Consider the following 42376-nt stretch of genomic DNA (forward strand, 5'->3'; position numbering starts at 1 on the left):
CTTGCCGGTACGACCATGCCTTACCTTTTCTACGGCAAGGTGGCCTCTTCTCAATTGCAAGCCAGGATTGCAGAAGAGACGAAACACTTTTTTCAAGAATTATTCAGCACCCAAGAAGCACTACATAACAACGAAGCCTTGCAACAAGCCATTGCATTTGTCCTCTATACCAAGAACCATGCATTACTGCAGCTATTAGGTGAATGCGCCGTCAATCACAAAGAAGCCTTTGACGCGCTGTTAGCAACTAACCGGTATTATCTGCACCGATTAAACAAGAAAATCATCGCTTTTGATGCTCTGGAACAAGGTGCCTCTATTAATGCGATGAATAAAGAGGGACAAAGTGCCTTGCATCTTGCGACCTTAAAGGCAGATAAGAAGACCATCAGCACCCTCATTGCACGTGGCATTAATGTAAACATCCAAGATAAAGACGGCAATACTGCCTTAATCCGTGCCCTGGAAAAAGTGCTCTACAAAGATAAAAATGAGGTTGGACGCGATATTGCCAAACAATTGATTGCAGTGCAGGCGCAACTTGACATTAAAGATAAGGATGAAAATACACCACTTATCATCGCCGTTCAAAACAAAGACTTAGCCATGGTGAACTATCTGTTGGAGCACGGAGCTTGTCTTGAAACCTTTGATGCCCACATGAAAACCGCCTTATTTTGGGCGGCTGAGAAAGGATATGAGGACATATTCGATGTGCTCTTAAAACACGGTGCTAAAGTCAATGGTGTTAGTTATCCAGCAGAAAATACGCCACTGCTGGCCGCATTAAGCGAGCGTCATTTTGGTATCGCCCAAAAAATCTTGTCCCAAAAAGAAGTGACAATAAAACACAAAAACAGCTACGGCAAGACAGCGCTTCATCTGGCTGCTAACAATCCTAAAATCCTAAAGGGTATTCTCGCATTATCTCCAGAAAATCAACGTCTAGAGGCGGTGATGATTCAAGACGAATATGGCGATACAGTACTTCATCTGGCTGCTAAGAATCCTGAAAGCCTAAAGACTATTCTAGCGTTATTACCGGAAAATCAACATCTAGTGGCGGTGAAGGTTAAAAACAAATATGGCGATACAGTACTTCATGGTGCTGCTACGAATGCTGAAAGCTTAAAGACTATTCTAGCATTATATCCAGAAAATCAGCGCTTCGAGGCGGTGATGATTCAAAGCCAATATGGCAATACAGTACTTCACAGCGCAGCTGATACTCCTGAAAGCCTAAAGACTATTCTAGCATTATATCCAGAAAATCAACGCTTAGAGGCGATAATGGTTCAAAGCAAAGATGACGAGACAGTACTTCATTGGGCTGCTGATAACCCTGAAAGTCTAAAGACCATTCTAGCGTTATTGCCGGAAAATCAACGTCTAGAGGCGGTGAGGATTCAAAACCAAGATGGTTATACCATTCTTAATCTGGCTGCTGATACTCCTGAAAGCCTAAAGACTATTCTCGAATTATATCCAGAAAATCAACGCTTAGAGGCGGTGAGGATTCAAAACAAATATGGTTATACGGTACTTGATCGTGCTGCTGATAACCCTGCAAGCCTAAAGGCTATTCTAGCGTTATTGTCGGAAAATCGACGTCTAGGAGCTATGATGATTCAAAATAAAGACGGTTATACTATTCTTCATCTGGCTGCTTATAATCCAGAAAACTTAAAGGCTACTCTAGCATTATTGCCAGAAAATCAACGTCTAAAGGCGGTGATGGTTAAAAACAAATATGGTAATACGGTATTGGATCTAGTGGCTGCTGATAACCCTGAAAGCTTAAAGACCATTCGAGCGTTATTGCCTACAAAAATTGACTATAGTAGTATTTTCAGAATCCCAAAAAACAGGCATTCATTTTTCTCGATTGCCAAAGAAAACAAGAGTGACAAAGATATGCCGCATAACCGCGCTTCTATGTTAAGACCTCCACACTGAGGATCTCTTTGAGATCACATTTCACACAGGGAAGTTTTTTATTTTCCTAGCATACATAAGGTTGTGCCTCATGATGGTTTTGAATAAATTTTAAGCAATGCACAATTTTTAACGATTATGTGACCAGATTTAGTTTTTATCACTTTTGAAGCAGATACATCACTTTCATTCATTGTGTTTTTTCAGCGGTTGTAACCTGTTCATTTTCGACAGTTATATTGAGCAATTATTTAGATTAAAGTATGCGCGCATTGAAGTTAGGTAAGCCATTTTTTTTGTTGTACTGGTTTTACTTTTAGTGAATCTCTATGCAGTTAGTAAAAAAAGCTGATTTGTCCCCCTCACATAATCCAACCTTAGAGAAAGAAGATATGCCAACTTTGCCTATGCTGAATATTCTACAAGAGCTACAAGTCCTCCAGGGATTAAAACAAAAATCACTTGCCTTTAGCGTCAAAGCCAATGAGCTCATCGAGCGCATTCATAATGATTATGGTGATGAAGGGGCCTCTTTCATGAAGGCCACGTTACAGCAATGGGGATTGGATGACTTTATATCAGAAAATAATAAGAAACTTTCTCATCCTGACTGTTATCAAAAAGTACTTCCTTTATGTCAATTAGCCCTTATTGTGGAGCACAATGGGGTGGCTGAAGATCATGCCCTTAAATTAGCCGCTATTTTTAAGGATGAAAAAGCAGTATTGCATTATTTACTCCAATTTAAAGCCCAAAATGCCTACAACTACCTAGTTCATGATGCGTGCTTATTTGAACTGCCCAAAGCCGATACGTGTGCATTTCCGCAATGGCTAAAACTGGCCAACCTTTACCTTGCCAACCCCCGTTTTCGCGCTCTTTTGCCGCATGCAGAAGCCATTGAGGCGATGGGGAAAATGGGTAAGAAAGCAACGAAACAAAAAGGCCAAAAGTTCGATGCACAAATAAGAGATAAAATTCAAGACGTCAAAAAGGAACTCTTTACGGCATCAAGGCAATATAAGCAACTTAAGAAAAAGCCCTTGACCAACCCCGAAGAACGAATGGTGCGCGAGGAACAGCTGAAAGTACTCAGTCAACGCCTATTTGAGCTGCAAACACAGCTCGTTTCTCTTTGCCAAGGACGATTACCTTTGGCAAATATTGACATGATTGTTCTGGAAGCCTTTTATGCCAAGTACCAACATGAAAGCAGTGCGGCCCAAAACATCTTAATTAAAAACGGCATCAGTCCCCAAAGTAGAGAGCAATTTTATGCACTCAAGCGTGATAATGCAGAGAAGACGATTCCTGATGTGATTATTGATGGGAACGACATTGGCTATCCAGGGATTTATATTAAAAAACTGGATACGACCACTGATCAAGGAGCAGCACTTGCGGCCTGTCTTGGGAGAATAACACAGTGTTGCCAGTATCTTGGTGGTGTGGGCAGTGAGTGTGTGATTCATGGCATCACCTCCCCCAATGGTGGTTTTTATGTTTTATGCCAAGGTGAGGCACAAAATCCCTCCCTGGATGATGTTATTTTGGCACAATCTTGGGTCTGGAAAGGGCAACAGGATGGGTTGTGTTTGGATTCAATTGAGTCTGCAGTGAAAAAAGAAAAAATCGCGCAGGTGGCGGATATGTTTCGGTTACTGGGGCACACCTTGTGTCAGGAGCATCACATCGCCCAGGTGAATACAGGTGCGCAAAGTGGGATCTCGCGTCAAGTGGCCCTCAGAGATTATCCTGCGCACAAAGAACACTTGCAAAATTATGCAGGGTACTGCGATTCTAAATCACAGCTTCCCCTCGCCAGTGCGACCATGCCTTACCTTTTCTACGGCAAGATGGCCTCTTCTCAATTGCAAGCCAAGATTGCAGAAGAGACGAAACGCTTTTTTCAAGAATTATTTAGCACCCAAGAGGCACTGTACCACAATGAAGTGTTGCAACAAGCCATTGCTTTTGTCCTCTCTACCAAGAACCATGAGTTACTGCAGTTATTAGCGCAGTATGCTTCTAATCACCAAGAAACCTTTGACACACTGCTCGCGACTAATCGGTATTATCTGAAGCAATTAGACCAAGGAATCATCGCATTTGACGCTCTGGAACAAGGTGCTGCGATTAATGCGAGGAACAAAGAGGGGAAAAGTGCTCTACATCTTGCTATCTTAGACGCCGATAAGGAGAGCATCAGTACCCTCATTGCACGGGGCATTAATGTCAATATCCAAGATAAAGACGGCAATACCGCCTTAATCCATGCTCTGAAAACCGTGCTCTACAAAAATAAAAACGAAGTTGGACGCGACATTGCCAAACAATTGATTGCAGCGCAGGCGCAAGTAGATATCAAAAATAATAATGAAAATACACCCCTTATCATCGCGGTTAAAAACAGGGACTTAGCCATGGTGAACTATCTGTTGGAACACGGAGCTTGTCTTGAAACCTTTGATGCCCACATGAAAACTGCCTTATTTTGGGCGGCTGAGAAAGGAGACGAGGACATATTCGATGTGCTCCTGAAACAAGGCGCTAAAGTCAATGGGGTCAGTTATCCAGAAGAAAATACGCCACTGATGGTTGCACTAATCAAGCACCATTTGGGTATCGCGCAAAAAATCTTGTCACAAAAAGAAGTGGCAATAACACAAAAAAACAGACGTGGTACTACAGTACTTCATCTGGCAGCTGATAATTCTAAAATCTTAAAGGCCATTCTCGCATTATATCCAGAAACTCAACGCTTAGAGGCGGTGAAGGTTAAAAACGAATATGACCAAACAGTACTTCATTATGCTGCTACGAATGCTGAAAGCCTAAAGGTCATTCTAGCATTATATCCAGAAAATCAACGTATAGAGGCGGTGAAGGTTAAAAACCAAGACGGCCAAACAGTGCTTCATCTGGCTGCTAAGAATGCTGAAAACTTAAAGATCATGCTCGCAGTATTGCCGGAAAATCAACATCTAGAGGGGATGATGATTCAAGGCGAATATGGCAATACAGTACTTCATGAGGCTGCTACAAATGCTGAAAGCCTAAAGACCATTCTAGCGTTATTACCGGAAAATAAACTCTTAGAGGCGGTAATGATTCAAAACAAAGGAGGCAATACGGTACTTCATAGGGCTGCTGCGAATGCCGAAAGCCTAAAGACCATTCTAGCGCTATTGCCAGAAAATAAACGTCTAGAGGCGGTGATGATTCAAAGAAAAGACGGCAATACAGTACTGCATAATGCTGCTACTAATGCTGAAAGCTTAAAGACTCTCCTTGAATTATATCCAGAAAATCAGCGCTTCGAGGCGGTGATGCTTCAAAACAAATATGGAGATACAGCACTTTATAATGCAACTAATAATCCTGGAAGTCTAAAAACTACTCTAGCGTTATTGCCAGAAAATCGACGCTTCGAGGCGGTGATGCTTCAAAACAAATATGGAGATACAGCACTTCATAATGCGGCTAATAATCCTGAAAGCCTAAAGACCATGCTAAAGTTATTGCCAGAAAATCAACGTCTAGAGGCGATGATGATTAAAAACAAAGCTGGCAAGCCAATGCTCGATTCTCTTGTTAATGACCCTAAAAACTTAAAGACCATTCTAGCGTTGTTGCCTACAGGAATTGACTATAGTAATAAAAATAAGGAACAAACTGTATTGTCTTCAAATAAGGATATTTTAAGAATACCCCAAAACAGGAGCTCATTTTTCTCGACTGCCCAAGAAAATAATACTGGCAAAGATTTGCTGGATAATCCAGCCTCTATGTTAAAATCTCTGCGCTGAGAAGCCATAGGGAAGTCTTTTATTTTCCTAGCATACATAGGTTGTGCCTCATGATGGTTTTAAATAAATTTCAAGCGATGCACAACTTTATCATGGGTATTTAGAATAAAACTTAATTTACCTTTAACGATTAGTGACCGGATTTAGTTTTTATCACTTCTAAAGCAGATACATTGTCTTCATTACCTGTATTTCTTTGCATCTGTACCTGTTCATTTTTGACAGTTATATTGAACAACCATTTGGATTAAAGTCTGTGCACATTGAAGTGAGGTGAGCCATTTTTTGTTGTACTGATTTTAGTGAACCCTATGCAGCCAGTAAAAAGCTAATTTGGCCATCTCACATAATCCAACCTTAGAGAAAGAAACTATGTCGCCCTTGCCCATGCTGGATATTCTAAAAGAGCTCCAAACCCTCCAGGGATTAAAACAAAAATCCCTTGCCTATAGCGCCAAAGCCAATGAGCTCATTGAGCGCATTCACCATGATTATGGTGATGAAGGGGCCTCTTTCATGAAGGCTACGTTACAGCAATGGGGATTAGGGGACTTTAGAGCAGAAAATGATAAGGGACCTTCTCATCAGGACTGTTATCAAAAAGCACTTCCTTTATGTCAATTAGCCCTTATTGTGGAACACAATGGGGTGGCTGAAGATCATGCTCTTAAATTAGCCGCTATTTTTAAGGATGAAAAAGCAGTATTGCATTATTTACTCCAATTTAAAGCCCAAAATGCCTACAACTACCTGGTTCATGATGCGTGCTTATTTGAACTGCCCAAAGCCGATACGTGTGCGTTTCCGCAATGGCTAAAACTGGCCAACCTCTACCTTGCCAATCCCCGTTTTCGCGCCCTCTTGCCGCATGCAGAAGCCATTGAGGCGATGGGAAAAATGGGCAAGAAGGCAACGAAGCAAGAAGGCCAAAAGTTCGATGCGACAATAAGAGATAAAATTCAAGACGTCAAAAAGGAACTCGCTACGGTATCAAGACAATATAAGAGCCTTAAGAAAAAGCCCTTGGCCAACCCCGAAGAACGAATGGCGCGCGAGGCACAACTGAAAGTATGCAGTCAACGCCTATTTGAGCTGCAAACCCAACTCGTCTTGCTTTGCCAAGGACGATTACCTTTAGCAAATGTTGACATGATTGTTCTGGAAGCCTTTTATGCCAAGTACCAACAAGAACATAGTGCAGCCCAACAAATCTTAATTCAAAACGGCATCAGCCCCCAAAGTAGGGAGCAATTTTATGCACTCAAGCGCGATAATGCGGAGAAGACGATTCCTGATGTGGTTATTGATGGGAAAGACATCGGCTATCCTGGGATTTATATTAAAAAACTCGATACGACCAGTGATAAAGGAGCAGCACTTGCTGCCTGTCTTGGGAAAATAACATATTGCTGCCAATATCTTGGCGGTGTGGGCAGTGAGTGTGTAATTCATGGCATCACCTCGCCCAATGGTGGTTTTTATGTTTTATGCCAGGGTGAGGCACAAAATCCCTCCCTGGATGATGCCATTTTAGCCCAAGCTTGGGTATGGAAAGGACAACAGGGCGCTTTGTGTTTGGATTCAATTGAGTCTACAGTGAAAAAAGAACAAACCGCACCGGTGGCGGATATGTTTCGGTTGTTGGGTCACACCCTGTGTCAGGAGCATCACATCCCCCAGGTTAATACAGGCGCACAAAGCGGCATCACGCGTCAAGTGGCCTGCAAAGATTATCCTGCGCACAAAGAGCACTTGCAGAATTATGCAGGGTATTGCGATTCTAAATCGCAACTTCCGCTTGCCGGTGCGACCATGCCTTACCTTTTCTACGGCAAGGTGGCCTCTTCCCAATTGCAAGCCAGAATTGCAGAGGAGACAAAACGCTTTTTTCAAGAATTATTCAGTACCCAAGAGGCACTGCACAACAATGAAGTGTTGCAACAAGTCATTGCTTTTGTCCTCTCTACCAAGAACGATGAGTTACTGCAGTTATTAGGGGAGTACGCTGCCAATCACCAAGAAGCCTTTAACGTGTTGTTGGCGACTAACCAGTATTATCTGCAGCAATTAGACCAAGGAATCATCGCTTTTGACGCTCTGGAACAAGGTGCCTCTATTAATGCGAGGAACAAAAAGGGACAAAGCGCCTTGCATCTTGCGATCTTAAAGACCGATAAGAAGACCATCAGCACCCTCATTGCTTGTGGGATTAATGTAAATATCCAAGATAAATACGGCAATACCGCTTTAATCCATGCCCTGGAAACAGTGCTCTACAAAGATAAAAACGAAGTTGGACGCGATATTGCCCAACAATTGATTGCAGCGCAGGCGCAAGTGGATATTAAAGATAATGATGGAAATACACCGCTTATCATCGCGATTAAAAACAAGGACTTAGCCATGGTGAACTATCTGCTGGAACACAGAGCTTGTCTTGAAACCTTTGATGGCGATATGAAAACTGCTTTATTCTGGGCTGCTGAGAAAGGATATGAGGCCATTTTTGATGTGCTTCTGAAACAAGGCGCTAAAGTCAATGGGATCAGTTATCCAGAAAAAAATACACCACTGATGGCCGCATTAAGTAATCACCATTTGGGTATAGTACAAAAAATCTTGTTACAAAAAGAAGTGGCCATAAAACAAAAAAACAAACATGGTGAGACTGTCCTTCATCTGGCTGCTGATAATTCTGAAATCCTAAAGGCCATTCTAGCGTTATTGCCAGAAAATAAACACTTAGAGATGATAAAGGTTAAAAACGAAAATGGTAAAACGGCTCTTCATCTTGCTGCTGATACTCCTGAAAGCCTAAAGATCATTCTCGAATTATATCCAGAAAATCAGCGTCTAGAGGCGGTGATGATTCAAAACAAAGACGGCAATACCGTACTTCATCTGGCTGCTATGAATGCGGAAATCCTAAAGACCATTTTAGCATTATTGCCGGAAAATAAACGCTTAGAGGCGGTGAGGATTCAAAACAAATATGGTAGTAATACAGTACTTCATAAGGCTGCTCCGAATGCTGAAAGCCTAAAGACTATTCTCGAATTATTGCCAGAAAATCAACGTCTAGAGGCGGTGATGATTAAAAACGAACAGGGTAATACAGTACTTCATCATGCTGCAACGAATGCTGAAACCCTAAAGATCATTCTAACGTTAGTGCCGGAAAATCAACGCCTAGAGTCGGTGATGATTCAAAACAAAGATGGCTGTACAATACTTCATCGTATTGCTAATAATCCTGAAATCCTAAAGACTATTCTAGCATTATTGCCGGAAAATCAACGTCTAGAGGTGGTGATGATTCAAAACAACTACGGCAATACCGTACTTCATTTGGCTGTTATGAATGCTGAAAGCCTAAAGACCATTTTAGTATTATTGCCGGAAAATCAATCTCTAGAGGCGGTGATGATTCAAAGCAAATATGGCAATACAGTACTTCATTATGCAGCTACGAACTCTGAGAGCCTAAAGACTATTCTCGAATTATATCCAGAAAATCAACGTCCAGAGGCAGTGATGATTCAAAACAAGTTTGGTTATACAGTACTTCACGAGGCGGCTAAGAATGCTGAAAACCTAAAGACTATTCTCGAATTATATCCAGAAAATCAACGTTTAGAGGCGATGATGATTCAAGACAAGTTTGGTTATACAGTACTTCATCATGCTGCTACGAATGCTGAAAGCTTAAAAACCATTCAAGCGTTATTGCCTGCAGAGATTGACTCTAGTAATGAAAAGAAGGATATTTTAATCTCCCAAAACAAGCAGTCATTTTTCGCGACTGCTAAAGAAAATAATAGAGACAAAGATGTACTGCATAATCCAGCCCCCATTTAGGATTGTGTTGCAAAAAAATAATATAGTGAAAAAATTAGACCTTTTGTGAGCTTATTTGTATTTTTGTGAACAGTGAACAGAAAACAAGAGGCCTGAAGTGGAAAAATTAATCATTAAACAAAAACACTATAGAGATTTGTAGACGCAACATCTATTGAGGTGTGTCATGTAAAACGAGTTGCTCAAAATAAAGTTTTTAAAGGTTTAGTTGAGAAATCCAAATCGACTATGGGTTTAAACTCCATTTGATTATCAACGATAAAGGCGAGTCAATAGCGTTTAAATTAACCTCAAGCCGTACAGATGGTAGATCCATCGTACCAGATATGAGTAAGAATCTGTTTGACAAAATGATTGGAGATGCTTTTCTCCAAAAAAATAGTTGTGGTAACAGCTTAGAAGCATTTTTATAAGTTTTCCTAAGTGATATATATATAACATAACCGATTCCTGACACAAGGAATGATCGTACTCCGGTAAACAGATAATCAAATTAATTTGATCCCAGCATGCTATAATTATTATAAGAGTTGGAGTATTAAAAATTAAGTTATTAGCGTACTTAGGAGTATTGTAATGGACAAGTCACGCTTTTTAGCCAAAGCCCTTGGTATGTATCTTATCATAGTTAGTTTGGCTATACTCCTCAACAAGCAGCATTTTATAAATTTGGTTAGCAGTCTAATAAATAACATGCCGTTGATGTTTGTAACCGGTTTTTTTACACTAATTTTAGGTCTTCTATTTGTATTAAGCCACAATATCTGGCAATGGAACTGGCGAGTAATTATTACAATTATAGCTTGGCTTACCTTGATTAAAGGTGCCAGCATTATCCTTTATCCACAATTTATTGATAAGGCTACTGCGTTGTTCGTACATAATACGACAATCAGTTATCTAGCTGCAGCAGTTAATGTCATTCTAGGTATTCTGCTCTGTTATTTTGGATTCAGACGCTCATAACATGTGTGTCATGAGGCGAAATACTTTTCAAATGGGAAATAGATCGATCTAAAAAAATGTGAAGGTTTTTATGTCGTTCCTATCTTCAGGAATATATTTAATGCCATTAGAAGTTACAATAACGCATCATCAAATAATTATTTTATTTTTTTCATGACAATCCATAACAATGGAAGTGCTAACAGCTGAATCAAAATAGAAAAAATAACTAGAGCAAGAATCGATATATCATAAAGAATACCCATGGATACACTTCCTAAAAACCAAAAAATACCAAATCCAGTATTAAAAATCCCATAAGCAGAACCGCGTTTTTCTTTAGGCGTCATATGCGCCACAATAGCACGCATTAAAGACTCATGAGCACCAACACCGATGCTCCATAAAATAACGCCTAATAGGGCAAAATTGAAATTACCCAGAAAGACTAAAGGAGCGAAGAGACAAGACAGCAATGTGACTCCAATTAAAATAATAAAGCCTTTTCGATCATAAAGATGACCTAATAACGGTGCACTTAGCATATTAGCTCCCATGGCGATTGAATAAGAGACAGGGATCCAAATCGGCGATAACAGGGCTGTTTTTTGGAAGTGATAAGCAATTAATGGAAAATCAGCATAACCAGCTGCAATGACTGCTGCACCCGCTAAATAAAACCAAAATGACTCATTCATTCCAGTGGACTTCAGATTATTATGTTCTATTTCTAAATCTTGTGGTCGTGGATAAAGCCACCGCGCAAACAGCAATGTGACTAAAGCGAGCAATGCAGGAATCATCAGAATCGCAAAACTGAATTGATAGTCCTCTTTAAAATAAAGCGCTACGGTAATAATCAAAGGACCGATCATTGCACCTGCTTGATCAAGTGCTTCATGTAAGCCAAAAGCCCATCCCATACCCATTTGATTCCCCGCGTGAGATAACATGGCATCTCGTGAGGGCACGCGTAAGCCTTTTCCTATGCGCTCGGTAATTATTAAAACAGCAGCAACCCACCAATGTCCGGCAAGCGCTAGCAGGGGAACAGCCAATAAGTTACAGACATAACCGATTATCGTAATGGCCCAATACTTTCCTGTACGATCAGCAAGATAACCGGAAACCATACGTAATACGTAGCCGGCCAATTCACCAAATCCAGAAACGAAACCTACTAGGGCCGCATTAGCACCCAATACAGCAAGATACGGGCCAGTGATACTTCGCGCTCCTTCATAAGTCATATCTGCAAAAAGGCTGACAATTCCTAAAAGGATAATAAAGATAAGTGCATTTTTGGGAAGTAATCTATTGTTAACTTTCATAAAATAGAGTTTTATCGCCTTTTCATAAGATTAGCAAATTAAAAGACAATAGAATATTAATTGAATGAATCTGTGGGTAGTATGGAGATATTTTTCTTGAGTTTTTCCATTAAATCATCACGATTAGCAATAAACTCCCAATGAGCTCCTATTTCATTTTCTTTAGCAAATTGGGTAATTCATGAAATACCGTTTATCCTTAATCTACTTTTGTTCTGCCTCTTGTGACTAGAGATCCTATATGGAGTATTGATCTTGAGTCCCTAATTGTCTGCCTCTTTAACTGAGCTTTATGTGATCTTGAGATAAGAAACTCTTTGAACTATTCTATTATGAATAGTTCATGGATATTTAATAACGATTTCTGATAGCTGTTCCACAACTTGCATTATTCGAGATAAAAAAATGCGTCGAATAAAGATAATTAGTACCGCAATCTGCTTTGCAATTGTTGGAGCAATCCTCCCTATGGGGGGAACACTTTTTCTCGCATGGTTCTTAGCATTTCAAGAAGAAAGCGAAACCTTACATGAATACGCTACACGAATGTTGATACGAGCAAAATATACTCTTGATGAAACACGAAAAGCCCTTTCTTTACTCGAAAATAATAAAAATATTTTACCTATTTGTTCGCAAAAGCAGATTCACTTGATGAGGGAAGTTTCCACTTTGATAACAGAAGCAAAAAAAATTTCCTATTTTGAAAATGATGTTGAATATTGTACCAGCTGTGGGGGCTCGGAGCCTAAAATACCTAGATCTAGAACCCATCTTATTTTACCGGATGGCTTAGAAGTAGGAATGGCCATGCCAGGCTCGACTAATTCTCAATCTTTATATATTCCTGTACGTCATGGTGGTAACTATGATGTTTTTATTGATTCGAAACGCCTTTCTGACATTATTACACCTGCAGAAGTTTGGTTAGCTATTGTTTATGATGGAAAAATAATTACTGAGCAAAATAAAATTCAACCCGCCTTACTTAAAATAATAATGAACAAAATTAGAGATGATAACTTAGGTCAATATTATCAGCAGGTCAATGGTAAAAAACGCTTAAAACCAGCAGACTCCCTCAAAAAAAATCAAGTATTTATTCTTGATGAAAGAATGATATTTATCAGTCAATATGGACCCTTTCACTTTATTTCTTCGGAGCCTGAATCGTTTGTTGATCAACATTATAAAAAACTGCAATTAATCTTCCTGCCCTTTGGTTTTATTACGGCTTTTTTCATTATAGGATTGGTAATATTTTACTCAAGAAAACGATTATCTTTTAAAGCTGATTTACAAGAAGCCTTAAATAACGAGGAATTTTTCGTATGCTATCACCCAATTGTTAATACTGCATCTGGCATATGTTGTGGGGCGGAAGCATTAGTGAGATGGCAACGCGCTAATGGCCAAATGGTAAGCCCGGATTTCTTTATCTCCTATGCAGAAGAAGCAGGAATTATCTCCGCTATAACGAAAAAAGTGATTGATCTCGTTTTTGATGAAATGGAGCAATTTCTTGCTCAAAATAAAGAAGCACATATTGCCATTAATACCTCTGGTGAAGACATACATAATGGATGCATTCTTGAAATATTAGAAGCGAAGATTTTGAAAAGTAAAATAACGCGACAACAAATATGGATAGAACTTACTGAGCGAACTTTTTTAAAAATGCACGAAGCAAAAAAAATTATTATTCAAGCTCGAGCATTAGGCTATATAGTAGTTATTGATGATTTTGGTACAGGTTATTCTAATCTATCTTATTTGCAAAACTTACCATTGGATGTGCTAAAAATTGATAAGAGTTTTATTGACAGTTTAGGCATGCATTCAGCAACGAGTCATGTAGCGAAGCATATTATCGAAATAGCAAAAAGCGTAAATTTAAAAATTGTCGCAGAAGGGGTTGAAAAACAAGCACAATATAATTATTTAAAAGAAAGAAAAGTAGAGTATATTCAAGGTTATTTATTTTCTAAACCACTTTCAGCGGCTGAATTTATAAAATTCTTTGATGATAATACAGAAGGCTCATTATGAAAAAAATCGGCTCTACTTCAAATAAACACATCATTTTTTAGTCTAACTTTTGACAACAGAAAAATGAAGAAATCAAATTCTCATCTAATCTCTTTAGAGGCGATCTTGGCCGAACACCGGATCTTCAATATGCTTTCATCTACTTTGGTAGATTGATTATACGTGGTGCTTACCGCCATTCATTTCTCCACAGAAGGGACATTATCCCAAATTTTAATCCTCACTATTCTAAGCAAGGAAAAAAGGAAAGAACTGCCCCATGTGTGTTGGTTGATAGAGTATTAGTAAATTCACAACTGCATATCAAAACATATCTCTCTGCATCGATGAATCCTTGTAAGCTCTCTGTTCTTTTTCCTGAGAGGTCATGGTTTTGCTGAACATACCAATATTTCTATCTTTTGTTAAAGCTAAAATAGATTGTTTGTAAAGAACTAACGGCACAAGCTCGTTTGCTGAGATACCGGGATATTGCAAAATCTCTTTACTTCCAACTGTAAGGGACTTTGCATTAATTTGGCCTTGTTCACTTTTAAAATCAGCGACATGTCGCGCCATAAATAAATTATATTGTTGACAAAGTTTTTCTACGAAGTCGCTACGAGTAGCTTCAAACACAAAGCTATTGATTACAATACTCATAACGCCATGATTACCTTTTATAGCTGACTCTATGTATGGCTTCATAAAATCAACGAGCTTATTCATATCAGCATATATTATTACATCTATATCGCTATGGAGTAGGGATTGATAAATATCATAATTGCGTTTATGCGATTCGGTTCGTACCTCTTGCCATTTCCAATTAGCTTTGGGGCCTTGAGTTAAGTTGTCTCGTGCTACTTCTTCGTTAACTTTAGCTATATTTGCATCAGTGCCAATGATTGCTGTTTTTAATCCTTTCTCACTTAATAGCGCTTTTAAGGCAACAGCGTATTCATTATATCCATTAGTGCCACGTAACAGGATGACCGTTTTTTTATGATTATGCTTGTCAGCATATGCAGCATCCTCTGTTGTAAAACCTTCATAGTATTGTTGCAATGTTTTATTTTCTTTAGCAACATATTCATCAATACTTGAATAGGTAATGTCAAAGTTAAGCGCACAAGTAAAACCAATCGTACCTACACCATTATCATTTAAAAACAACGAATAACAATCATCTGGTAACTGAGCTTGGTTAGGGTAAACAGTAATTGATTTGCCGGTGATTACACATCCTTTCTGCGGACCGGATGTATATAAATAACAGGCATGTCCACCTTGACAAATAAGTAATGAGTCTTGTTTATGAGCATGAGCTATTTTAGCAATTTTTTTGACAATTTCCCCTTGGAGTACTGTTGATAATCCAATAGTTTTATCGTTAAAAGGAATAAAATAAGAATCTTCTTCAATACCCATATATTTTCCTTTGATTAATATATGAGGTATTTTTTCTGACTCTAATGTTTGTTTGATCGCTTGCTTACGCTGCGTTTTTTCTTCATCAGATAACTTTTCACCTATAGCGGGATTCTCGCCTGTTCCTATGCAAATATAACCGTAGTTTTCATGCAAATTTATAAAGACTTGTTCAGGAGTGGTGCCAGTCGCTTGTGCTATCGCTTCGAAATCAACATGTGATTCTTGTCCTTCAAACAATTTATTTAAAACCTGAAATAAAGGGTCGTCTCTTTCAATATGCCGTTCTGAATCTGGAGTGATATTCTCCCTAGTTACTATCCAAACCCCATTTTCGTTACGATTTTTACCCATAGTTACCTCGAATTTCTTAAGTTATTTTCTGTAAGATACAAAATCAAAATGAACAATATTCATTTAAGAATTGCATTTTTATTAATATTTTTTATATCAATTCGTGGCTAATTTAATCAAAATAATCAAATAAAAACCAATGAGAATTATTGGTATGTGATATTAAATAATTTAATATGCTTTTATTTTCGGCAACTTATTTTTAGAGGTGGTCTCCACCTTTATTCTGATAGTGCACGTAGCTCTCTTTAAACTATTAACTGTTCGCAAAGTGGTTATGATGTTAATTTTAACCGTCAATGCTTTATAGAAGGGGCATGAATCCTAATGAAAGTATATAGAGGTACTATGATTGATTTACTTTAAGAACACTAACCTCATTTTCTTTATTAGCAGCTAAAGAATCGATGTAACTATTTAAATTGTCAATGGCCTGATCATAATCTTTGCAAATATGTCCAGTGATAGACTGTGCGTGTTGGCATATCCGAGAACGACCAACATTGTAGTCACAGTTAGATACTCCTCCAAAATCAATTATGTATGCTTTAAAAGATTTTCCGTCATTGTGAACCAGAATGTTAGGCTCCAAAATATCATTCTGATATAAATTTTTAGTAGCTAAATCACGTAAAGCATATGCGACAGCTAACCATATCTTAGCTTCAGTCAATTTATCATCAAATTCCAGCTCATTTAGCCACGAACCTAACTCTCGTCCAGGTAAGCAGGGTAATATTAAGCGAGGCCCATTCTCTTGATCGAGCACTATCGTGCCTTTTTTATTCGGATAAACGGTATTCCATTTTTTTAACTCACTTTCAAACTCCTTTGCTTCGCTAGCAAATAATGCGGCACGATTTGCTGGAGTGTCTCCAAAAAAATCTATTTTTTGTTTAAGCACTCGTTTGACTATGTATTGAGGATCATCAGCACTACTTTTTGCGAAAAATCGGCTATCCGCTGAATATCCCGAGTGGGGGGAGTTAAGGGGGGAATAGGTAACCCCTAAATTTATAAAAGTTGAGTTCCTTTTTCTTAATGTAGGAAATTGATATGAAATTTCTAGTTCTTCATTATTCATTATAATAATCTTATCCGTTACTTGTCTAATTAAATTACATCATTGACATTAGTTTGGCCAATTAATATATTAATATGTTACAGAGGTTTTTTAAATAGCACTTTTTTAATTATTAAGTAAAAGCAATTTTTACTCACTTGCCATTGTTCATCAGTACTTAATAACGTCAGAATATTTATCTTTTATTCAAAGGATTTTTTTCTTGTTGCATCGCCAAATGTATGACTTCTGCTAAATGCAGCGGTTTAATTTTTATTTTGTCATAAATTTGCGAACGACAACTAAAACCGTTAGCAATAATCAATATTTCTTTCGAGATATTTTCAAGAGCTGGAAACAAAGCTCGTTCTCCGCATTTTATTGAAACTTCATAGTGTTCCCCGCTTTCATAACCAAAACTGCCAGCCATACCACAGCATCCTGAATCTAGAATTTTGAATTTAATCTGCATTTTTTTTAAAATTTCCTTATCAGCTTCTAAACCTATCACCGCTTTTTGATGACAGTGAGCCTGTACTATTGCTTCAACATTGAATACAGGCAACGCAAAATCATTCATATTTTTCAAAATAAATTCACTGAATAAATAAGTTTGTTTCGACAGTCTTTTCGCATCTTGGTCATGGGGTAGCAAATTGCAAAGTTCATCTTTAAAAACAGCAACACAGCTCGGTTCAAGACCTATGATAGGAATGCCGGCACGAATCTCTTCACGCATTTCCTCTAAAATAGTGAGTAAATAATTTCTAGCCTTTTTTAAAAAACCATAATCATATAATGAACGCCCACAGCATAACTTATTTTTAGGTAAAATAACCTGATAGCCAGCGTTTTCCAAAATTGCAACACTTGCAATAGCTATTTGTGGATTAAAATGATTAGTAAAAGTATCGGGCCAAAGAATGACTTGTTTGTTTTCAAAATTTTTAATACCACGTTGTTCAAACCATTTTCTAAAGGTTATAGTAGCGTATGAAGGTATATCTCGTTTTGGCGAAATGCCAATCATAAATTTGAAAATAGTTTTAAAAAAGTGGCTGTGAGTTAAAAAATTAACAAGCTTAGGGGCTAAGGCTGCTAGATTAGACCAGAAATTAATGTACCCCAAAAAATAAGCTGATTGAGGGCGTAATCGATAGGAATAATAATGGGAAAGGAATTCTGCTTTATAACTTGCCATATCAACATGAGCAGGACATTCCTTTTTACACCCCTTACAAGCCAAGCAAAGATCTAAGGCTTCTTTAACATATTTGTCCCGCCATCCCTTTTTTCCAATGACCTCACCGCGTAACATTTCAAACAATAATCGTGCGCGACCACGAGTAGAATGTTTTTCTTCTTTCGTTACCATATAACTAGGACACATAATGCCACCGGTTTCACGGCGGCAAACTCCTACGCCAATACAACGTAAAGAAGTGTTACTAAAGTTTGAGTCATCAGCTGGAAAGTGAAAATATGTTTTTGGGTTCCAGGGATGATAAGAAGTACCTATACGTAAATTTTCTGTAACTTTATAAGGCTCAATGATTTTTCCTGGGTTCATTTTCCATTCAGGATCCCAAATGAGTTTGAACTCACGAAAAGCGTCTATGAGTTTCTTCCCATACATTTTTTCTAACAATTCGCCACGTGATTGTCCATCACCATGTTCTCCTGAAAGGGAACCACCATATTTTATGACTAAATTAGCTGCTTCATCTAAAAACGAACGAAAGAAATTGATCCCTGCAGCTGTAAAAAAATCAAATGGAATACGGCAATGCACACAGCCTTGACCAAAGTGACCGTAGACGGCAACTTTGTAATGATACTTTTTAAATAATGTTTTTAATTCTTTTAAGTAAGAACTTAAATGTTTAGGAGCAACAGCTGAATCTTCCCATCCAGCCCAACTATGAGTTTCTCCTGGCACTAAGGCAGTTGCAGCCAGGGCTGACTCTCTTACTTCCCAAATTTTTTTTTCTTCATTGATATCATCAAATAATTTCATGGAGGGGGAGTTTGTACAACGTTCTAATTCTAGCATTAGTTTTTTCGCTTTATCGTCTGCCTCTTGTTTGGTTTTACCTCCAAATTCGACTAATAACCATCCCTTTCCTTCTGGCAGTAATTGAATGTCTTCAGGATGTATTTTTTTTATTGTCATAAAATCGATTAATGCATTATCTAAACCTTCTAAACCACACGGCTTGTATTTCAGGATTTCATTAAGATGATCGCAACCACTAAAAATATCAGGGTAACCTAGTGCAACTAATGATCGAATAGGCGGGCTATAAATAAGTTTTAAAGTTGCTTCAAGTATAATCACACAAGTACTTTCAGAACCGACTAAAGCACGTGCTAGATTAAAATTTTTTTCCGGTAATAATTCATCAAGATTATAACCAGAAACTCTTCTGGGAATTTTAGGATATTTATCACGAATTAATTCAGCATGTTGTTCAGCTAATTGTTTTAACTGCTTGTAAATCTCGCCTTTTCTGCCACCTTGTTTTATTAACTCATTTAACTCCTCTTCACTGTTTTTCCCAACATGCATTCGTAATCCATCATAAGTGAGAATTTCTAAGCTTTCTATATTATCGGAGGTTCGTGCACCATCTCCTTCAAATTGAGCTAATACAGAATGAACGCCACAAGAATTATTGCCAATCATTCCACCCAGTGTAATGTGATTATGTGTTGCAGGATCTGGTCCAAAAGTTAATTGAAATTTTTCAGTCTTGTTTCTTAAGTTATCTAATATGCAACCAGGTTGTACGCGCGCAAGTTTTTTTTCAGGACTTATTTCTAGTACTTTATTTAGGTATTTTGAAAAGTCTAAAATTATAGCGGCATTGCAGCATTGACCAGCCAAGCTTGTTCCACATCCCCTTGATAAAATAGGTGCTTTATATTTTCTGCAAATTGAAACAGTTGTTATCACATCATTAATTGTTTTCGGAATAACAATGCCAATCGGTGTTTGTCGATAATTAGATGCATCCGTGGCATACAATGCTTTGCTGCCTGCATCAAATTGAACTTCACCTTCAATATGTTGATGTAATTCTTTTGCTAAAGCGGTTTCGTCCATAATGTCCTATTATTTACTTGCGCGAAGGAATACAACTTTCAATAAAATCCTTACTGGATTGTTTTAACACCTTACTGGGAGACACATGAAGACTCCCAAGCCGCTTGCTTTTTGACTTTTATGAATTATTAATCGCTAACCACAATGGATTTAATATTGATGAATTCCATAATGCCATATTCACCATGCTCACGGCCAAACCCACTTTCTTTAATACCACCAAATGGCATGTTTGGTTGTGCTATATTATATCCATTTACATTAACCATTCCTGTGTTAATCCGATGTGCTAGATTTATCGCACGCTCAGTAGAACCGGAAAAAATCCCCCCGCCTAAACCATAGCGATGATCATTAGCAATCCGGATAGCATCATCTTCACTCTCTGCCTTAAATAACACAGCGACGGGGCCAAATAGTTCGTCTTTATAGGCAGGGGAATCTTTAGGTATATTTTCAAGAACAGTAGCAGGATAAAAATATCCGTCACTATGTGGGATTTTTCCTCCACAGAGTAATTTTGCTCCTTTCTCAATTGACTCTTGCACCTGTTGATGAAGCCTCTCTCTTAAATCTTTGCGGGCTAGCGGCCCCATATCGGCATCATCTTCAAGTGGATCTCCATAACTTATTTGCTCCATTTTATGTACAAATTTTTGTTTAAATTCTTCATATTTTTCGGCAAGAATAATAAAACGTTTAGCCGCAGTACATGTTTGCCCTGCGTTATTAATCCGTCCATCAATACATGTATTGATGATATTATCAATGGAAGCATCTTCTAAAATGATATAAGGATCACTCCCGCCAAGTTCTAAAACAGATTTTTTTATATGTTCTCCTGCTTTTTTACCAACAATTTTTCCAGCTTCGGCACTACCTGTAAAACTAACTGCGACAATTTTATCATAGGCTATCAGTTCATCAGCGGTCTCATCATCTACATAAAGGACAGTAAAAACATGTTCTGGCAAACCAGCTTCTTGAAAAATTTCTTTTAAAGTAGTAGCTGTTTCCCAACATATTGGCGCATGCTTAAAAACAGTCGCATTCCCTGCCATGATATTTGCAATACTACTACGAATAACTTGATAACAAGGATAGTTCCAAGGTTGCATACTGAGAATGACACCGAGTGGTTCATATGAGATAATCCCATATCCGCCATCGACTTCTTTTTTTTCAGATTTTAAAAGCTTAGGGCCGTGCTGAGCGATGTCCTTGCATATATCAATACAAACATCGATTTCCATTTCTCCTTGAGAGATAGGCTTACCCATTTGATAGGCCATCATTCTGGCTAATTTCATTTTATTATCATGAAGTTTCTGAGCTATGGACTCGATAATTTTTGCTCGTTCGGCAAGTGAAGTTTGGTGCCATTTTAAATAAGCTTTATAAGATTTTTCTATAAGTGCTTCTGCTTCTTTTTTGCTGTGCTTTGTATAAACTTTATTAATTTTACCTGTGCTTGGATTGCACGTTTCTACTTGTTGATTGTTCATATTCATCTCCATATAAATTTTAGGAAAGTATCAAAGCACCGAACTGTAAGTAAGAACGTGTTAATTAATTCTACTAAAACGACAGCTAGTGTTCTATTTTGAGCGAATTAATTAACACTCTATAAGATTTTTATTGTCCAGATTTTGTTTGCAATTCACAGGTTATTTTTGTGCAGTCACGACAATTCTTTAAGGCAAAATCAAATGCTGAATTTCCATTAGTTGCATTGTTAGCCATTGTTTTATCAGCCTGTTCTTCGGGAGAACCAGAAGTAGCACTACTTGCATTTGTTGTGCATATCCACATACCTGGATTATTTGCCTGTGTATTTGTTGGTGTATTTGTTTGTTGAGTAGAAGTTGTGTCATCTGCAGCGGTGGCTACATGACTTAATATCAAAAACGTACTACACAAGATGATTCTTATTATTTCTTTCATGATTTTCTCCTTGTTTGAAAAATTTTCTAGAGTTTTTAAAGTGCGCCTCTCAAAATGTTTGGTTGATTCTCATTATAGTTCTCTTTAAAAGAGTGCAATGTAAGGTTTTCCTTAATCAGAGGAAGTCCAAAGTCCATAAAACTAATCTATAGTTTATTTCCAATAGTCGATTTTTTGGCTCTATACCAGAGTCATCATGTTATAAAGGATATCCGAGGAGTAATTCATTACAGGAGGAACAAATAATGCCAAATCATAAGAAAAAACCTCTTGTGGTAATAACGGGAGCATTAGGCAACTTGGGAGTTGCAATTACAGGTGCATTAAAAGAAAAATATCAAGTTGTTGGTTTTGATAAAGAAGGTACCGATTGCGATATTCCATTCGATATCACATCAGATTCCTCAGTATCGCAATCATTTAATTTATTTAAAAAAAGATTCGGTAATCAAATTGCTGCAGTCATTCATTTGGCTGCATATTTTGATTTTAGCGGTGAAGTGTCGCCACTTTATGAGAAAGTAAATGAACAAGGCACGAAGAATTTATTGAATGCATTGCAAGAATTTACAGTAGAACGCTTTATATTTTCTAGTACCATGCTGGTACACAAAGCCGGTAATCCAGGAGAAACTATTAATGAAGAAACTCCCTTGGCACCTAAATGGATTTATCCTGAATCGAAGAAAAAGACCGAAAAAATCATTCAAAAACACCATGGAAAAATTCCTTATTTAATTTTAAGGCTTGCAGGTCTTTATGATGATAAAACATGTATTCCTACGCTTGCACATCAAATTGCCCGTACCTATGAGCGAAAGCTCAAGAGTAATGTATATGCCGGTAATCCTAAAGCAGGTCAATCCTTTATTCACCAAGATGATTTAGTCCGTCTTTTTGCAAAAGCAGTTCATTATCGCCAGGATTTAGCTGAAGAAGAGATTATTCTTGCGGGAGAAGCAGCAACAGTGAGTTATGAAAAATTACAAAAAATGATTACAGAACTTCTGCATGATGAAAAAATGGAATTATTTAATATCCCTCGTCCCGTTGCCAAAGCAGCATCCTGGGTAGAAGAAAAATCTGAATCGATTATTCCTAATGATTTTGACCAAGGAGAAAAACCGTTTATTCGTCCTTTTATGATTGATTTAGGTTCTGATCATTATGAATTAGATATTGCTAAGGCTCGGGAAAAACTACATTGGCGACCAAGTCATCATATAGAAGAAATAGTACCGAAAATAATAAATGAATTAAAAAAAGATCCTAAAAATTGGTACAAAAATAATGGAATTACTTTGCCAGATTGGATGGAGGTACTTGAAGAAAAAAATCCTGAAATTATACGTGAACGTTATGAGTTTGAATTTCGTAAAGCCCAACAACAAAATCTGTGGGGACATTTTTTTAATTTTGCGCTCGCATTTTGGCTGCTTACATCACCATTTATTTTAGGATACCGATCAAATCCTTTAATCGTTAGTGATATGTTCACGGGCATTCTTTTAGCCTGTGGTTCTCTTTTAAGTTTGTCCTGGAGGCTAGCACCTCTTAGATGGGGTTTGGCGTTTTTAGGAGTATGGCTTATTTTTGCTCCATTAATTTTTTGGTCACCTACTGCTATAGCTTATTTAAATGATACTTTGATTGGAGCGTTAATGATTGGATTTTCAGTATTAATACGACCAAATGTAGGAATAGCTCCTAATGCAGCATTAACTGGGCCAATCATCCCTCCTGGATGGGATTTTTCGCCATCAAGCTGGGTACAGCGCATCCCAATTATTATTCTTGCTTTTATTGGTTTTTACATTTCACGTTACATGGCAGCCTACCAACTAGGCCATATTGATTTTGTTTGGGATCCTTTTTTCACTGGAAATCCGCAAAATCCTAAAAATGGCACCGAAGAAATTATTACTTCTTATCTATCTAAAAAATGGCCTATATCTGATGCGGGCTTTGGGGCAGTAGTTTATCTCTTCGAAATTCTCACCGGCGTCATAGGAGGTACGAATCGTTGGCGTACTATGCCTTGGGTAGTTTTATTATTTGGTTTGATGGTTATTCCATTGGGCGCTGTTTCCATTACTTTTATTATTATTCAACCCATCTTTTTAAATACCTATTGTACTCTTTGTTTAATTGCGGCAGTTGTTATGTTAATACAAATGGCCTATTCTGCTGATGAAATTATCGCAACCTTGATGTTTTTATGGCGACGTTGGCAGAAGGGAAGACCATTGCTTCGTATTCTTTTTGTGGGTGATACTGATGAAGAATATAAAAAAGGTAAGGATGAGTCTCTTGATGATTTTGAACAAGCACCTGGAACAACTCTTAGGGTGATGTGGAGCAAAGGAATCACTTTACCTTGGAATTTGCTCTTGTGTTTGTTCATAGGGTTATGGCTAATGTTCTCGCGTTTAATCTTAAATGCTAGTGGTGGAATGGCAAATATGAATCATTTATTGGGTGCATTAATCATTACTGTAACAATCATTTCTTTTGCGGAAGTAGCACGTGCAATTAGATACATTAATTGGCTTTTTGCTCTGACGCTTATTATCATATCATTCATACCCTTCATATCGTTCATTTACCACGCCAGTTTAATACAAATCATTTCAAATATATGTTGTGGTATTTTACTTTTTTTCTTAACTATTCCACGAGGCAAAATAGAAGCATCCTATGGTAAGTGGGATAATTTTATTGTCTAGCGTTATCAAACACCTCCTTCTTTTGTAAAAAAGAGAGGAGGTTTGTTCATTAATAATGACTAGCGAACTCCATTTTTATGTGATGCAACAATCCAGGAAAACCCCCATAGAAATTTTCAGAAAACATTCTACGCTAATATAAACTCAGCTCAATTTTGTGAAAACTAGCCGAAATAATGCAAAACATGATATACAATTGATAAAAGAGGTTTCCTTGAGCATATTAATATTATTACTTATTATTATCTTCGCATTAATCATCCTTTTAGCGATTTGGAATATACTCCAAAAAAATCATACTATATTAAGAAACTTTCCTATCATAGGCTATATGCGCTATTTTGCGGAATTCTTAGGGGTTTATTTGAGACAATACTTTTATGCTCGAGATCGTGAAGAATTACCTTTTAATCGCACTGAGCGCACTTGGGTATATGAGGCAAGCGAAAATGTTGATACCACTATAGGATTTGGATCAACTCGAGATCGAAGACCACTTAATACCATCTATTTTGTTGACTCTCCCTTCCCAGTCCTAAAACGTGATGTCGTTAAAGCCCATTCAGTTACTATTGGATAACATTGTAAATTTCCTTATATAACAAACTCCTTAATCAATATTTCAGCAATGAGTTATGGAGCTATTTCAAAAAATGCAATTTTAGCTTTATCTCATGGCGCAAAAAAAGCAGGTTGCTGGCTTAATACCGGAGAGGGAGGATTGTCTCCGTTTCATTTAGAAGGTGGGTGTGATTTAGTGGCGCAAATCGGTACCGCAAAATATGGCTATCATGACGAGCATGGGAATTTATCAGATGAAAAATTAAAAAAAACAGCAGCTCATCCACAAGTGAAAATGTTTGAAATCAAATTAAGTCAAGGCGCTAAACCAGGTAAGGGGGGATTATTACCCGCAAAAAAGGTAACAAAAGAAATTGCTAAGGTTCGCGGAATTAAGCCCTATGAAGACTCTATAAGTCCGAACCGTTTCCCTGAAATATCAAATTCATTTGAATTACTTAACATGATCCATCATATAAGAGAGGTAACAGGAAAACCTACAGGATTTAAAGTTGTTTTAGGAAATTATGAATGGCTAGATGAGTTGTTTCAGGAAATCATAAAAAGAGGAATTAAATATGCACCTGATTTTATCACTCTTGATGGTGCTGAAGGTGGTACTGGAGCTAGTCCACTCACTTTAGCAGATTATATGGGATTACCTCTAACAGAAAGTCTCCCTGTTCTTGTTGATAAATTAGTAGAGTATGATTTACGTAGCCGTATTAAAATCATTGCCTCAGGAAAATTAATTACCCCGGGAAAGGTAGCGTGGGCACTTTGTGTTGGTGCTGATTTTGTAAATTCAGCTCTTGGCTTTATGTTTGCTCTTGGCTGTGTTCAAGCTTTACGATGTCATAAAAACACTTGCCCTACAGGGATTACAACACATAATCAATGGCTCACCAGGGGTTTAAATCCAAAAAATAAAGCAAATCGAGTTTACCATTATGTAAAAAATCTTACTTATGAGGTGGGAATGATTTGTCACTCCTGTGGTGTAGAAGAGCCACGAGAATTAAGACGGCATAATGCTCGAATTGTATCTGAGCATGGAACCTCTGTTTCTTTGGCTGATGTATATCCATCAAAAGAAAAAGGGTCAAAACTTAAGAAGAAAAAACATGAATGATCTCTGTGATAGACTGTTTTAGGAGATTCATCCATACATGCCTAGCTGACGCTCTTCTACTAAAGTGAATCAGAGATTCAGCTGATGGAAATCAAATGAGATGTAACTACAAAATATATATGAGACATAAAAAAAAATGTAATACAATAAGCAGTATCCTTAGATTGCGATAACTATTTTTAGAGTTAATATTTGTAAAGCTTATTAAAATTTATTATTTGTGCTAAAAAAGAAGTAATATAAAACTAAAGGATTAGTATAATGAGAATCAATGATATATATACATTCTTTTTTTGGTGGCTTCTCTTTAGTCTTTTCTGGATTTTATTGATTTCCCATATCACTGTTGCTGAATGTTTTATTGGAAGTATTCTCTCATTTATTACTGCTTTTATACCCATGACAATGACGAAACTAGGCCACTTTTCATTAAGTATTCGGGGGCATTGGTTTGATATTCTTATAAAAATTCCTTATAAAATTATTTTTGAAACTTACTTAGTATTTGTAAGAGTGATTACCTTTTTTATTAAAGGAAAACAGATAAGAGGTGGTTTCCATACTTTGCACTTTAAAGATTTGTACCCCCAAATATCTAATCAAAAAATAGATTTAACATTACTAACGTATACATTTTCTATTGCTCCTAATAATTATATTGTATTAATTGATAAGAAAAATAAACAAATATTAATCCATACCTTAGTAGCTTAATAGATAATGTATGTTTGACTTTTATTAGTTACTGTAATCATTGATAAAGGGTATTTAAGTGAATATTTGGCTTATCGGAATTCTATTCATGCTTCTAAGTTTATTAATTACAACACTTGGAATTTTGCGAGGTACTGTTTTAAATCGATTGGTTTTTTTACAAATAAGTGGAAATATAACTACCATAACTGCTTTATTACTGTGCGAGTTTTATGGTCGAGCCGCTTATTTTGATGTGCCATTAACAATGGCTATATTAACTTTTATTAGTATATTAATTTTTATTCGGTATTTGGAGTGAGGGAGGCGAATGAATTATATAATAGGAATTTTTCTCTTTTTAGGGGTTGTATTAGTACTTTTTTCTAGCATAGCATTTATAATTTTACCAACAGCATATGCTCGATTGCATTTCCTGACGCCTACTACTTTAGGCATATTTTTAATTGTTATTTCAATTTTGCTCAAAGAAGGTCTGAATCAACAAGGGATTAAGTCAGTATTAATTTTTATAATTTTAATATTAATAGGTCCGATATTAACTCATGCTACAGCAAGAGAAGGTAAAATTCAAAAAATGGAAAAAAATCAATGATATTTATAAATCTATTTATCTATGTATTGCTTGTTATTACCGGAACGGGGGTAATACTCACTAAAAACCCATTAAAACAAACAATTGTATTAAGCTTATTTGGACTTATTGTTTCTCTATTATTTCTGATTCTGCAAGCACCAGAAGTTGCTCTTTCAGAAATTGTTGTAGGCATGGTGCTCATTCCATTGATGGTTTTATTATCTCTTGTAAAAATAAAAGGTTATAAAGAAATCAATACAGACGAGAGGGATCAATGAATCGCATCAGGAAATATTTTTTTTTATTTTCTTCTGTTGGATTTTTTATCTTTTTAATACCAGGAATTTTAACTCTTCTTCCTTACGGCCAGAATCAAAGCGAATATGCAAGAATTGTTCTTACACAGGAGGCAGTTAAAATAAAAGCAGCTAATATTGTAACTGCGGTTGCTTTTGACTATAGGGGTTTTGATAGTTTTATTGAAGCAATGATCCTTTTTACTTCAGTTGTTGGCATTATTCTTATTTTGCGAGTAGGGGAAAAAGAAAGAAAAGAGGTTTCAGCCTATATAAATTCTAGGAAACCATTCCCTAGAATTAGCCCTGCAATTGAAATTCTTGGATTGATTTTAATTGGTTATATCGTTTTTTTTGGTTTTTATATCGTTTTGCATGCTCAATTATCACCTGGAGGGGGATTTCAAGGGGGAGTAATAATCAGTTCCGCTTTACTATTAATCTATCTTGCAGGATCCTATTTTGAATTTACACAGAGACTTTCATTATATGTTATAAGTATTGTTGAGTCTTTGGGACTAATTAGTTTAATTTTTTTGGGAAGTGCTCCATTTTTTGAGGGAAATAATTTTTTTTATAATTTTCTTCCTAAAGGAACGCTTGGGAATATATTATCTTCAGGAACAATTCCGCCTTTTAATTTATTTGTTGGTATCACTGTCATGGCTGGTATCCTTCAAATTTTAAATGAATTTTTGGAACAAGCAATTATCATTCGCAAAAAAGAGTAAGGAAAAATAATAATGGATTATTTGTCTTATTTTGTCTCATTTTGGTTGTTTCTTTTTTCTCTCTATGGGATCGTTAGCAGTCGCAATTTAATTCATATGATTAATTGCATTATTGTCTTACAGTCCTCTACTTATATTTTTCTTTTATTCATTGGATACCGTCAAGGAGGTTCTGCACCTGTCCTTGCAGATAACATACCTCCTGAAAAGATGGTTGATCCGGTAGTACAAGCCATTGCTCTGACTGATATTGTAGTGAGTGCGGTAGTTGCTGCATTATTATTGGCTATTGCAATACAGGCATATAAGCAGTTTAAAACGCTCGATCCCTATAAATTAATTTCTATAAAAGGTTGATATGCATAATTTGGTTGTTTTGCCTATTCTTCTTCCTTTTCTTGTAGCTATAATCCTATTAGTGATTAGAAATAATTTGAATAGAAAGTTTTTGGATTCTATTGCTTTAGTTACATCGTTTTCAGTTACCTTAATTTGTATCCTACTAATGATACGTGCGCCAGAGGTGTATTGGTTCGGTAATCAAAGTCCAGTAGGGAAGATGGCAATAGGCATTTCTTTTGTTATAGATTTTATATCCGCTTCTTTAGCAACATTAGCTTCATTCCTGACATTTACAGTTTTTCTTTATTCTTGGAGTTATTTTAAAGCAGTAAGCGGCTTGTATCATTCCCTTATGCTCCTTTTTTTAGGAGCTATGATTGGTTTTTGTTTTACCGGTGATCTATTTAACCTCTTTGTTTTTTTTGAGCTTATGGGGGTAGCCGCATTTGCATTAACAGCATATAAGAATGAATCACAAAGTTCTTTGCAGGGGGCTCTCAATTTTGTGATTACAAATATGCTTGGTGGAATGTTAATTTTATTAGGCATAACATTTATTTATAGTAAAACAGGGGCATTAAATTTTGCTCAAATAGGGAATGTGCTCCAAAATCAAGCTTTAGACAATATCATTATTACTTCTTTTGTTTTGATGACAATAGGCTTTTTAATTAAAGCAGCTATTGCTCCTTTTCATTTCTGGCTTGCCGATGCGCATACGGTTGCGCCAACGCCTGTATCGGTTCTTTTGTCAGGTATTATGGCACCATTAGGACTGTATGGATTTTTACGTGTTTATTGGACTATGTATGCTGCGCCATTACACTCTTTGGATACGATGGTGACAATAATATTTTTTAGTATAGGCGCCATTACCATTTTAATTGCTAGTATTATGTGTTTCATTAATAGTTCATTAAAACGAATGCTTGCTTTTTCGACTATAAGTAACTCGGGTATTATTCTAATTGGTGTATCTACTCTAAATCCTTTGGGTATACAGGGAGCCATAACTTATATTCTTGCACACGGTTTTTTAAAAGGTTCTCTTTTCATGTGTGCAGGGGTTCTCTTGCATCATTTTAAAAGCGTTGATGAGCTTGATTTACAAGGAAAAGGAAAAAAGATACCTTTTATTGGTCTCTTGTTTTTTATAGGTATTATTGGTTTGGCGGGTTTGCCTGCATTTGGGGTTTTTACAGCTAAAAATATGATTGAGACTTCTATGTATTCGGAGGGTATTAGTAGAGTTACACTTCTTCTTATTCTATTTGAATCCATTGTTACCACCGGAGCTTTTGCACGTGCATTTGGAAGAATATTTCTTGGCTTTGGAGTGCGACAAAAAAACGCTCCCACCAAGAAAAGTAAAGAAGAGCAAGAAACACAATCCACCAGACAAATAACGCCTTTAGTAATGGCTGCTTCAATAATATTATTGCTATTAGCTCCCGTGATTCTAAATTGCTTCTATTTTTTTAATGACTCATTAAGCCATGCTGCAAACGAATTTCAAAATCAAATTTGGTATTATTCTCTTGTATTTAATAAAACATTACCTATTATGCATTCAGTGAATTATTCAGGAAATTTAAAAAACTATGTTTTTGAATTAATGGGGATTTTAATCGCTTTATTTATTGGGGCTCTAAGTATCTTTAAGCATCTTATCCCGTTTAAACTACGTAAAATAACTTATACGATTAATATGCCGTTCATAACAATATTGAAATCATTACAAAGTGGTTTAGTTGGAGATTATATTTCTTGGATTATTTTGGGAACAACTATTATTGGTTTGGCCTTTTTATATTCAGCATACTATATAGTGTGATTAATGGTTTTATGACTCTTTAATTAAGAAATATAGTCTCTATCCAAATCAATTTGGGTTTGAAGTAACCTGATTTTGGGATCCACTAGATAAAATAATTCTTAATCATTAATCTAATAAAAATGCCTATTAAATCTTAAATTAATTCTAAGGCTATTGCCATAGCTTCCCCGCCTCCAATACAGATGGCGGCAATACCACGCTTTTTTTCATATTTTTTCATAGCACCAATTAAAGTAGTTACAATTCGTGCACCAGAAGCGCCAATAGGATGACCTAATACACAAGCGCCTCCATGAATATTTACCTTTTGATGGGAAATTTTGAGTTCCTTCATAGCTACCATTGGTACTACGGCGAATGCCTCATTAATTTCAAAAAGATCTACAGAATCCAGCGTCCAATCAATTTTTTTTAGTAAGCGCTTAATGACACCAACAGGAGTTGTTGTGAACCAGGCTGATTCATGAGCATATGAAGCATAGGTATGAATAATAGCTAAAGGTTTTATACCAAGTTCTTGAGCTTTCGAAGAGCGCATTAGTACCACAGCGGCAGCACCATCTGATATCCGGCTGGAATTGGCAGCAGTCACCGTCCCATCTTTACTAAATGCGGGCTTTAATTGTGAAATTTTATCGATTTTCACGGTCATAGGTCCTTCGTCATGTTTAATAGTTTGTTCCTCTTTCGAGTTTTTTAGATCAATAGGGACAATTTCAACATTAAAGCTACCATCTTCCGTTGCTTTTTTCGCTCTCAAAACAGACTCTTTAGCAAACTCATCTTGCTCTTCGCGACTAAATCCATATTTTTTGGCAGTCTTATCAGCAAAAACTCCCATTAAAGTACCTCGATCATAAGCATCTTCCAATCCGTCCAAATGCATGTGATCGATAATCTTGTCATGTCCTAGCCGATATCCATTTCGAGCTTTAGATAATAAATAAGGTGCTTTAGTCATACTCTCCATTCCGCCAGCAACTATAATATGGTTCGCGTCAGTTAAAATAGAATCATAACCTAAAGCGATTGTTTTCATTCCAGAACCACACATTTTATTGACTGTAGTACAACCAACGGAATCAGGTACTCCTGCGCCAATTGAGGCTTGTCGTGCAGGTTCTTGCCCTTGACCAGCCTGTAGAATACATCCCATTAATACTTCCTGAATACTTTCTGGTTTTAGATTGATGCGATTGATTGCTGCTTTAATGGCATAAGAGCCCAATTCATGCGCTGAAAGATCTTTGAAATAACCAAGTAAATGGCCCATTGGTGTTCTTGCAATACTTGCTATGACAATTGGATCTTTATTCATTTTAATTCTCCTTGAGGTATAAAGAAGGCCCTAAATTTTAAAGTTAGTTTACATATAAGAGTTTCCTTTCTCTTTTAGATTCCATAGGGTCTTATCGATTTTTGCTATGAGGCTACATCGCCCAATTCAATTCCCCCAATTTATTCGTTAACTTAATATTTTCTGAATAATCGACTGGACAATCAATTAAAACTATTTCATTACTCGCCAAAGCGGATTTTAAAGTGGGAAGAAGATCTTTTGCTGATTTAATAGAATGAGCCTTGATACCAAAACTTTCAGCATACATCACAAAATCTGGATTAGAAAATTGAACATGGTTTGAATGGCCAAATTCTAATTCCTGCTTCCATTGAATGAGACCATACGCATCATCAAAACCAAAATTGACATAATCATGACGCATGAAGCCGATAGTGCCTATCATTCTTGGGTTTTCAGAAGAGACAACACCTTTCCCCATAAAAGTTGTAGCAATAGGAATTTTGGTGTGATTAACAAAATGGGTTAATGCTTCCTCGGCTTTGTGGCGATAAACACCTGCACCAGCAAGAATAATGGCACTTTTTGCGTCATTGATAATCTGAGCTGCTTCTTTTATTTGATTTTCATTGGGTCTTATTCATTTTGGTAATTGGGGTCTAAGAGGTTTGCCATCAGTTTTTTGTTTCGCGATATCTTCAGGAAGGATTAATGCAATTGCTCCTTTCGGATCGGATAGTGTGAGCTTAAAACCATTATGAATTAATTCATTAACAACCAAGGGCGACGCAAGCAAAGCATTCCATTTGGTTAAGGGCATAAATAATTCGCCTAAATCAATAATTTGATGGGCATGTTTGTTAAGCCGATCCATCGAGGCCTGGGCTACGATTGCTATCAGTGGTGATTTGTCAAGATTCGCATCGGCAACCCCCAGCAAAAGATTGATGACTCCAGGACCTAGAGTTGCCAAGCAAACTCCTGGCTTACCAGTTAATCGGCCATAAATATCAGCTAAAAAAGAAGCTCCTTGCTCGTGTCGGGTTAAAATAAAACGGATTTTTTTTGAATGAGATAAGGCTTCAATTAAATCCGTATTTTCTTCTCCTGGCAAACCAAAAACATATTCAACATTCTCTTCCTCCAAACACTTTACAAATAACTCTGCGACTTTTTGTTTTGTCATAATTATATGCCTTGTCTAATTTTCTCAAATTGTAATACCAATTAAGACAGGCGATGGATTAAATAGAAGTTAAACATAATTAAACCTAAGGTAAACCATAGATAAATTGTGAATTTTCGGTAGAGCATCATGATGTTACTGGCGGGTATATTATGCGGATGTGGAACGTTTACAAAAGCCTCACACCTGTTACTTTTCAGCAGTTACAAATAAAGATCATATGGTTTAAAATTCAACAAAAAAGCTGTCCTTTATTCTGAAAGAATCAACACATTAGCTTTTTTACAGATACACACATACCAGAGAGCTAATATGCTAAATACACCAATTAAAGAACTAATACATGTTGCTTTGCGCGAGATACTTAATAAACCATATCTCTTATCTCAAAAAGAATTATCCTCCTTAGAAAAAATGGTACCCACGGATTTTCGCCACCCAACTACGTTTGATTGGAAAAATCCCCTAATGGCAAATCATTATTTAAATAAAAATCATGGAGGAGGTAAAGATGCTATAAACGTACATCAGATATCTTTAGATGCTGATAAAAAGCAATGGTTAGCAGGAGCATGGTTCATCTTGCTGCCTAACTTGATGCTTTCTTTGACCAATAACCTGAAGGAATCCTTGGAGTCTATCTTAGTAAAGCAATTATCATTTAACATGATTAGGTATATAAATGCGATGGGGATAACCACAGAGCAAAAAAAATGCTACAGATACAATCAATGCAGTATTTACCATTCCATCATTGAAAAAATGGAACCTCTGTTTTCTTTATTTATCATGTGTAAAAGATTTGATGAAATAAAAAGAGAAAATATAGTTATTAATGTCTTGATGGAGCATGTTGCTGAAGTAATTATAAGTACACTTTTAGATACCTTAATGGAAACTCTTAAAGAACAGAAAACACCCCAAAAAGCCGTATGTAATTCTGCAAATGAGCACTTTGACATACTTCACAATCTTTTGAGTGAGATGGAGTTTGATGAGCTTATCTTCGATAAAACGTCGTCTCATTTTAATCAGGTGGTGGGTAGTATAATTGATTCAGCTAAAAAAGGTGACTTAGAAGAATATTTAAACCAATTAAATCTTGATCAGATAACTCCATCTGAATTACAAAGTAGGACACAGTTCGGTTTATAGACTCTTGTAACTTTTTGTCTTTTGCTGCTTGAACTTGAGTAAAATTGGTATCAAAGTTATGTATTTTTTGTAACAAGTTTTTTTATTTCTTTTCTCATTGTATCGCCAATGTATGACTTCTGCTAAATGCAGCGGTGACATTTGCAAAATTCATATTAAATGCAAATCATTTACTAGGGTTTTCCTATAAAATTCAGGGTATGTCGTTATGTAATTAGCAAGTTTATCAACTATATTTTTAAGCTAGAAATCGTAATGCTTAGACAACATTATTATCACTATACTGCAAAAGGAGATGAGCCTTTACAGATCACAAATTGAATGGAGTCATAAATGAGAAGAAAACAAAATAATGCAGGAAAAGAACATCCAGAAATTGAGAATACTAAAAATATATGTAAAAGCATTTTAGAAGCAAAACAAGAGATACAACCACCGCAAAAACAAAAAAAGCAACCAGGGCTTCAAAACGAAATGATTCCTGAGCCTATTTCAATATATGATGATTATCAAGCAGCAAATAAATTAAAAAATAAGGTCATACTTATTACTGGTGGTGATAGCGGTATTGGAAGGGCGGTGGCGTATCATTGCATAGAGGAAGGAGCTAAAGTTGCGTTTGTTTATTTTAACGAGACCATAGATGCAAATAGAACGTTGCAAGAAATAAAAAAAAGAAAAGGACAAGCCATAGCAATGCAGTATGATTTATGTAAAAAAGAATCATGTAGAAAAGCTATAGAAAAATGTTTGGATAGATTTGGAAAAATCAATGTATTAATTAACAATATTGCAGTTCAATATCCCACCAAAAATGTACGCAAAATAACTTCCCAAAGATTACGTAAAGTTTTTACTACCAATATTTTTTCCTATTTTTATATGATTCAAGAGGTTTTACCCCACCTTAATAAAGGAGATAGTATCATTAATACTACTTCTATTACTGCATTTCGCGGCAGCGAGCATTTAGTTGATTATTCAGCTACAAAAGGAGCTATAGTTTCTTTAACTCGTTCATTAGCAGCTTTATTAATAGACAATGAAATTCGAGTTAATGCAATAGCGCCAGGACCAGTATGGACCCCATTAATTCCTTCTAGTTTTTCCAAAGAAGCGGTTGCCAAATTTGGAGCTGATTCACCATTAGGAAGACCAGCACAACCTGCGGACATTGCTCCTTGTTATATTTTTCTTGCCAGTAAAGACAGTGCTTTTATGACTGGACAAGTTCTACATCCTAATGGTGGCGAGCTTATGATTTAATAATTCGAAATTCTTAAATCAATTATTGTGGGATGTTGGGGAGACCAGAAAAGTTGTTGATACCGTAGCTTTTTTGCTTCGATGAGACATGGTTTATTACTGGGGCTACTTTTGATATCAACTCTGGTCAATATATGCGTTTCATTCTGGATATGGTGTTTCTTGCTGTTGTTCTTTTTTAAGCAGTGTCATCTAAGGTTTCCCTTAATCAAAAGAAGTTCAAATTCATAAAACTAATCTATAGTTCATTTTCAATAGTCAATTTTTTGGATCCATACCTGGGACATTATGTTAGAAATGACACATGAGGTGTCTATTGTCTCGAGTTACCAAGAATCTCCTTCCTTTGTAAAAAAGAAAGGAGATTTAGAAAAGGTTGATTAATAAGACTAGCGAGCACTATAGCCTCCATCTATGATTAAATCGCTGCCAGTGACAAATTTTGACTCCTCCGAAGCAAGATAAAGAACAGCATAAGCAACATCCTTTGGTTCGCCTAAATGACCTATTGGATGTAGATTCACAAGCTCTTTTTTTGCTTTTTGGGGATTATCTTGGGAGGCAAGAAAGCCCTCTACCATTTTGGTATCGAGAAATCCAGGACAAACAGCATTAACACGAATATTGTACTTCGATTTGGCACAATGCAACGCGGCTGATTTGGTCAATAATCTTACGGCTCCTTTGCTCGCATCATAGGCTACAAGCCTTCTATCACCAATTAAGCCTTCAATTGATGAGATATTAATAATGGAGCCACCGCCTGTAGACTTCATGGATTTAATCGCATATTTTGTACCTAGAAAAACACCATCTAAATTGACACTCATGACCCAATGCCAATCTTCCAATGAGATGTCTTCAATGTTTTTCCCTACTCCAACTCCTGCATTATTTACTAAAATATCGAGTTTTTCATAATTTTTTTGTACTTGATCCATGGCTTTTTGCCAATCTTTTTCTTTAGACACATCCTGTTCAATAAAAATTGCTTTGCCTCCATTTTGGGTTATATCTTCTATAACCTCATCAGCCCCATCTTTTTTGTAATCGGTTATGACGATATTTGCTCCTTCATAAGCAAGTAACTTGGCTATTGCTCTTCCAATACCACGGCGTCCCCCTGTAATCATTGCTACTTTTCCTTTTAAGCGACGCATAAATAACTCCTTTTAAGTTTGGAATAGAGTAAGTATAAAGATAGCGCTAAAAAGTTTTAAATGAAAATTAAAGATCCCAAGTGTTTTTCATTTTACCTTTTACTTCTTCCCATTTTCCTTATTATTATTCATTTTTTTCTTTTTAATTAAATTAAATAGCCTTAACATACTCATTGGATTTCTATTGAAAATCTATTAAGGTTTTCCTTTCTGAAAATGCTGTTTACTCCTAATAATTTAGTAAAAAATTATTGAAATATTTAACTTATTTTATTGATTTTTATAACAAAATAATCATTTAGGCTCAATAGCATGTCAGTTATAAATACTTGAGTTTCAATTTATCCTATCTATACTCAAAACAAACTTAATGAGGAGTCCAGTCGACATTTTTCTTGAGGAGGATAATATGTTGGATTGGGCAATCTTTTTCTTTACTATTGCAATCATTGCAGCAGTTTTAAGTTTTAGAGGAATTGCAGGAGCTGCGGCTGGTGTTGCACAAATTTGTACAAAATATTCTACGCTAAAATTAATTCAACTTGATTTGATGATTCAAGCTTAAAATAAAGTGTGCAAGGGAGAAGTTTAATGCCGCGCGAAAACTATAGAAAAAATGAAATTCGAGACTCAGAAGAAAACCAAAATATAAATGAATATCTATCTAGATCTATACCTAGCTATTCTGGACCACATCGGCCACTAGAAGAGGCTGAACAAACACTTAAATATCCTTCCGAATTTGATCGTATACTTCATGCTTGGTTAGCAGAAGTTACATTAGGGATATCACCAGCTACTTTGATACTTGCATTTATCAATATATCCTATTAAACAGCAAGAATTGCTAATCGATGCAAATCGTAAAGCTGAAGCACTCTTAAACTATATGAAATATAGTTTATTAGGTCAGAAGTGCGATCCTTGTATTTTACCACAAGAAAAAGATGATCGATTTGAAGATAAGCTGTGGAAGGAGATTCCTTTTAATTTTTATGCACAGGGATTTTTGTTAACTGAACACTGGTGGCAATTAGCCACAACCCATATTCATGGTGTAAGCAGACATCATACCGAAATCGTTAACTTTGTAACAAGACAATGGCTGGATATGTTTAGTCCGAGTAATTTTCTTCACACAAATCCCGAAGTGATCAAAACATCCTTTGAGGAGCAAGGACAGAACCTGATTAAAGGCTTTAGTCATTTCATAGATGATATCGCCCGTTTTATTCAAAATAAGCTTCCTCGGGGTGCTGATCAATTTAAATTAGGAACCGATCTTGCGACATGTGAAGGCAAAGTTATTTACAGAAATCCTTTATTTGAATTGATCCAATATGCTCCAAAAACCAAAAAAGTATATCCTGAACCTGTTTTAATTATTCCCGCTTGGATTATGAAATATTACATTTTAGATCTCTCACCAAATAACTCCATGGTAAAATTTTTAGTAGAAAAAGGTCATACTGTTTTCATGATATCTTGGAAAAATCCGGATAAAGAAGATGCCTCATATGATTTCTCAGATTATTTAAAAAAAGGGGTTTTAAAAGCAATAGAAATAGTTTCTGAGATTGTTCCTAATCAAAAAATCCATGCTACAGGTTATTGTGTTGGCGGAACCATTTTGTCAATTGCTGCTGCTTATCTTGCTAAACATAATAAAAACTTACTTAAATCACTCACATTATTTGCAACTCAGATTGATTTTGCTGATGCAGGTGAATTGTTAATGTTCATTGATGAAAGTGAGCTTGCTTATTTGGATGATTTAATGTGGAACCAAGGAAATTTAAAAAAATGGCAGCTTTCTGGTGCTTTTAATATGCTTCGGTCTAAAGATTTAATTTGGTCGAGGTGGGTTCGAGATTATTTAGAAGGAAAAGAAGAACAAATGTTTGATTTAATGGCCTGGAATGCTGATGCTACTCGTATACCTTATAAATTGCATGCAGAATATTTACGTTCACTGTATCTTAATAACGATTTGGTTGAACGTCATTTCCAGTTTGAGGATACCATTATAGACTTAGAAGAGATACAAATACCTGTTTTTGCTGTAGCTACTGAGAAAGATCACATTGCTCCATGGAAATCTGTTTTTAAACTCCATGCATTGTTAGAAACAGAATTGATCTTTATTTTAACTAACGGTGGCCATAACGCTGGGATTGTAAGTGAGCCAGGACATAAAGGTCGTGAATTTGAAATTAAGGCATCTAATACTCATAATCACTATATTGCTCCTGAGAAATGGAGAGAATCAGCAGAAAAAAAATCTGGCTCATGGTGGCCCACGTGGCAAAATTGGCTTAAAAATCATTCTCAAGCAAAAACAAATCCGCCTGCAATGGGAGCAAAAGAATTTAAACCATTAGAAGATGCTCCTGGCCAGTATGTCCTGATACGGTAGATGTCGTACGATATTGATTTGTATTAAGTCAATAAGGTTGTTTTTTATTCTTCACATTAAACAAGGAGGGAATTATGCAAGTCAAAGAAATCATGACAAAGGAACCAGAGTTTTTACCTACTACGGCGACCATTTTTGATGCGGCAAAAAAAATGCGAGAATTAGATACAGGTTTTTTACCAGTTGGTGATAAAGGAACAGATAAAATTGTTGGTACGCTCACTGATCGTGACATCGTTATCTCTGCTCTTGCTAATAAAAATGCATTAGATACTCCAGTAAAAAGTATAATGCATCAAGATGTATATTATTGCTATGAGAATGATGACATTCAAATAGCATTTGATAGCATGAAGAAGAAAAAAATCCGTCGATTGATTGTACTTAATAAAAATAAAAAATTATCAGGTGTTTTGTCTTTAGGTGATATAGCGTTAAATTGTGATACTAAGCTATCAGGTGAAGCATTAAAATATATCTCAGTCCAATAGTTTAAAAGTTTGTGAATTCACTTCTTTTACCGATACTCGCAAAAAAGAAGTGAATTAACTACTTAAATTACTAGCTCCATATAATCAACTCACTATATTGAAAAGAAAAAGGGAATGGTGTGGAACAAATATTATTTATTTTTAAATTATTGCTGTTCTGCCATGTCGCTAAAGAAGAGCCAGATTGTGGTTTCCCTCAAGCACAATCTGCGCATGATAATTTCTGGGATTTTATTCATTAATACCTGGAAGCATGTATATGGTTATGTGGATTATGTCTGATCGAGCAATTCCTCGTTTATTTCGCTGTTATTTTATTTATTAGATATTACGAGAGAAAAAGCTATAAAATTCTTCGATCCCTGCATGGAGTTTTCGCAGCGAGTGGATTAATCCTTGTTTGTATTTATGCAAGAATTAATAGGCACATGAATAAACTAATCTGACAGTTACCAGTTTTTTTAGTGTCTGTCAGATTAAGTTTAATGTACTACAAGATTAGGCTATGATGAATTTTGAAGTAGCACGTTTTCAAGTATTAATTACTCTTCGCTATCGTTTTCTTCGCTCTTAGAGCAGGAAAATCCAGCGCATTTTTTCGCCATTTTTTTGATATGGCATTTAGCTTCACAAATATATCCAAACGCTTCAAACATATAACCCGCTGCTTTATCACAGTCATTCTCATTAGCAGCTTTTTCGTGAAGCTTTCCTGTTGTTCTATCGTTTTTATGGGCACCGTAGGCATTCCATCTTGCTGTGCTGCTATAGAAATTGCCTTAGCATCATTTTTATCATTCTTATTTCCTTGAACAAAAGGCTTTACATGGTGAGGGCTAATTTGGGATACCTCATGGCCATAAGATAAAAATTTACGTGCCCAATAGTTTGAGCTGCCACAAGCTTCCATTGCTATTTTACAAGGAGGTAAATTTGCACTGAATTGCGGCAATTCAGTGCGACATATTTTTTTACCTAGTATTTTTTTGCCATTCTCATTGACTCCATGAAGTTGAAAAACATCTTTTGCCAAATCGATTCCTAATAACGTAACATGATTCATTGTGGACTCTCCTGTTCTTTTTTGTTTTCGTCAAAAACATTTTGGCTCATCGAGGTGCCCTTTAAAAGAGGAGATGAGTCCATATCATTGCGATAGGCTGTGGGGGTAAATCTATCCGCAAGTGTTAAGCCATTGGTGCACGCATGCGCTTTGCTCCTCCAGAGAACGCGCTGGAAATAGGGCGCTCGTGGCCTTTTACCTGTCGCGTTGGCGAGTGAATTCTGGGGACTGGGATGTCCCGGAATTTTTAACGAGATAGCGACACGCTTTTTGAGGGAGTAGCTGATTCGGTTTCTTCCTGAATCTCTCTAATATTTCGGGCACTTTTAACACTTACTCCGCCATTTAATACGTTGGATATAAAGCGATATTGGTCTCCGTAACTCTCTATTTTCTTGGCTCGGATAAATATTGGATCATTTTTTACCTTAGTACTGAAAAAGTACTCTGAAAAGGGGCCTGAGCGCATTGAGCGTAAGGCTATATTTAAATTATCTTTCCAACGTGCACTAGCAAACTCTACTCCCATTCCATACTCATCCGCCGTGAGCTCGACAGTTTCTTGATCATCTTGCAGTCTAGGAGAGGCATATCGTAACGCATAGCCACGTTTTGAGGACAAAGCTTTATGCACAACTTCCTTGTCGTCAATCAAATCGGCGGTAAACTGCAACGCGTTGCAATTATTTTCCACGGCGGCCATTGCTATTATTTTTGTATTTTGTAATTTCCTAACCGCCCACTCCAACTCAGAACCTTTAAAGCAAACAACGTGATAAACGATTTTTGAATCACTTCTTACTGCCTCTGAGCGATTTTTAAGCATCCATAATGAATGCAAACCATCACGAAAAATTTGTTTATAGGCTTGGCTAAATACTGAGTAATAATCATTGTCGTCAGGAGTTAGAATACGCTCTGGAAAATAATGTTCGCACAATGCCTTCCAAGCCATACTGTCATCTTTGCGTTCAGGAAGGGGTAAATCTAATTCAATATAATCGTCGCTTAAGATTTGCTTCATCATTGCAGTTATCATTTTCTACCTCTTTGGACTATTAAAAAAATTGAATATTACACGATGCATACTAAAAGTTGTACAAGTCGTTGCTAGTAAATGGCTCTAAAATTGCCTCAAAGTATGAATTAAAATTGAGCTGTAGTGATTGTTCATGAAGACGCTCTCTAAGCATGAAATTATTTGAGCATAAAGAGCCATTATTGATCTATTTTATTTGAGATGAGTTTTGGCCTGTGATCAAACAACCCATAAGAAAAATTATGTCTTACTAAGAACTCTATTTTGGACTAAAAAAATGTCTCAGATTGATCATTGTATAGGCAATGGTTTTCATGGCATAGTGATGAAAGCTATGATGCTCAAACCGAAGAAGTAAGCGTTTGAATTTGTCCTCCAGGCAAAAACTCGTTCAATCGTACGAAACCGCTCTTTAAAAATAGCTTTGTTGAACAAGCGCTTTCTTCCTCGCTTGGAACGTTTAGAGGCTATCCGGAAAGTCCCTGCCATTGACCTGTCTCTTGATCACATCTCCATCAATTTGGTAGCTATCCTAAGTCCTTCAACTCGCTCTTGTAAACGGAACCATCCTTTCCAGATA

The 42376-nt window shown here is 36.5% G+C and carries 33 protein-coding genes and 2 pseudogenes; 23 read left to right on the forward strand and 12 right to left on the reverse strand.

The genetic code is table 11. The features are described 5' to 3' along the window. From Lsan_RS13320 to Lsan_RS13335, 5 genes and pseudogenes are all read left to right on the forward strand, one after another. The coding region (locus Lsan_RS13320) for an ankyrin repeat domain-containing protein (protein ID WP_058514708.1) at positions 1-1956 on the forward strand (1956 nt) is incomplete at its 5' end. Positions 1957-2264: 308 nt separating this feature from the next. Further along, positions 2265-5744 (forward strand): ankyrin repeat domain-containing protein, encoded by a 3480-nt coding sequence (locus tag Lsan_RS13325; protein WP_058514709.1) that lies wholly within the window; start codon positions 2265-2267, stop codon positions 5742-5744. Positions 5745-6116: 372 nt separating this feature from the next. Then, a complete protein-coding gene (locus tag Lsan_RS13330; RefSeq protein WP_058514710.1) occupies positions 6117-9602 on the forward strand; it encodes an ankyrin repeat domain-containing protein in 3486 nt (1161 codons plus the stop codon). Positions 9603-9737: 135 nt separating this feature from the next. Further along, positions 9738-9964 (forward strand): annotated as a pseudogene (locus Lsan_RS21680) (transposase); the annotation flags it as partial. 214 nt (positions 9965-10178) lie between these two features. Further along, a complete protein-coding gene (locus tag Lsan_RS13335) occupies positions 10179-10568 on the forward strand; it encodes a hypothetical protein (protein ID WP_058514711.1) in 390 nt (129 codons plus the stop codon). Positions 10569-10705: 137 nt separating this feature from the next. Here the strand turns inward: Lsan_RS13335 and Lsan_RS13340 are convergent, their stop codons facing one another. Next, on the reverse strand, positions 10706-11878 hold the full coding sequence (locus tag Lsan_RS13340; RefSeq protein ID WP_058514712.1) for an MFS transporter: 1173 nt from the start codon (positions 11876-11878) through the stop codon (positions 10706-10708). A 405-nt stretch (positions 11879-12283) separates the two neighbouring features. Here Lsan_RS13340 and Lsan_RS13345 point away from each other — a divergent pair, with 405 nt between their 5' ends. Then, on the forward strand, positions 12284-13927 hold the full coding sequence (locus tag Lsan_RS13345) for an EAL domain-containing protein (RefSeq protein ID WP_083505144.1): 1644 nt from the start codon (positions 12284-12286) through the stop codon (positions 13925-13927). Positions 13928-14230: 303 nt separating this feature from the next. On the opposite strand, the gene Lsan_RS13350 is transcribed toward Lsan_RS13345, so the two are convergent. The 5 genes from Lsan_RS13350 to Lsan_RS13370 all read right to left on the reverse strand — a co-directional run bounded on the left by Lsan_RS13350 (position 14231) and on the right by Lsan_RS13370 (position 21804). After that, on the reverse strand, positions 14231-15691 hold the full coding sequence (locus Lsan_RS13350) for a hypothetical protein (protein ID WP_058514714.1): 1461 nt from the start codon (positions 15689-15691) through the stop codon (positions 14231-14233). Between the two features lie 346 nt (positions 15692-16037). After that, entirely contained in the window at positions 16038-16775 is a 738-nt protein-coding gene (locus Lsan_RS13355) for a BUD32 family EKC/KEOPS complex subunit (protein WP_058514715.1), read from the reverse strand. Between the two features lie 175 nt (positions 16776-16950). Beyond that, a complete protein-coding gene (locus Lsan_RS13360) occupies positions 16951-19860 on the reverse strand; it encodes an FAD-binding and (Fe-S)-binding domain-containing protein (RefSeq protein WP_058514716.1) in 2910 nt (969 codons plus the stop codon). A 128-nt stretch (positions 19861-19988) separates the two neighbouring features. After that, positions 19989-21371 carry an NAD-dependent succinate-semialdehyde dehydrogenase gene (locus Lsan_RS13365; RefSeq protein ID WP_202814632.1) on the reverse strand — a complete coding sequence of 461 codons (1383 nt, stop codon included), beginning with the start codon at positions 21369-21371 and terminating at the stop codon, positions 19989-19991. Between the two features lie 124 nt (positions 21372-21495). Further along, positions 21496-21804, reverse strand: a complete 309-nt coding sequence (locus Lsan_RS13370) for a hypothetical protein (RefSeq protein ID WP_058514718.1) — start codon at positions 21802-21804, stop codon at positions 21496-21498. 245 nt (positions 21805-22049) lie between these two features. On the opposite strand from Lsan_RS13370, the gene Lsan_RS13375 reads away from it, so the two are divergent. The 10 genes from Lsan_RS13375 to Lsan_RS13415 all read left to right on the forward strand — a co-directional run bounded on the left by Lsan_RS13375 (position 22050) and on the right by Lsan_RS13415 (position 30717). Then, positions 22050-24530, forward strand: coding sequence for a vitamin K epoxide reductase family protein (locus Lsan_RS13375; RefSeq protein WP_058514719.1), 2481 nt, complete (start codon positions 22050-22052; stop codon positions 24528-24530). Between the two features lie 214 nt (positions 24531-24744). Continuing rightward, positions 24745-25110, forward strand: a complete 366-nt coding sequence (locus Lsan_RS23065; protein ID WP_237762134.1) for a hypothetical protein — start codon at positions 24745-24747, stop codon at positions 25108-25110. Between the two features lie 39 nt (positions 25111-25149). After that, positions 25150-26223, forward strand: coding sequence for an FMN-binding glutamate synthase family protein (locus Lsan_RS13380; protein ID WP_272947151.1), 1074 nt, complete (start codon positions 25150-25152; stop codon positions 26221-26223). A 261-nt stretch (positions 26224-26484) separates the two neighbouring features. Then, positions 26485-26937, forward strand: a complete 453-nt coding sequence (locus Lsan_RS13385) for a hypothetical protein (protein WP_058514720.1) — start codon at positions 26485-26487, stop codon at positions 26935-26937. 58 nt (positions 26938-26995) lie between these two features. Then, the gene (locus Lsan_RS13390) at positions 26996-27238 is read left to right on the forward strand and encodes a monovalent cation/H+ antiporter complex subunit F (protein WP_058514721.1); all 243 of its coding nucleotides are present in this window, start codon (positions 26996-26998) and stop codon (positions 27236-27238) included. 9 nt (positions 27239-27247) lie between these two features. Then, positions 27248-27532: a monovalent cation/H(+) antiporter subunit G gene (locus Lsan_RS13395; RefSeq protein ID WP_058514722.1), complete on the forward strand. Its 285-nt coding sequence runs from the start codon at positions 27248-27250 to the stop codon at positions 27530-27532. After that, on the forward strand, positions 27529-27792 hold the full coding sequence (locus Lsan_RS13400) for a Na(+)/H(+) antiporter subunit B (RefSeq protein WP_058514723.1): 264 nt from the start codon (positions 27529-27531) through the stop codon (positions 27790-27792). The genes Lsan_RS13395 and Lsan_RS13400 overlap by 4 nt, the downstream gene beginning before the upstream one ends. Further along, entirely contained in the window at positions 27789-28541 is a 753-nt protein-coding gene (locus Lsan_RS13405; protein ID WP_058514724.1) for an MnhB domain-containing protein, read from the forward strand. The genes Lsan_RS13400 and Lsan_RS13405 overlap by 4 nt, the downstream gene beginning before the upstream one ends. Before the next feature lie 12 nt (positions 28542-28553). Next, the gene (locus Lsan_RS13410; protein ID WP_058514725.1) at positions 28554-28898 is read left to right on the forward strand and encodes a sodium:proton antiporter; all 345 of its coding nucleotides are present in this window, start codon (positions 28554-28556) and stop codon (positions 28896-28898) included. A gap of 1 nt (position 28899) precedes the next feature. Next, positions 28900-30717, forward strand: coding sequence for a complex I subunit 5 family protein (locus Lsan_RS13415; RefSeq protein WP_058514726.1), 1818 nt, complete (start codon positions 28900-28902; stop codon positions 30715-30717). A gap of 136 nt (positions 30718-30853) precedes the next feature. Here the strand turns inward: Lsan_RS13415 and Lsan_RS13420 are convergent, their stop codons facing one another. From Lsan_RS13420 to Lsan_RS22750, 3 genes are all read right to left on the reverse strand, one after another. Next, positions 30854-32038: an acetyl-CoA C-acyltransferase gene (locus tag Lsan_RS13420; RefSeq protein ID WP_058514727.1), complete on the reverse strand. Its 1185-nt coding sequence runs from the start codon at positions 32036-32038 to the stop codon at positions 30854-30856. Between the two features lie 112 nt (positions 32039-32150). Continuing rightward, positions 32151-32660, reverse strand: coding sequence for a thiamine pyrophosphate-dependent enzyme (locus Lsan_RS22745; protein ID WP_202814633.1), 510 nt, complete (start codon positions 32658-32660; stop codon positions 32151-32153). Beyond that, on the reverse strand, positions 32661-33206 hold the full coding sequence (locus Lsan_RS22750; protein ID WP_058514729.1) for a thiamine pyrophosphate-binding protein: 546 nt from the start codon (positions 33204-33206) through the stop codon (positions 32661-32663). Between the two features lie 312 nt (positions 33207-33518). Here Lsan_RS22750 and Lsan_RS13435 point away from each other — a divergent pair, with 312 nt between their 5' ends. Both Lsan_RS13435 and Lsan_RS13440 read left to right on the forward strand, forming a co-directional pair. Beyond that, positions 33519-34361, forward strand: coding sequence for a hypothetical protein (locus Lsan_RS13435; protein WP_058514730.1), 843 nt, complete (start codon positions 33519-33521; stop codon positions 34359-34361). Positions 34362-34694: 333 nt separating this feature from the next. Beyond that, positions 34695-35627 carry an SDR family oxidoreductase gene (locus Lsan_RS13440; RefSeq protein ID WP_133134326.1) on the forward strand — a complete coding sequence of 311 codons (933 nt, stop codon included), beginning with the start codon at positions 34695-34697 and terminating at the stop codon, positions 35625-35627. A gap of 389 nt (positions 35628-36016) precedes the next feature. Here the strand turns inward: Lsan_RS13440 and Lsan_RS13445 are convergent, their stop codons facing one another. Next, positions 36017-36787, reverse strand: coding sequence for a glucose 1-dehydrogenase (locus Lsan_RS13445; RefSeq protein ID WP_058514731.1), 771 nt, complete (start codon positions 36785-36787; stop codon positions 36017-36019). Positions 36788-37196: 409 nt separating this feature from the next. On the opposite strand from Lsan_RS13445, the gene Lsan_RS21690 reads away from it, so the two are divergent. From Lsan_RS21690 to Lsan_RS22175, 5 genes and pseudogenes are all read left to right on the forward strand, one after another. Further along, positions 37197-37352 (forward strand): DUF1328 family protein, encoded by a 156-nt coding sequence (locus Lsan_RS21690; RefSeq protein WP_083505145.1) that lies wholly within the window; start codon positions 37197-37199, stop codon positions 37350-37352. Between the two features lie 26 nt (positions 37353-37378). Further along, entirely contained in the window at positions 37379-37621 is a 243-nt protein-coding gene (locus Lsan_RS22170) for a poly-beta-hydroxybutyrate polymerase N-terminal domain-containing protein (protein ID WP_133134325.1), read from the forward strand. Between the two features lie 55 nt (positions 37622-37676). Further along, complete coding sequence (locus tag Lsan_RS13450) at positions 37677-39203, forward strand: PHA/PHB synthase family protein (protein ID WP_133134324.1); 1527 nt, start codon at positions 37677-37679, stop codon at positions 39201-39203. A 74-nt stretch (positions 39204-39277) separates the two neighbouring features. Next, on the forward strand, positions 39278-39694 hold the full coding sequence (locus Lsan_RS13455) for a CBS domain-containing protein (protein WP_058514732.1): 417 nt from the start codon (positions 39278-39280) through the stop codon (positions 39692-39694). Between the two features lie 161 nt (positions 39695-39855). Further along, positions 39856-40001 (forward strand): annotated as a pseudogene (locus Lsan_RS22175) (catalase); the annotation flags it as partial. A 231-nt stretch (positions 40002-40232) separates the two neighbouring features. Here Lsan_RS22175 and Lsan_RS13460 read toward each other — a convergent pair. Together Lsan_RS13460 and Lsan_RS13465 are read right to left on the reverse strand one after the other, a co-directional pair. After that, entirely contained in the window at positions 40233-40757 is a 525-nt protein-coding gene (locus Lsan_RS13460; protein WP_058514733.1) for an IS110 family transposase, read from the reverse strand. A gap of 247 nt (positions 40758-41004) precedes the next feature. Beyond that, positions 41005-41796: a hypothetical protein gene (locus tag Lsan_RS13465; RefSeq protein ID WP_058514734.1), complete on the reverse strand. Its 792-nt coding sequence runs from the start codon at positions 41794-41796 to the stop codon at positions 41005-41007. Positions 41797-42376: the final 580 nt, after the last annotated feature.

Origin of the sequence: Legionella santicrucis, from assembly GCF_001468135.1 — a bacterium.
Lineage (GTDB): Bacteria > Pseudomonadota > Gammaproteobacteria > Legionellales > Legionellaceae > Legionella > Legionella santicrucis.

Bases quoted from the DNA above. Each gene is read 5' to 3' on its own strand.
- Lsan_RS21690 (WP_083505145.1), top strand. From the start codon at position 37,197: ATGTTGGATTGGGCAATCTTTTTCTTTACTATTGCAATCATTGCAGCA.
- Lsan_RS13395 (WP_058514722.1), top strand. From the start codon at position 27,248: ATGAATTATATAATAGGAATTTTTCTCTTTTTAGGGGTTGTATTAGTA.
- Lsan_RS13355 (WP_058514715.1), bottom strand. From the start codon at position 16,775: ATGAATAATGAAGAACTAGAAATTTCATATCAATTTCCTACATTAAGA.
- Lsan_RS13400 (WP_058514723.1), top strand. From the start codon at position 27,529: ATGATATTTATAAATCTATTTATCTATGTATTGCTTGTTATTACCGGA.
- Lsan_RS13445 (WP_058514731.1), bottom strand. From the start codon at position 36,787: ATGCGTCGCTTAAAAGGAAAAGTAGCAATGATTACAGGGGGACGCCGT.
- Lsan_RS13420 (WP_058514727.1), bottom strand. From the start codon at position 32,038: ATGAATAAAGATCCAATTGTCATAGCAAGTATTGCAAGAACACCAATG.
- Lsan_RS13440 (WP_133134326.1), top strand. From the start codon at position 34,695: ATGAGAAGAAAACAAAATAATGCAGGAAAAGAACATCCAGAAATTGAG.
- Lsan_RS13460 (WP_058514733.1), bottom strand. From the start codon at position 40,757: ATGAATCATGTTACGTTATTAGGAATCGATTTGGCAAAAGATGTTTTT.
- Lsan_RS13410 (WP_058514725.1), top strand. From the start codon at position 28,554: ATGGATTATTTGTCTTATTTTGTCTCATTTTGGTTGTTTCTTTTTTCT.
- Lsan_RS13335 (WP_058514711.1), top strand. From the start codon at position 10,179: ATGGACAAGTCACGCTTTTTAGCCAAAGCCCTTGGTATGTATCTTATC.
- Lsan_RS13450 (WP_133134324.1), top strand. From the start codon at position 37,677: ATGAAATATAGTTTATTAGGTCAGAAGTGCGATCCTTGTATTTTACCA.
- Lsan_RS13340 (WP_058514712.1), bottom strand. From the start codon at position 11,878: ATGAAAGTTAACAATAGATTACTTCCCAAAAATGCACTTATCTTTATT.
- Lsan_RS13385 (WP_058514720.1), top strand. From the start codon at position 26,485: ATGAGAATCAATGATATATATACATTCTTTTTTTGGTGGCTTCTCTTT.
- Lsan_RS22750 (WP_058514729.1), bottom strand. From the start codon at position 33,206: ATGACAAAACAAAAAGTCGCAGAGTTATTTGTAAAGTGTTTGGAGGAA.
- Lsan_RS13455 (WP_058514732.1), top strand. From the start codon at position 39,278: ATGCAAGTCAAAGAAATCATGACAAAGGAACCAGAGTTTTTACCTACT.
- Lsan_RS13365 (WP_202814632.1), bottom strand. From the start codon at position 21,371: ATGAATATGAACAATCAACAAGTAGAAACGTGCAATCCAAGCACAGGT.
- Lsan_RS13370 (WP_058514718.1), bottom strand. From the start codon at position 21,804: ATGAAAGAAATAATAAGAATCATCTTGTGTAGTACGTTTTTGATATTA.
- Lsan_RS13360 (WP_058514716.1), bottom strand. From the start codon at position 19,860: ATGGACGAAACCGCTTTAGCAAAAGAATTACATCAACATATTGAAGGT.
- Lsan_RS13405 (WP_058514724.1), top strand. From the start codon at position 27,789: ATGAATCGCATCAGGAAATATTTTTTTTTATTTTCTTCTGTTGGATTT.
- Lsan_RS13435 (WP_058514730.1), top strand. From the start codon at position 33,519: ATGCTAAATACACCAATTAAAGAACTAATACATGTTGCTTTGCGCGAG.
- Lsan_RS13415 (WP_058514726.1), top strand. From the start codon at position 28,900: ATGCATAATTTGGTTGTTTTGCCTATTCTTCTTCCTTTTCTTGTAGCT.
- Lsan_RS22170 (WP_133134325.1), top strand. From the start codon at position 37,379: ATGCCGCGCGAAAACTATAGAAAAAATGAAATTCGAGACTCAGAAGAA.
- Lsan_RS13345 (WP_083505144.1), top strand. From the start codon at position 12,284: ATGCGTCGAATAAAGATAATTAGTACCGCAATCTGCTTTGCAATTGTT.
- Lsan_RS13465 (WP_058514734.1), bottom strand. From the start codon at position 41,796: ATGATAACTGCAATGATGAAGCAAATCTTAAGCGACGATTATATTGAA.
- Lsan_RS13330 (WP_058514710.1), top strand. From the start codon at position 6,117: ATGTCGCCCTTGCCCATGCTGGATATTCTAAAAGAGCTCCAAACCCTC.
- Lsan_RS13325 (WP_058514709.1), top strand. From the start codon at position 2,265: ATGCAGTTAGTAAAAAAAGCTGATTTGTCCCCCTCACATAATCCAACC.
- Lsan_RS13350 (WP_058514714.1), bottom strand. From the start codon at position 15,691: ATGGGTAAAAATCGTAACGAAAATGGGGTTTGGATAGTAACTAGGGAG.
- Lsan_RS13375 (WP_058514719.1), top strand. From the start codon at position 22,050: ATGCCAAATCATAAGAAAAAACCTCTTGTGGTAATAACGGGAGCATTA.